The sequence below is a fragment of the Enterococcus sp. AZ170 genome (assembly GCF_050545135.1).
In the GTDB taxonomy this organism is placed as follows: domain Bacteria; phylum Bacillota; class Bacilli; order Lactobacillales; family Enterococcaceae; genus Enterococcus_L; species Enterococcus_L ureilyticus.
On the sequence record NZ_CP172947.1, the window covers coordinates 1,787,817 to 1,845,487 of the forward strand.

General features: G+C 36.0%; 48 protein-coding genes (2 of these 48 cut by a window edge). 12 read left to right on the plus strand and 36 right to left on the minus strand.

Features of this window, described 5'->3' with window-relative positions; genetic code table 11:
• Window positions 1-160, minus strand: the beginning of a protein-coding gene (locus IGJ55_RS08650; RefSeq protein ID WP_430606168.1) for an NUDIX hydrolase. 284 nt of this gene lie to the left of the window's left edge; the window shows 160 of its 444 coding nt (coding positions 1-160); the start codon lies at window positions 158-160; the stop codon falls past the left edge of the window.
• A 174-nt stretch (window positions 161-334) separates the two neighbouring features.
• Here IGJ55_RS08650 and gloA point away from each other — a divergent pair, with 174 nt between their 5' ends.
• Together gloA and IGJ55_RS08660 are read left to right on the plus strand one after the other, a co-directional pair.
• On the plus strand, window positions 335-709 hold the full coding sequence (gloA, locus tag IGJ55_RS08655; protein WP_069640707.1) for a lactoylglutathione lyase: 375 nt from the start codon (window positions 335-337) through the stop codon (window positions 707-709).
• A gap of 145 nt (window positions 710-854) precedes the next feature.
• Window positions 855-1,574, plus strand: coding sequence for a gamma-glutamyl-gamma-aminobutyrate hydrolase family protein (locus IGJ55_RS08660; protein WP_430606169.1), 720 nt, complete (start codon window positions 855-857; stop codon window positions 1,572-1,574).
• A gap of 63 nt (window positions 1,575-1,637) precedes the next feature.
• Here IGJ55_RS08660 and IGJ55_RS08665 read toward each other — a convergent pair whose 3' ends face one another.
• The 4 genes from IGJ55_RS08665 to IGJ55_RS08680 form a co-directional block, all read right to left on the minus strand.
• The gene (locus tag IGJ55_RS08665) at window positions 1,638-2,462 is read right to left on the minus strand and encodes an aldo/keto reductase (RefSeq protein WP_430606171.1); all 825 of its coding nucleotides are present in this window, start codon (window positions 2,460-2,462) and stop codon (window positions 1,638-1,640) included.
• Between the two features lie 110 nt (window positions 2,463-2,572).
• Window positions 2,573-3,517 carry a glucosaminidase domain-containing protein gene (locus IGJ55_RS08670; RefSeq protein ID WP_430606173.1) on the minus strand — a complete coding sequence of 315 codons (945 nt, stop codon included), beginning with the start codon at window positions 3,515-3,517 and terminating at the stop codon, window positions 2,573-2,575.
• 157 nt (window positions 3,518-3,674) lie between these two features.
• Window positions 3,675-4,367 carry a DUF6612 family protein gene (locus IGJ55_RS08675; RefSeq protein ID WP_207120310.1) on the minus strand — a complete coding sequence of 231 codons (693 nt, stop codon included), beginning with the start codon at window positions 4,365-4,367 and terminating at the stop codon, window positions 3,675-3,677.
• Between the two features lie 96 nt (window positions 4,368-4,463).
• Window positions 4,464-5,480, minus strand: a complete 1,017-nt coding sequence (locus IGJ55_RS08680) for a branched-chain amino acid aminotransferase (protein ID WP_207120309.1) — start codon at window positions 5,478-5,480, stop codon at window positions 4,464-4,466.
• A gap of 140 nt (window positions 5,481-5,620) precedes the next feature.
• On the opposite strand from IGJ55_RS08680, the gene IGJ55_RS08685 reads away from it, so the two are divergent.
• Window positions 5,621-6,553 (plus strand): mechanosensitive ion channel family protein, encoded by a 933-nt coding sequence (locus tag IGJ55_RS08685; RefSeq protein WP_069640713.1) that lies wholly within the window; start codon window positions 5,621-5,623, stop codon window positions 6,551-6,553.
• Window positions 6,554-6,638: 85 nt separating this feature from the next.
• Here IGJ55_RS08685 and IGJ55_RS08690 read toward each other — a convergent pair whose 3' ends face one another.
• The 3 genes from IGJ55_RS08690 to IGJ55_RS08700 form a co-directional block, all read right to left on the minus strand.
• Window positions 6,639-7,214 carry a hypothetical protein gene (locus IGJ55_RS08690; protein WP_430606175.1) on the minus strand — a complete coding sequence of 192 codons (576 nt, stop codon included), beginning with the start codon at window positions 7,212-7,214 and terminating at the stop codon, window positions 6,639-6,641.
• 34 nt (window positions 7,215-7,248) lie between these two features.
• Window positions 7,249-8,376 (minus strand): amidohydrolase, encoded by a 1,128-nt coding sequence (locus tag IGJ55_RS08695; protein WP_207120307.1) that lies wholly within the window; start codon window positions 8,374-8,376, stop codon window positions 7,249-7,251.
• A gap of 112 nt (window positions 8,377-8,488) precedes the next feature.
• A complete protein-coding gene (locus IGJ55_RS08700; RefSeq protein WP_429949746.1) occupies window positions 8,489-8,929 on the minus strand; it encodes a flavodoxin domain-containing protein in 441 nt (146 codons plus the stop codon).
• Between the two features lie 133 nt (window positions 8,930-9,062).
• Here IGJ55_RS08700 and IGJ55_RS08705 point away from each other — a divergent pair, with 133 nt between their 5' ends.
• On the plus strand, window positions 9,063-9,527 hold the full coding sequence (locus IGJ55_RS08705; RefSeq protein ID WP_429949745.1) for a MarR family winged helix-turn-helix transcriptional regulator: 465 nt from the start codon (window positions 9,063-9,065) through the stop codon (window positions 9,525-9,527).
• A gap of 281 nt (window positions 9,528-9,808) precedes the next feature.
• Here IGJ55_RS08705 and dapD read toward each other — a convergent pair whose 3' ends face one another.
• From dapD to racE, 5 genes are all read right to left on the minus strand, one after another.
• On the minus strand, window positions 9,809-10,510 hold the full coding sequence (gene dapD / locus IGJ55_RS08710) for a 2,3,4,5-tetrahydropyridine-2,6-dicarboxylate N-acetyltransferase (protein ID WP_429949743.1): 702 nt from the start codon (window positions 10,508-10,510) through the stop codon (window positions 9,809-9,811).
• A gap of 96 nt (window positions 10,511-10,606) precedes the next feature.
• Entirely contained in the window at window positions 10,607-11,104 is a 498-nt protein-coding gene (gene cbpB / locus IGJ55_RS08715) for a cyclic-di-AMP-binding protein CbpB (RefSeq protein ID WP_069640719.1), read from the minus strand.
• Window positions 11,105-11,410: 306 nt separating this feature from the next.
• Window positions 11,411-11,926, minus strand: a complete 516-nt coding sequence (locus IGJ55_RS08720) for a metallophosphoesterase (protein WP_069640720.1) — start codon at window positions 11,924-11,926, stop codon at window positions 11,411-11,413.
• A 10-nt stretch (window positions 11,927-11,936) separates the two neighbouring features.
• The gene (gene rph, locus IGJ55_RS08725) at window positions 11,937-13,286 is read right to left on the minus strand and encodes a ribonuclease PH (RefSeq protein WP_069640721.1); all 1,350 of its coding nucleotides are present in this window, start codon (window positions 13,284-13,286) and stop codon (window positions 11,937-11,939) included.
• 87 nt (window positions 13,287-13,373) lie between these two features.
• Window positions 13,374-14,198, minus strand: coding sequence for a glutamate racemase (racE, locus tag IGJ55_RS08730; RefSeq protein ID WP_429950057.1), 825 nt, complete (start codon window positions 14,196-14,198; stop codon window positions 13,374-13,376).
• A 457-nt stretch (window positions 14,199-14,655) separates the two neighbouring features.
• On the opposite strand from racE, the gene IGJ55_RS08735 reads away from it, so the two are divergent.
• From IGJ55_RS08735 to IGJ55_RS08750, 4 genes are read left to right on the plus strand one after another with little or no spacing between them, the layout of a single operon-like run.
• The gene (locus IGJ55_RS08735; protein WP_069640722.1) at window positions 14,656-15,384 is read left to right on the plus strand and encodes an amino acid ABC transporter ATP-binding protein; all 729 of its coding nucleotides are present in this window, start codon (window positions 14,656-14,658) and stop codon (window positions 15,382-15,384) included.
• Window positions 15,385-15,425: 41 nt separating this feature from the next.
• On the plus strand, window positions 15,426-16,235 hold the full coding sequence (locus IGJ55_RS08740) for a transporter substrate-binding domain-containing protein (RefSeq protein ID WP_069640723.1): 810 nt from the start codon (window positions 15,426-15,428) through the stop codon (window positions 16,233-16,235).
• A 47-nt stretch (window positions 16,236-16,282) separates the two neighbouring features.
• Complete coding sequence (locus IGJ55_RS08745) at window positions 16,283-16,981, plus strand: amino acid ABC transporter permease (protein ID WP_069640724.1); 699 nt, start codon at window positions 16,283-16,285, stop codon at window positions 16,979-16,981.
• 30 nt (window positions 16,982-17,011) lie between these two features.
• Window positions 17,012-17,650 (plus strand): amino acid ABC transporter permease, encoded by a 639-nt coding sequence (locus tag IGJ55_RS08750; protein WP_207120350.1) that lies wholly within the window; start codon window positions 17,012-17,014, stop codon window positions 17,648-17,650.
• A 100-nt stretch (window positions 17,651-17,750) separates the two neighbouring features.
• Here IGJ55_RS08750 and IGJ55_RS08755 read toward each other — a convergent pair.
• The 7 genes from IGJ55_RS08755 to lepB form a co-directional block, all read right to left on the minus strand.
• A protein-coding gene (locus IGJ55_RS08755; RefSeq protein ID WP_429949740.1) for an IS3 family transposase occupies window positions 17,751-19,171 on the minus strand; the annotation gives its coding sequence in 2 pieces (ribosomal slippage) (window positions 17,751-18,694 and window positions 18,694-19,171; 1,422 coding nt in all).
• Window positions 19,172-19,253: 82 nt separating this feature from the next.
• Window positions 19,254-21,677 (minus strand): phenylalanine--tRNA ligase subunit beta, encoded by a 2,424-nt coding sequence (gene pheT, locus IGJ55_RS08760; protein ID WP_430606177.1) that lies wholly within the window; start codon window positions 21,675-21,677, stop codon window positions 19,254-19,256.
• A gap of 6 nt (window positions 21,678-21,683) precedes the next feature.
• Window positions 21,684-22,730 (minus strand): phenylalanine--tRNA ligase subunit alpha, encoded by a 1,047-nt coding sequence (gene pheS, locus IGJ55_RS08765; RefSeq protein ID WP_207120301.1) that lies wholly within the window; start codon window positions 22,728-22,730, stop codon window positions 21,684-21,686.
• A 333-nt stretch (window positions 22,731-23,063) separates the two neighbouring features.
• Entirely contained in the window at window positions 23,064-23,408 is a 345-nt protein-coding gene (locus IGJ55_RS08770; protein ID WP_069640727.1) for a winged helix-turn-helix transcriptional regulator, read from the minus strand.
• 65 nt (window positions 23,409-23,473) lie between these two features.
• The gene (gene addA, locus IGJ55_RS08775; RefSeq protein ID WP_430606178.1) at window positions 23,474-27,271 is read right to left on the minus strand and encodes a helicase-exonuclease AddAB subunit AddA; all 3,798 of its coding nucleotides are present in this window, start codon (window positions 27,269-27,271) and stop codon (window positions 23,474-23,476) included.
• The gene (locus tag IGJ55_RS08780; protein ID WP_430606179.1) at window positions 27,264-30,842 is read right to left on the minus strand and encodes a PD-(D/E)XK nuclease family protein; all 3,579 of its coding nucleotides are present in this window, start codon (window positions 30,840-30,842) and stop codon (window positions 27,264-27,266) included. Before IGJ55_RS08780 ends, addA begins: the two co-directional genes overlap by 8 nt.
• A gap of 126 nt (window positions 30,843-30,968) precedes the next feature.
• On the minus strand, window positions 30,969-31,514 hold the full coding sequence (gene lepB / locus IGJ55_RS08785; protein WP_069640730.1) for a signal peptidase I: 546 nt from the start codon (window positions 31,512-31,514) through the stop codon (window positions 30,969-30,971).
• Window positions 31,515-31,806: 292 nt separating this feature from the next.
• Here lepB and IGJ55_RS08790 point away from each other — a divergent pair, with 292 nt between their 5' ends.
• A complete protein-coding gene (locus tag IGJ55_RS08790) occupies window positions 31,807-32,157 on the plus strand; it encodes a hypothetical protein (RefSeq protein WP_429949732.1) in 351 nt (116 codons plus the stop codon).
• 105 nt (window positions 32,158-32,262) lie between these two features.
• Here the strand turns inward: IGJ55_RS08790 and IGJ55_RS08795 are convergent, their stop codons facing one another.
• Window positions 32,263-33,612: a glucose-6-phosphate isomerase gene (locus IGJ55_RS08795; protein WP_429949730.1), complete on the minus strand. Its 1,350-nt coding sequence runs from the start codon at window positions 33,610-33,612 to the stop codon at window positions 32,263-32,265.
• A gap of 227 nt (window positions 33,613-33,839) precedes the next feature.
• The gene (gene gdhA / locus IGJ55_RS08800; protein ID WP_069640733.1) at window positions 33,840-35,186 is read right to left on the minus strand and encodes an NADP-specific glutamate dehydrogenase; all 1,347 of its coding nucleotides are present in this window, start codon (window positions 35,184-35,186) and stop codon (window positions 33,840-33,842) included.
• 138 nt (window positions 35,187-35,324) lie between these two features.
• On the opposite strand from gdhA, the gene IGJ55_RS08805 reads away from it, so the two are divergent.
• Together IGJ55_RS08805 and IGJ55_RS08810 are read left to right on the plus strand one after the other, a co-directional pair.
• Complete coding sequence (locus IGJ55_RS08805) at window positions 35,325-36,608, plus strand: NAD(P)/FAD-dependent oxidoreductase (protein WP_430606181.1); 1,284 nt, start codon at window positions 35,325-35,327, stop codon at window positions 36,606-36,608.
• A gap of 194 nt (window positions 36,609-36,802) precedes the next feature.
• Window positions 36,803-37,231: a hypothetical protein gene (locus IGJ55_RS08810; protein ID WP_207120297.1), complete on the plus strand. Its 429-nt coding sequence runs from the start codon at window positions 36,803-36,805 to the stop codon at window positions 37,229-37,231.
• 70 nt (window positions 37,232-37,301) lie between these two features.
• Here IGJ55_RS08810 and IGJ55_RS08815 read toward each other — a convergent pair whose 3' ends face one another.
• A complete protein-coding gene (locus tag IGJ55_RS08815; protein ID WP_429949725.1) occupies window positions 37,302-38,696 on the minus strand; it encodes a 6-phospho-beta-glucosidase in 1,395 nt (464 codons plus the stop codon).
• Window positions 38,697-38,869: 173 nt separating this feature from the next.
• On the opposite strand from IGJ55_RS08815, the gene IGJ55_RS08820 reads away from it, so the two are divergent.
• On the plus strand, window positions 38,870-39,853 hold the full coding sequence (locus IGJ55_RS08820; RefSeq protein WP_430606182.1) for a LacI family DNA-binding transcriptional regulator: 984 nt from the start codon (window positions 38,870-38,872) through the stop codon (window positions 39,851-39,853).
• A gap of 111 nt (window positions 39,854-39,964) precedes the next feature.
• Here IGJ55_RS08820 and IGJ55_RS08825 read toward each other — a convergent pair whose 3' ends face one another.
• From IGJ55_RS08825 to IGJ55_RS08885, 13 genes are all read right to left on the minus strand, one after another.
• Entirely contained in the window at window positions 39,965-41,224 is a 1,260-nt protein-coding gene (locus tag IGJ55_RS08825) for an ABC transporter permease (protein ID WP_069640738.1), read from the minus strand.
• Entirely contained in the window at window positions 41,217-42,116 is a 900-nt protein-coding gene (locus tag IGJ55_RS08830; RefSeq protein ID WP_069640739.1) for an ABC transporter ATP-binding protein, read from the minus strand. The genes IGJ55_RS08825 and IGJ55_RS08830 overlap by 8 nt, the downstream gene beginning before the upstream one ends.
• Window positions 42,117-42,233: 117 nt before the next feature.
• Complete coding sequence (locus IGJ55_RS08835) at window positions 42,234-42,923, minus strand: DUF2812 domain-containing protein (RefSeq protein WP_083244397.1); 690 nt, start codon at window positions 42,921-42,923, stop codon at window positions 42,234-42,236.
• On the minus strand, window positions 42,910-43,233 hold the full coding sequence (locus IGJ55_RS08840) for a PadR family transcriptional regulator (protein WP_069640741.1): 324 nt from the start codon (window positions 43,231-43,233) through the stop codon (window positions 42,910-42,912). Before IGJ55_RS08840 ends, IGJ55_RS08835 begins: the two co-directional genes overlap by 14 nt.
• Window positions 43,234-43,431: 198 nt before the next feature.
• Window positions 43,432-45,222: an excinuclease ABC subunit UvrC gene (gene uvrC, locus IGJ55_RS08845; protein ID WP_069640742.1), complete on the minus strand. Its 1,791-nt coding sequence runs from the start codon at window positions 45,220-45,222 to the stop codon at window positions 43,432-43,434.
• 100 nt (window positions 45,223-45,322) lie between these two features.
• Complete coding sequence (gene trxA / locus IGJ55_RS08850; protein WP_069640743.1) at window positions 45,323-45,637, minus strand: thioredoxin; 315 nt, start codon at window positions 45,635-45,637, stop codon at window positions 45,323-45,325.
• 89 nt (window positions 45,638-45,726) lie between these two features.
• Window positions 45,727-48,093 (minus strand): endonuclease MutS2, encoded by a 2,367-nt coding sequence (locus IGJ55_RS08855; RefSeq protein WP_430606185.1) that lies wholly within the window; start codon window positions 48,091-48,093, stop codon window positions 45,727-45,729.
• 78 nt (window positions 48,094-48,171) lie between these two features.
• Window positions 48,172-48,720 carry a CvpA family protein gene (locus tag IGJ55_RS08860; RefSeq protein WP_429949716.1) on the minus strand — a complete coding sequence of 183 codons (549 nt, stop codon included), beginning with the start codon at window positions 48,718-48,720 and terminating at the stop codon, window positions 48,172-48,174.
• Between the two features lie 17 nt (window positions 48,721-48,737).
• Window positions 48,738-49,181, minus strand: a complete 444-nt coding sequence (gene zapA / locus IGJ55_RS08865; protein ID WP_069640746.1) for a cell division protein ZapA — start codon at window positions 49,179-49,181, stop codon at window positions 48,738-48,740.
• Between the two features lie 254 nt (window positions 49,182-49,435).
• A complete protein-coding gene (locus IGJ55_RS08870; protein ID WP_430606186.1) occupies window positions 49,436-53,788 on the minus strand; it encodes a PolC-type DNA polymerase III in 4,353 nt (1,450 codons plus the stop codon).
• 372 nt (window positions 53,789-54,160) lie between these two features.
• Window positions 54,161-55,873 carry a proline--tRNA ligase gene (locus IGJ55_RS08875; protein ID WP_069640748.1) on the minus strand — a complete coding sequence of 571 codons (1,713 nt, stop codon included), beginning with the start codon at window positions 55,871-55,873 and terminating at the stop codon, window positions 54,161-54,163.
• Window positions 55,874-55,940: 67 nt separating this feature from the next.
• Window positions 55,941-57,209, minus strand: coding sequence for an RIP metalloprotease RseP (rseP, locus tag IGJ55_RS08880; RefSeq protein WP_430606187.1), 1,269 nt, complete (start codon window positions 57,207-57,209; stop codon window positions 55,941-55,943).
• Window positions 57,206-57,671, minus strand: the final stretch of a protein-coding gene (locus tag IGJ55_RS08885) for a 1-deoxy-D-xylulose-5-phosphate reductoisomerase (protein WP_430606188.1). The gene runs 695 nt beyond the window's last position; only the last 466 of its 1,161 coding nucleotides appear in the window; the start codon falls outside the window, past its right edge; the stop codon is at window positions 57,206-57,208. Before IGJ55_RS08885 ends, rseP begins: the two co-directional genes overlap by 4 nt.

Consider the following 57,671-nt stretch of genomic DNA (forward strand, 5'->3'; position numbering starts at 1 on the left):
CACCTTGTTCAATTTCTCCGCCTGGTAAAAAGTATGCCCCATTAGGTGCTTGAACTAAAACTATTTCTGTTGCATTATGTCGTGATATCACAATATAAGCACCCATTCTTTTTTTATAAGTCAGTGTTTCTGATTTTTCACCAAATGACGGTGTTTCCATAAAAACAACTCCTTTTTCGTTTAAACTAATTTTACATGAGAATTTTCTCATGAACAAGTAATATCGTATCATTTCACTCACAATTTCATTAAAGTCTATGCTACTATAAAAATATCAGCAGATGAATTGATTCATTCTGCGATAAGATTCATTTATGAAAGGAAGATGACTCATATGAAAATGGCTCACACTTGTGTTCGTGTCAAAGACTTAGAAGCGTCGCTAGAATTTTATCAAAAGGCATTCAATTTTGAAGAAAGCCGCCGCCGCGATTTTCCAGAACATAAATTTACTTTAGTTTACCTTACTTTACCAGGAGATGGTTATGAACTAGAGTTAACGTATAACTATGATCATGAAGCCTATCACTTAGGAGATGGTTATGGACATATCGCTATAAGTACGGATGAAATCGAAAAATTGCATGAAGAACAAAAAAACGCAGGATTTACTGTTACCGATATGAAAGGCCTCCCTGGAACACCACCATCGTATTATTTTATTACAGATCCAGATGGTTATAAGATCGAAGTTATTCGCGCTCGCTAAAAGATAGATAGCTACTCGTTTTAGGTTTCCCTAATAAATGAGTAGCTGTTTTTTATTGACATTTTAATCACCAAATCATTTTTACCCTATTTTTTAAAAAAAGTGATACACTGATATTCTACATATTAATTGAGGACGTGATCAGATGACAACCACTATCGGCATAGCCGGAAACCAAATTATTCAATCCGTTGATGTTTTCAACGGTAACCATGTATCTTATACACCACAAGGATTCGTGACAGCGATACAACAAGCAGGAGGCTTACCTATGATTTTACCTATTGGAAAAGCTGAAACTGCTGCAGGATATATTTCGAAAATCGATAAATTATTATTAGCGGGCGGGCAAGATATTTCTCCTGACTTTTTTGGGGAAGAACCTCATCCAAAATTAGAAGAAACTAATCGCAATCGTGATCTTTTTGAAATAGCCTTAATCAAAGAAGCAATCAAACAGCATAAACCTATTTTCGCTGTTTGTCGAGGGATGCAGTTGATTAATATTACTTTAGGAGGAACCTTATTTCAAGATCTTTCATTATACCGTGACTGGACAGTAAAACATGGACAACAACCTACCCAACCACAATTTGCAACGCACGATATTCATGTAGAAAGAGACAGTATTTTATATCAACTTTTTGGATCTAATTATCGTGTTAACTCTTATCATCATCAGGCCATCAACCGATTAGCACCCACTTTAAAAATAACAGCAAAAGCATCTGATGGTATTGTAGAAGCTGTTGAATCCGTTACAAAGGAGCAACGGATTCTAGGCGTCCAATGGCATCCTGAGCTGCGTTTTGATATAGATGCTAAGGAATTCAAACTCTTTGACTATTTTGTCAACCAATTTTAAATAATAGTAAAATAGCAGGAGAACGTTTGATACAGTTCTCTTGCTATTTTGCTTTATTCATTTTTAAAAATCAAAGTTTTCTGGATCTGGACCTAAGCGTTCATTAGTATTTAATTGATCAATTTGTTTAATATCTTCTTGCGTTAATGCAAAATCAAAAACATCAAAATTTTGCTCGATTCGATCTTGATGAACTGATTTTGGAATCACAATGATATCACTTTGCAAATGCCAACGAATGATCACTTGAGCTGCCGTTTTATGATATTTTTTGCCAATCTCAATTAAAGTTGGGTTCGCTAAAATCTTTCCTTGCCCTAAAGGAGACCAGGCTTCAACCGCAATCTTATTTGCAGCTAAAAATTTACGTAACGGTTCTTGTGTCAAAGTAGGATGAATCTCAATTTGATCAACCATTGGAACAATTTTGGCTGTTGTCAATAAATCTTCAATATGATGTTCGTGAAAATTAGATACCCCAATAGCTTTTGCACGACCACTTTGATAAATTTCTTCCATCGCACGCCAAGAATCTTTATATTTACCTTCAACAGGCCAATGAATCAAATACAAATCAACATAGTCTAGTTGAAGTTTGGCTAAACTCTCGTCAAACGCTTGTAAGGTTGATTCGTAGCCTTGATCAGCATTCCATAGCTTAGTTGTTACAAATATCTCATCTCGCGGAATTCCTGCTTGACGAATTCCTTCGCCAACACTCGCTTCATTTTTATACGCGGCAGCAGTATCGATTAAACGATAGCCTGTTTCTAAAGCCCATTTTACAGAATCGACTGCTTCATCTCCATCTTTTACTTGCCAGACACCCAATCCTAACCGTGGGATGCTAGAACCATTGGCCAATTTTTTTGTTTCTTCAAAAGACATTTGTTTCATTCCTTTCCTAAACAATTCCTACATTTATATTATACTCTTTAAAACACCCATTGGAAAACAACTGGCTTATCTCTACTGTGAGTTATAAGCTGATTATTGCATTAGTATCGCAAAACTTTTAGTACATAAAAAAATAATTTCCTAATTAACTTCGAAACTTGTTGTATAATTCTCCATTTGTGTTTTGCGCCCAACTCAGTATTTATTATCCGCTTTAATGCATTGATTTTTACTGCAACATCTTTAATTGTTATTTCAGTAAAAACGCGCAATTTGCTTAGCACTTCTTGTTGATCAATATCATATTTTGTCAGCTGATAGACTTCGATCAAGCGGTTTAACTTTTCGTCATACAGGGCATCCGTTGCATATTTCCCAGTTAGCGATTTGGTAGCTTCTGGATAATTCTTAGTTTGACTTTTCCAGACACTTTGATAATATAAAGTGTTCCCAGTTACGCCCATTTTTAAAAGCATGGCATAGTCTTCCAAAGACTCCTTATAGGACGAATATTGGCGAAACTTTGAATCAATGGTGAACAAATTTCCTTGACCGTCGTCTTCTTGTGTTTTCATCACAACTGTGGCACCTTTATAATCTCCTTTGATTCCAAATAGATTATAATACGGTGGAATCGATAGAGCACTATTTCCTGCTTCTGATTCTAAAATTGCTTGTGCTATCATGACCGAGGCATACAAATCATGATAACTAGCTATTTTACTAGCTTGCTCTCCTATTGTATGGACAAATTCTTCAATTGATTGGCTTTTATCAGTCATCGTTTCTGAAAAATCAGATACAGTTTCTTCGCTCTTTATTATTTCATGAATATCATCAGAGATTTCTACAGACTGGGCTAAAAATCGTGCGTATTTAGATGATTGATTCTTCCTCTCACTGATCGTGTCAGTCTTTATTATTTTGATTGTTTTTAATCCTGTTCTTTCTTTCAGTGTACTGCTAAGTTTTAGAGCTGGTGCAGCAATCATCAAGGTTGGCATTACTAAGCCTAAAATCATTATCAATAATACTTTATTGTTCATCCGCCTCTTCCCTTCGTGATTTTGTTATCTAAAATAACAATACGCAATTCTTTAGCTTTTTGATCATAAAAGGTTATATGCTTTTTTTACTTTTAATGAAAAAAAAAACAACGAGTTTCGCTCGTCATTTCCTTTTAGTAGTGAAATATATGATTAATTAATCTTCTTCAGGCAATTCTATTTTCTCGATTTTATTAAAATCATCCAATTCTGAATCAATACTAATAACAACCCGTCCTTTTTTATTTTCTCCAACAATTTTGATATTCATTTCTTGGACGTTGAACGTTTTTTTATCCGCACGTATATCCATCTCAATGGTTAAGTCTTCATCGGTATCAAATCCAGTAAATGAAACATTATAATATTTCTTTAATGTTTTAAATAATTTTTTATCATAACCTTCATAAACCAGATGATAATCCTCGTCCGTTGTCTCAAGATCTAATGAATCTGAAACAAGACTTAGTAATTCTAAAGGCACGCTGTAATCAATTTGCTTACTAAATTCTTTAGCATCCACTTTAGCGGTCTTTTTCCAAACCCCTGGGCGATCTTCTAAGTAAGCTTTCCCATCTTTTATAATAATTTCAAGCTCTTCCTCATCTGCATTCAATACATCAATATGGAAACTATCATTTTTGCGGTCAACTTCAGAACTCATTTCAACAGTTGAGCTATTTTTCTGACCTAACGCATTAATTTTTACACTAAGATCCATTTCCAATGAATAGCTATCCACTTTGGCCTCCTGCGTATCCATGCGCTTAAGTACATTTTCTTTTGTAAGTGGCTTATTACAACCTGATAACACAAATAATAAAGCAACGACCAAAACAATTTTTTTCATTTTAACTCTCCAAACTCTCATATTATTAGATTTAACTATATCCCCTAACAACCATTATACTAAAGCTAATTCAAAAATACGAGAGCTTTTATAAAGTTATGCTTTTATCTTTCTGATCCAACCAGCTGGTGCAGCTATATCACCAAACTGAATGCCTGTCAGTTCATCATATAATTTTTGTGTCACTGGTCCGACTTCTTGTTCACTATAAAACACATGAAAATCTTTATACGTTTGTATCCCGCCGATTGGTGAGATCACAGCCGCAGTCCCACAAGCACCAGCTTCTTTAAATCGATCTAAATCATCAATAAAAACATCCTCTTCAACTGCTTCTAGTCCAAGATTATGTTCTGCTAAATGAAGAAGAGAGTATTTAGTAATACTTGGCAAAATAGACGGAGATAGTGGTGTAACAAAGCGATCATCTTTCGTAATACCAAAGAAATTGGCTGACCCAACCTCCTCAATTTTCGTATGCGTAATTGGATCAAGGTAGATACAATCTGAAAAGTGTCTTTCTTTTGCTTCTTCTCCTGGTAGAAAACTTGCTGCATAGTTTCCTCCAACTTTAATCGCTCCGGTTCCTTGAGGTGCTGCACGATCATAATCAGAAAATATAAAGTTTGTCGGCGTTAAACCACCTTTAAAGTAGGCTCCAACAGGCATACAAAAAACAGTAAAAAGATATTCAGGTGCTGGGCTTACTCCTATGCCTGCCCCGACACCGATTAATAACGGGCGGATATATAGTGTTCCGCCACTGCCATATGGTGGAACAAATGCTTCATTTGCTTTTACAACTTCTTCTATAGCATGAATGAATTTTTCTTCGGGTACTTCAGCCATCAATAAACGTTTAGCACTTCGATTCATTCGTTTTGAATTTTCATCAACTCTAAATAAATTGATGGAACCATCTTTACATCGATAGGCTTTTAACCCTTCAAAACATTGCTGCCCGTAGTGTAGTGCTGCCGAACCTTCATTGATATGCAACGTACTATCCTCTGTTAATTTACCATCATCCCACTGGCCATCTTTCCACATCGAAATATAGCGAAACGGGGTTTTTATATAATCAAAGCCTAAATTATCCCAATCAATTGTCATATGATCACTCCTTATTTTCAGAATATTGTAACACATTTCCAATGATTTTGTTAAGCTTTTTCCATAAAAGGTGACATCTTTTTTTAATTTCAAGTATAATGATAAAATGAATATAGATTAAAAAGAAAGTTGGGATCTCTTTGTTTATTTTCGGACAAGCACTATCCAGTTCCACCATTGAAAGTACCATGGATTCTACACTGGATATAAAAACGGTCACTGAAAAAAAAGTTAATGCTTTACAACGCTTTTGGAACGGCATCAATTGGGATCAAATTATTGCTACTTTGATTGAAAAAACAATTTATCTTTTATTTTTGATACTTCTTTTTGCCTTTTTAAATCGAGTAGGAAAGTCATTAATTGATCAAGCTTATGGAAATTACAGTAAGAAACAAACACTTAGTGAGAGTCGTTTGAAAACCTTACATACATTGATTAACAACGCTTTTCAATATACACTCTTTTTCTTTTTTGTCTATTCTTTGTTAACGGTAATCGGTGTACCTGTTGGTTCACTTCTTGCTGGAGCAGGGATCGCTGGTGTGGCTATTGGCTTAGGTGCTCAGGGTTTTATGAATGATATTATTACGGGTTTTTTCATTATTTTAGAACAACAAATGGATGTTGGCGATTATATTCGCTTGAGCGCTTTAGGTATTGAAGGAACGGTCACAGCGGTTGGACTTAGAACAACTCAAATGAAAGCTTTAGATGGGACGGTTCATTTTATTCCAAACCGAAATATCACAACCATCAGTAATCTTTCTAGATCAAATATGCAAGTCTTGATCGATGTTCGTATTATACCAGACGAAGGATATGATGCAATTATCGCTGTGATTGATCAAGTAAACGAAGAACTAAAAGAAAAATACACTGAAAGTATTCAATCGGGTCCTACAATTTTTGGAATGGTCGATCTTGGAAATGGAAACTTTGCAATTCGTACCACGATGTATGTTTTAAACGGAAAACAAGCCTTGGTCAGAGAAGAATTTTTAACACAGTATGTAAAAAAATTATCTGAAGCAAACTTCACAATTCCAAATACACCGATTACTATAAAGTAATCATTGAAAATATTCCAATCATACTAGATAAAAACAGACAGAAACTTCACTCATTGAGCGTTGTTTCTGTCTGTTTTGGATTGGCTTATTTTTCTTCAATACTTGCCAATAACTGTTCCATTGTGTCTTGATTTGTTTTTGCTTTGCTCTTTAATGTCCATGAGATACTTTGAACAAAATGTTCTTTACCTTCTAAAATATCAATATCATAGAAAAATTTAATTCCATCAACCGCTTGGTAAAACGTATAATTGGTTCCTTTAAGTCCGTTTCTAGTCACTTCTTTTTCTTGAACCTCATCAGGTTCATCGATCATCTGTTCTATAATTAATTCTTTATAGAAATCAAGGCTCTCGAAGTCCTCTTTATTTTCTCCAATGACAACATAATAAATAGTGTTTTTCATATTACTTAATGCAACGGAGGCATCTTCATATACCTCTTCAACCTCTAATTCTTTCCAACCCTTGATTAAATCAACTGAGAACATCGCCTCTTCTATTTCAAAAGATATTTTTTTATCAGTTGTTCCATCGTCATTTTTTTGACTCACTCGATCGGTTATCCCTACTTCTTTTTTTCTATTATAAAAATTAGTAGTTGAGCAACCTGTTAATAATAAACTTCCTACAATAATTCCAACGATACTACCCTTTTTCAAATTTCCAACACTCCTAAATTAAAATAGCTATCAGTTACTTATCCAATGATTTCAGAAATTTACTGATATGCGTGACTGCAAATGGAATTGCTTCTTCTTTTGGATCGAATTTTGCCGAATGTAACCCATAAGGACTATCGACTCCCAACCAAAACATCGTTCCTGGAACCTTAGATAATAAATACCCAAAATCTTCACCTGTCATGGCTACTTCTGCCACTTCAAATAAAACATCTGGCTCATTTTCCATATAGGACATGAAGTTTTCTGTTGTCTGCTGGTCGTTGATTACCGGCAGATATCCTTTTTGCTCTAAAGAAACAGCTACTTCACAATTAAAAGATTTAGCGATCCCTGCACCGATTTCCCTGATTCTAATTTGAGTCAGCTGATTCATCGCATCTGTCAACGTTCGAATCGTACCAGAAATCGTCGCTTTTCCAGCAATCACATTTGTCGCAGTTCCTGCATTGAACGTCCCAAAAGTGACTACTGCACCTTCGATGGGGTTGACATTTCGGCTGACAATTGTTTGTGCTTGTTGCACGAAACTCATCCCTGCTATGATCATGTCATTTGATGCCTGAGGGAATGCTGCGTGGCCACCTTTTCCAGTTAAAGTAACTTGAACCTCGCAAGTTGCGGCAAAGAGTGTACCGACTTTCGTTGTAATCTTTCCTACTGGCAAATCAGGGTTGACATGAAGTCCATAAAACTCATCTGGTAACCAAGAACCAAATGCGCCAGCCTCATACATTAGCATACCTCCAGCTTCATTTTCTTCTGCTGGCTGAAAAAGGAATAGATAATTATTTTTTGGCTGATTCATCGTTAGCTGCTCCAACAATCCCAAACCGATTGTCATATGAAAATCATGCCCACATGCATGCATCGATCCTACATGTATAGATTGAAAATCAGAGACAACTTCTTCTGTTATTGGTAAGCCATCAATATCTGCACGCCATCCAATTGTTTTAGTTGGTGCAGTTCCATGCACAAATACTAAAATTCCAGTTTGCCATGTTTTCACTTCGATAAAGTCTTTCTCAATTGATGAAATGATTCTTAGCAAAAATTGTTGTGTCTTTACTTCTTCTAAGCCGATTTCTGGTATTTGATGCAGCTGTCTACGAATCTTGATCAATTGTTCTTGAATCACTACTTATCTGCCTCATTTCTATTTCTCTATGACTTATTGTTGAATAAAAACAGGTTTCTGTCAATCCTTCTTTATAATAAATTTCACAATTTTGCACTATTTTCCCAAAAATTTATATGTACTCGATAAAATTTTTAGCAAATTCACTTATTTTTTCTAAATCGATTCCTTTTAGTTTATTTTCCTCACTGATTGGAACCCATGATGGTTTATATCCACCAAAAGAAGTGATTTCAATCGATGCTTCTCTAACAGCTTTTGGAATACTATCAACAATTACTTGTTCTGTTGTTTTTGGTTTTGAATTACATAAGTAACATGCAACCGTTTTAGACAACAACTCAATTTGATTCTTCTTCAAGAAATCTCTGATTGGTTTATACATTTTATCGTTTCGGACACCAGCGCCAATAATAACATGACTAAATTCAGCTATATTTGGTTGCTGTTGCTCGATATCTAAAAGAGTGGCTCCACTTAACTCCGTACTTAAAAAATAAGCACATTCTTTAGACGCACCCGATTTTGTTCCATATACAATCAATAATTTCATATATTCTATCCTCGATTCTTCCTTTGCTTTACACAAAATACTCTGTTTGTTATGATAAAAATATTAAAATATATTTCGATTAAAAAGAATCTCGTTTAACGAGATATATTAAGCGTAAAGCGAGGAATCTAATTTGTCAAACAATGAAATTTCAAAAAATACTGATGCTATCAACCAACTTACCTCTTTATTACGAGGTTTCGGTTCACGTTCTATTTTACATCAACAAGCTATCATTCAGTCTTTAGGAATCCCCACAAATGATTACATTTCAATTGACTTATTAAATGAATCAGGTCCTATGACAGCTGGTGAACTAGCTGAAAAAACTGGCTTATCTACTGGAACTATCACGGCTTTAATCGACCGATTGGAAAAAATAGGTTATGCCCAGCGAAAAAAGGACCCTAATGATCGAAGACGAGTCATTATTGTACCTACATATGAAGATAAAGAGGAAATAAAAAAAGCTTACCAGCCTTTGGATAGTGCTATGAGAAATCTAGCTCATGAGTACTCCGAAAAAGAGTTGCAATTAATGAATGAATTTTTATCAAAAGCAATCTCAGTATTAGATAGTCAGCTACAACAAAAGTGATTGATCATTGGACCTACAAGCTACTAAAGGACGTATCAAACTTTTTATGTTAAAGCAACGTTTTTATTGTTGTTTCTCTTCGCTTACCTATGCTAGTAACAGTTGCTATTTTAGATAAAAATAAAGTGAGGGGGACATAACTCTTCGAGTCATATCTCACTCACTTAAAATTCGTTTAAACAGCAGAAGTAGAAGTCTTCCTCCATGTTTCTGGGGTTTGAGCATTTACGTGGTATCTAGTTCATTCTTTAACCATTTAAGCAAAAAGCTGTGGTTTATTACTATAATTTGCGTAATTCTTCCATCATATTCGTTTTACTTTTCGTCTTAGCATCGATATCTTTGATTTTTTTAGCTGGCACACCAGCTACAACCGTATAAGGTGCAACATCATCAACTACAATGGCACCAGCTGCAACAACTGCGCCTTCACCAACACGAATACCTTCTAATACAACAGCATTCGCACCAATCAAAACATTGTCTTCGATGATAACTGGCTCTGCACTAGGCGGTTCGATCACACCAGCTAGGACAGTTCCTGCACCAATATGACAGTTTTTCCCAACGGTGGCACGTCCACCTAAGATAGCCCCCATATCGATCATCGTTCCTTCGCCTATCACTGCACCGATATTGATCACAGAACCCATCATGATTACAGCATTGTCACCAATTTCTACTTGATCTCTGATAATGGCGCCGGGTTCAATCCGTGCATTGACCTCTTTAATATCTAACATTGGAATAGCAGAGTTACGCGAATCGTTTTCAATCACGTAATCTATGATATTGTCCTTATTCTCTTCCAAAAATTCTTTGATTATCTTCCATTCACCAAACAAAGTGCCCGTTTTACAATTAGTAAATGCTTGAATCTCTTCTGGAAATGTTACTTCCTTGAGCTTGCCTTTTAACGTGACCTTTACTGGTGTTTTTTTCTCTGCGTTTCCAATATAGTTAATGATTTCATATGCGTCCATAACATAACTCCCTTCAAATTAAGTAACAATGGTGCTACTTATAAGGTATTAGCTTATCAAAAAATCAAAGAAAAGTGAATAGTTATTTATCAATATTTAGATCACTTTCATTTCTATAGATTCATCATCTGATTTTGGTAAGATGATATTTTTTCTTTCTAATTCATGAGCCATGTGATTAATCGCTTTTAATAATTCTTTGCGCGTGATGATTCCTTTAAAACATTGATTATCATCTACAACAGGCAGAAACGCAGCATCTACAAGCAAATGTAGAACATCTTCCAATTCCCATTCTTCCCCGATGATCGGGACGTTGACTTCCATAACATCAGCCACTGTAAAATCTTTTAATTTATCGAAATCAACCGATGTGATATCAAACATTTTATCCACAACATCAGATAAACTGATCAATCCCACAAAACGATCGCCTTTATCTAAAACAGGGATTTTTGAATATTTCACTTGAGATAATACCAATAGAGCGTGACTTAGCGGATTCAAACACATGACGTTTGCAACATTTTCCGCAGGGATCAAAAAGGTATTTTCTTTTTCTAATAATAATTCTTTTACAGCAGTTCCAATCATTGGAGTGCCTCCATTTCATTTTCTTTGCCACATTAACCATTGTACCGAAAACGAATGCAAATGTCTTGGAATTCAAACTTTTTTCATAACTCTTAAAAAAAATTAAGGTTTGACCTTAGTTTCTTCACACTTAGTTTTTAACAACATTATCTAAAAATTGGTTGGCCTATAACTCTTTGAGTTAGTCCAATATTATGCGTATTTCAAATAAGAAGCAGAATTTCCAGCAATCTTCTAAAACCCACGTAATGCATTTTTGCATTGCGCGGGTTTTAGTCTAAACTCTCTTTAAAAAAACTTTTGAAACTATGATTTAGTAAATACAAAATGTAAGTCATTATATGGCTCGTGATTTCGACCATAATATTGAATAATCAACTGATTTTCTGTACTTTCAATGATCGCATAAGATTTCAATTGAATCATCCCTCTAGGTTGGCTGATGCTGCCTGGATTCAAATACAATACATTTGCTCGAATTTCACAGCCAATTTCATGTGTATGACCAAATAATACTATATTTGCCCCATGCTTTTCAGCTTGTAAAGCAAGAGAAGTCAATCCAGAGCGAACATTCGCCAAATGGCCATGGGTCATAAAAATAATGTCCAATCCAGTACGTTCTACGATTGAATCTGGAAACTCAGGATCATAATCACAATTTCCCTTTACAACAATGAAGTCTTTCCATAGTTCATCAGTAGGTTCCAATTCTGAATCACCGCAGTGAAACATTTTATCTACTTTTCCTTGATAGTTTTTTACTAAATCAACTAAAATATCACGATCACCATGATTATCACTTACAACTAGATATTTCATCCAAGACCTCCTAATTCTCCAACCAATTTTTCCATTCTTTTCTCAATTTTGCAACTGCTTTCCCGCGATGACTGATTTCATTTTTACGCTTATCTGATAGTTCAGCAGCTGTTTGTTTTTCTTCCGGAATGAAAAATAAGGGATCATAACCAAACCCGTGCTCACCACGAGGAATCGTCCCTATTTCCCCAGACCAGTCCCCTTCAACAACTAAACTTTCTTTGTTAGGCGCCGCAAAAACTAGGGTACAATGGAATGTTGCCGTTCGTTTGTCCTGCGGGATACCTGTCAATTCATGCAGCAGTTTAGCATTATTTGCAGCGTTATTCGTTGGTTCACCTGCAAAACGAGCTGAAAATATTCCTGGCATACCATCTAAAGCATCAACAATCAAACCAGAATCATCGGCTAAAACAGGTTGTTTTAAGATAGCTGCAATCGTCTCAGCCTTTAGGCGAGCATTTTCTTCAAAGGTTTTGCCAGTTTCCTCTACATCCGGAAGTTTGGGATAATCCAACAAAGTTTTAACCTGATAGCCCTTTTCAGCAAAAATTTTCGTAAATTCTTTTGCTTTGCCTGGATTTCTTGTGGCTATAACAATGGTGTTTTCTTCTGTACCATTCGTTATTTCAGGCGATTGGCTCATCAGGGCTTCTTTTTGATAGGAAATTAAATGTTCGATTCCTGTTTTCCCATAGAATAATAATGAATTTAGCTCATCACCAGAAAAAGTTGACTCTTCTCCAGTTCCTTGAACCTCAACAAAATTACCCGATTCAGTCATCACTAAATTCATATCCACTGCCGCAGCAGAGTCTTCTACATAATCCAGATCAAGCACACAATTTCCCTCATTTAGAATACCTGCACTTACAGCAGCTAGATATTCTTTGATGGGATTCTCTTGCAAGACCCCTGTATTTAATAGCTTATCTACGGCGAGTTTCATTGCTACAAAAGCGCCTGTTATGCTTGCTGTTCGTGTTCCTCCATCAGCTTGAACAACGTCACAATCGACTACGATACTTCGTTCTCCTAGCTTTTGCAAATCAATCACAGCTCTTAAAGAACGGCCAATCAATCGTTGAATTTCCATTGTCCGACCAGTTAGTTTTCCTTTTGCACTTTCTCGGATATTACGCGTATTCGTAGCTCTTGGCAACATACTATATTCCGCAGTCACCCAACCTGTCCCTTCACCTCTTAGAAAGGGCGGAACCTTTTCTTCTACAGTTGCAGAGCAAATCACCTTGGTGTCCCCAAAAGATATAACAACCGAGCCTTCCGGGTGCTTATAAACATTTGTTTCTATTGTGATTTTTCTTAATTCTTTTGCTTGTCTTCCGTCGTGTCTGATCATGCATAACGCCTCCTAAATTTGAAAAAATGTATGACTTTGTCTGGTATTGTTCTGAAAATAAAAACAGGAACATTTATTTTCATCCTATTAATCCTCAAAAGGAGATAGTTTAATTTGTTGAACATTGATTGCTTCTTGTTTTAACCAATCATCTGCTATTGCCTTAAACATTTTTGCTGATCCTGTTGTAAAAAATTCGTTTGGTTCATTTTTGAATTGCGGACTATTTGCAATGTCAAAATAATCTAATAACATACTAACTTCACTTACTGTTTCAGCACCAGAGTCAATTAATTTTACTTTACTTCCCATTACATTTTGAATCAACGGTCGTAGTATCGGATAGTGGGTACAGCCTAAAATCAATGTATCTAATTTCTTCAATTGAAGCTGACCTAAGGTTTCCGATACAACTTTTTTTGCCACAGACGAATGTGACTCATTACTTTCAACGATCGGAACAAATTTAGGACAAGCTAAGCTTGTTATAATTGTGTTTGGGGCTTTTCTTTTGAGTGCCGCTTCATATGCATGACTCTTAATCGTCCCTGCTGTTCCGATGACACCAATCCGATTATTTTCCGTAGCTTTTAAAGCCGCTCTAGTCCCTGGTAAAATGACACCCACTACAGGAATATCTAATTTTGCTTTGATTTCATCTAACGCAACAGCTGTCGCTGTATTACAAGCGATTACTAACATTTTAATATTTTTTTCTAAAAGAAAGTGAGTCATCTCCCATGTAAATTGAATGACTTGTTCACCTGGTCTTGGTCCATAGGGACATCTTGCTGTATCCCCAAGATAAATCAATCGTTCGTTCGGCAATTGCCTTAATGCCTCTTTTATCACCGTAAGTCCACCGACTCCGGAATCTATAAAACCTATTGCTTCATGATTACTCAAATCAATCAAACCTTTACAGTATTTTTTCAACACTCTTATTTTCTACTTTTTACTACTTTATTTCAAGTTTTATTGTCGTACTTCTTCTATTATAACATTTTTTGTTAAAAGTTTTCTTATGTTAGAACCTCTATTATTGTGCCTTTTTGCTCCTTGCTAAAAAAAAACTAGTATTCTCTTTTTTCATATGTTATAATTTCTAACATTAACAAACGAATAGATTTATGATGAATAGATTAAATATAAAAGAAAACTGTTTTTATAAAAAGACAATGTGAAATGGAATGATATTGCTATTAAAGGTTATTATATATATGTATAATTTCTTAAAAAGACTCTTTCTATTTTCTCAGTTTAAATCAATGCTAGTGATTTTTTAATTTTTGATCTATCCTTCCACCTACTCACCAATCTACATTCATTGAATATGATGTGATAATTTTATACATAAAGGAGAATGACTATGATTTCGTTGGACCATGTTAATAAGTTTTTTGGGGATCATCATGTATTAAAAGATGTTTCCTTAAACGTCAACGAAGGAGAAAAGATTGTAATCATCGGACCTTCCGGTTCCGGTAAAAGCACTTTGATCCGCTGTATCAATCGTTTAGAAAAGGTCAGTGACGGCCACATATTGGTAGACGGTATCGATATTACCGAACCCAAAGCCCCCGTCCAAAAAGTTAGGCAGAAAGTTGCTATGGTTTTTCAAAGTTTCAATTTATACGCACACAAAACAATCATTCAAAATTTGACTCTTGCACCCATAAAGGTCAAAGGAGTCAGTAAAGAAGAAGCAACCAAAACAGGTATGGAATACTTAGAACGAGTCGGTTTAGCTGACAAAGCAAATGCCTATCCTGCTCAATTATCAGGTGGCCAACAACAACGCGTGGCGATTGCAAGAGCTTTGAATATGCATCCAGAAATCATTCTTTTTGACGAACCCACCTCAGCACTTGATCCAGAAATGATTCAAGAAGTATTAGACGTGATGGTCGATTTGTCCAAACAAAACATTACGATGATTTGCGTTACTCACGAAATGGGTTTCGCACGTCAAGTAGCTGACAAAGTTATTTTTATGGATGATGGGCAAATCATTGAAACGGGAACTCCCGAACATTTCTTTACCAATACTAAAAATGAACGCGCTAAAGAGTTTTTAAGTAAGATTATCCATAATTGATTTTTTAAATAGAACAAAACATTACTGAGGAGGAATTTTAAATGAAAAAAACAAAAAAATTATTAGGTGCTTTATCCCTTGCTTTGTTACTCGGTTTAATCGTCGGCTGTGGTGGTAGTGAAGACAAAAAAACGACAGCTTCTGGAACTGATCTTCAAAAAATCAAAGATGCTGGTGTAATTAAAGTTGGTGTTAAAGAAGACGTGCCCAATTTTGGCTATATGAATCCTGATACGAATAAAAATGAAGGGATGGAACCCGACATCGCTCGCTTAATTGCAAAAGAACTAACTGGTAGTGAAGATAATGTAGAGTTTGTCGGTGTAACTGCAAAAACTCGTGGTCCTTTACTGGATAATGGCGAGCTTGATATGGTCATTGCTACATTTACCATTACTGACGAAAGAAAAGAAACCTATAATTTCACCACTCCATATTATAAAGATGAAGTTGGTTTCCTAGTACGAAAAGATGACAAATTCACAGATACCGCAAGTTTAGACGGAAAAACAATCGGCGTTGTTCAATCAGCAACGACAAAAGAAGCCATTGAAAAACAAGCGAAAGAATTAGGTGTCACGTTTAAATACCAAGAACTAGGCTCTTATCCTGAGTTAAAAACAGCCTTAACGTCAAAAAGAATCGATGCGTTTTCAGTGGATAAATCGATTTTAACTGGTTATGTCGATGACAGTACAGAAATTCTTAAAGATGGTTTTTCACCTCAAGAATATGGCATTACTACAAAGAAGGCAAACACAGAACTAAATGAGCAATTAAACAAGTCCATTGAAAAATGGAAACAAGATGGTACTTTAGATAAAATTTACAAAACGTGGAATCTAGACTAACTCTTCTCGTTTCTATGTTATTTTGTTAAGGATTGGGAGGAAACTATATGTTCATTATAGCGAATGCAGGACCTTTTGCACTCTATCGCTGGGAAGCATTATTCAAAGATTGGCGATTATTTGCTGATGCTTTCCTATACACCATTTTATTGGCGATCGGTTCATTGATCGTTGCGATGCTATTAGGTATCTTTTTTGGTAGCTTATCAACAATGCATAATAAACTATTAAATTTAATTAGTCGGATTTACGTGGAATTTTTTCAAAATACCCCTTTATTAATTCAGTTCATCGTTGTCTATTATGGCTTTCCGTTAATTAGTCCGATGCTGACTTTTTCAACGACTACTATTGCAATTATTTGTGTTGGTCTTTATCATGGCGCTTATATTTCTGAGGTCGTGCGTTCTGGTATTGGCGCTGTTCCTAAAGGACAATTTGAAGCCGCTTATTCTCAAGGTTTTTCTTACGGCAAAACAATGCGTTATGTTGTATTACCTCAAGCATGGCGGATCATGTTACCACCATTGACCAACCAAATTGTAAACTTGATCAAAAATACATCCACTGTGGCCATTATCTCAGGAGCAGATGTGATGTTTACAGCAAATAGTTGGTCTTCCATTAATTTAAATTATATCCCAGCCTTTGCAGTAGCAGGATTTCTTTACTTTATCCTGTGCTTTCCTTTGGCTAACTTCGCTCGAAAATTGGAAGAAAATAATAAAAAAGCTTATACCAGATAGGAGGTTCGCAAAATGTCTTTCTCAGACCAAATGAGTCAACTTCTGACCGGCAATAATTTGCGCTTTTTATTTGATGGTTTGAAGCTTACTCTTTATATTTCTTTTGTATCAATTGTTCTAAGTACAATTTTTGGAACAGTATTAGCTGTTTTAAGAAATCAAAAATCAGGTCCTTTAAAATTTTTAGCTAGTTTATATATCGAAATCGTGCGGAATATTCCTAACTTATTGTGGATTTATGTTATTTTTTTGATTTTCAAAATAAAGTCTACTCCCGCAGGGATTGTTAGTTTCACCGTTTTCACTACTGCAGCATTAGCGGAAATCATTCGTGGCGGTTTAAATGGTGTTGATAAAGGACAAAAAGAAGCTGCTCGGTCGCAAGGATTTAGTAATTTCCAAATTCTTCTGTATATTGTTTTACCACAAGCGATTCGAAATGTGTTACCGGCAATTGTTTCTCAATTTGTGACAGTAATTAAAGATACTAGCTTCTTATATTCTGTTATTGCTTTGCAAGAATTATTTGGGAAATCCTATATCTTAATGGGACGTTATGCTCAAACTGGACAGGTTTTTGCAATTTACGGTTTAGTTGCTCTAATGTATTTTGTCATTAATTTTTCCATTTCGCAATTTTCCAGATGGTTATCCCGAAACTGGGCTTAATCAATTGATAGATAAAGAAAGAAGCCAAGCTATTTGTAGTGACCCCAAAGAGTTAGACTTTTTTCGGAGTAGAGAAATCTACTCCGTTTTTTATTCGTTATTAAGCTGCTTTACTTTCGGCTATTCGAAACTGTACAGGACTTTTCCAGTTCAGTTTCTTTTTCATTCGTTCGTTGTTGTAATAATAGATATAGTTATCAATTGCCGTTTTTAGTTCTTCAAAACTAGAATAGGTTTTCCCGTGATAAATTTCTTGTTTTAAAAGACTAAAGAAGTTCTCCATGATTGAGTTATCTAGACAATTGCCTTTTCGAGACATACTTTGAAAAATGTTCTGTTTCTTCAGTTTATAGCTGTAAGCTTTCATTTGATACGCCCAACCTTGATCTGAGTGAAAGGTGCGACGATAAGGACAATCATTCGTCAGTTTGATTGCTTCTTCTAATCCTTCCATTATTGCCAGTGCATTTGGTTTTTCTGAGATACGATAAGAAAGAATTTCACTATTATACATATCCATAAAAGGATCTAAGTATAACTTTCTTTGACGAATGATCCCTTTGGGATCACAATCAAAATACTTTAATTCTGTTGTATCTGTCGTTATTTTTTGATGACAAACACTCGTGTAAAAGCGACGTTGGATTCGGTTCTTGGCAATCGTTCCAACTTTTCCACGATACGAGCTATAGCGACGGGATTTCCGTGTATAAGAGCGGACTTCAATCCTTAGCTTTCGAATTAAGCGTTGAACTTTCTTTTTATTCACGTGGAATCCTCGGCTCCTTAGTTCGTTCGTTATTCGTAAACAGCCGTTATCTTTATGCTTTTGACGAATATGAAGCATCTCTGTTTCAATTTCCTGATTTGGATTTTTTCGGTCAAACCGTTTTTGCCAATACATAAAGGTTGATTTAGAAAAATTCAATGCTTCAAGAAGCTCAACTAATTTGAACTGTCCTCGGAGGCTTGCGATGATTCGCGCGATTGATTCACTCGTCGTTGTTGAGCTTCCTGTTTTCGCAGCTTCCTCAGTTCTTTTAAAAAGGCATTTTCAATTTGAAGAGTACGAACCTGCTTTTCTAATTCTTTGATGCGATTCTGTTCTTCTAGCGTTTCTTTCATTAAATGCTTCTTTGTCTGTTCTTCTTTTTTTGACACGGTAGATAGACGCCCTTTCTCTTTTGAGAGCCCATCGATTCCTTCTTTTCGGAATTTTCGCATCCAATTGGCAATAAGAGTTGGATTATTCATTTCAAGAATATTGGCAACTTCACGATAGGAGAGCTCACTTGTTTGATATAACTCTATCGCATTTAGCTTGAATTGAACAGAATAATTCTGATTTTGACGTTTTCGTAAAAGACCTTCTTCACCGAATTCTTGATAAGCATTGATCCACCTATGGACTTGTTCCGCCGCTTTAACCCCATGCTTATTTGCTAAAGCTTGTATTCCTCCTTTCCCTACCAGATATTCTTGAACAATTTTTAGTTTAAGTTCAAAGCTATATTTAGACATAAAAATACCGACCTCCAAAAAATTAGATTTTTGGTCTAACTTTTTGGGGTCGGTTCAATTTTTAGTTTGGCTTCTTTTTCTGTTATCTAATTATTACGTTAAATGCTTCAACCAAGGCTTTCTCAACTTTTTCCATCGATTGATTGATCTCTTCATCCACTAATGTCGCTTCAGGATTTACAAAAGTCAAACTATAAGCCATTGATTTTTTCCCTTCGGCAATGTTATCTCCTTGATAAACATCAAACAAATGGACAGTCTGTAAGAATTTTCCAGCGTGTTTTGAAATCGTTCCAATTAATTCTTGACTTGTTACCGATTCATCTACAAGTAAGGCAATATCTCTTGAAACTACTGGGAATTTTGAAATTTGTTGATAAACAAATGCATCATTTTCAGCTTCAACAATTGCCTGAAGATTCAATTCAGCAACATACGTTTCTGGTACTTCGTATTCTTTTGCAACTGTCGGATGAACTTGTCCAACAAACCCGATGATCGTCTCATTAAGTTTTATCAACGCTGTTCTTCCAGGATGCATCTCTGGGTTTGCTTTTGTCGCCTCATAAGAGATTTCATCTGCAAGTCCAACAGAATCGAATAAAACTTCCAGCATTCCTTTGATTGTATAAAAATCAACAGGAGTTTCTTTCGTTTCCCAATCCTTGACTTCTCGATTTCCAGTTAAAATAATCCCTAAATGGTTTTCTTCATAAGGTAAGTCTTTCTTGGGATCGTTGTCTTGATAAAAAATACGCCCAATTTCATAAAGAGCAACATTTGTATTTTTACGCGCCACATTATAAGCAACATCATCTAATAAACCTGAAATAAGATTCATTCGTAAAACTGAACGTTCTTCACTCATTGGCCATTGTAGACTTGTCGTTAGACTTTCTCTCATCATGAATTGACGAGATTTTTTCTCTGTTGTCAAAGCATAGCTGATTGCCTCACTAGCACCTGTGCCTTCTAATAAACTTTTTATTTTTCGAACCAACAGTTGTCTACTAGTTAAACTTCCTGCCACAGTTTCACCTTTTGGTAGTGTTGAGGGTAAATTATCATATCCATAGATTCTTGCTACTTCTTCGATTAAATCAGCTTCAATTGTAATATCCCAGCGTCTCGGCGGAACCGTTACAGTATATTTCCCTTGATCTAGTGTATAAGTAAACCCTAATGTATCGAATATTTCGCTAACAGCCGCTTCGTCTAAACTGGTCCCTAAATATTCATTGATACGTGGCACAGTCACACTTACAACAACCTCTTTAACCGTTAATTCAGAACCAATACTTCGACCAGAAACAACCGTTCCACCAGCCAATTTAGCAATCATTGCAGCAGCTACATCGCCTGCCTCTCCAATTGTCGCATGATTGATTCCTTTTTCAAAACGACTAGAAGATTCACTACGTAGATTAAATTTTTTCGATGTTTTACGGACAGCTAGTGAATCAAACAAGGCTGATTCTAGAGCAACAGTTGTTGTCTCCTCTGTAATTTCTGAATCGGCACCACCCATAACGCCAGCCAAAGCAACAGGAACTGTTTCATTGGTAATGACAATATTTTCCTCAGAGATTTTTCTTGTTTCACCATCTAAAGTTACAAGTTCTTCTCCCAATTTTCCACGTCTTACTAGGATATTTTTGCTGTCTAATTTATCATAATCAAAAGCATGTAACGGTTGTCCAAAAAGTAACAGAATGTAGTTTGTTACATCAACAACATTATTGATTGGGCGAATCCCCTCATTCATCAAACGTGTTTGTAACCAAAGAGGGCTTTCAGCAATTTTCACCCCTTTGATCACTCTGATTTGATAAGCGGGAACCTCTTTTTTATCTTCTACTTCTACAGAAATGTAATCAGCTGCACTTTCATTAGTATCTTCTTTTAAGACCTCGTCATTAAAATCAGGTGTTTGTCGATAAATTGCGCCTACTTCATAAGCAACCCCACGCATACTTAAGGCATCAGCCCGATTTGGTGTGATCGATAACTCAATGATAGAATCATCCATATCAAGATAAGAAAAGACAGCATCACCATTGACAGCGTCGTTTGGCATATAATAAATTCCTTCAGAGTAAGCCTTAGGGATCACACTGTCAGAATAACCCAATTCTTGTAAAGAACAAATCATGCCATTAGAAACTTCACCGCGCATTTTTCCTTTTTTTATTTTTTGATTTCCAGTAATTCGTGAGCCAGGTAAGGCTACGATTACTTTAATACCAGCTTTTACATTCGGCGCACCACAAACGATTTGGGACAACTCTTCTTCCCCAATATCTACTTGGCAAATCGATAGATGATCTGAATTAGGATGTGGAATACATTCTTTCACTTCACCAACGACTATTTTTTTTAAGCCTTCCTCAGGTACTTCAACACCTTCAACTTCTATTCCAGTCAAAGACATTTGATCGGACAACTCTTTTGCAGAAATTTTTGAAAGATCTAAATATTCACTTAACCATTTATAAGAAACTAACATCGTCGACTACTCCTTTACCTTGAACTGATTTAAGAAACGTAGATCATTTTGATAGAAATGACGAATATCATTGACGCCATAACGTAACATAGCCACTCTATCTGGCCCTAAGCCAAAAGCAAAGCCAGTATATTCGGTTGGATCAATTCCTGACATTTGTAAAACATCAGGATGAACCATCCCAGCACCAAGAATCTCAATCCAACCTGTTTGCTTACAAACATTACACCCTGCTCCGCCACATTTGAAGCAACTAACATCCACTTCAACGGAAGGTTCAGTAAATGGAAAATAACTTGGGCGCAGACGAATCTTACGGTCTTCACCAAACATTTTTTGCATCACAACTTCTAAGGTTCCTTTAAGATCGCCCATTGTAATATTTTTATCGATAACAAGCCCTTCGATTTGGTGGAATTGATGACTATGCGTGGCGTCATCAGTATCTCTGCGGAATACTTTCCCTGGAGAAATCATACGTAACGCACCTTTTGAAAAATCATGTTTTTCCATAGTTCTAGCTTGTACGGGTGACGTATGAGTTCGAATCAAAATCTCATCAGAAATGTAAAACGTATCTTGCATATCACGAGCTGGATGATCTTTTGGCAAGTTCATCCGTTCAAAATTATAATGATCAGATTCTACTTCATACCCTTCTATTACTTGATAGCCCATCCCAACAAAGATATCTTCGATTTCTTCCATAACTTGAGATAATACATGTCGTGTACCATGTACCATTTGTTTTCCTGGTAATGTTACATCAATTGTTTCATGCTCTAAAGCAGCGTTTAAAGCTTCAGACTCTAAAATTACTTTACGTGATTCAATCGCTTCAGTTAATAAATCACGAATCTCGTTAGCGAAGCTTCCAACAATTGGTCGCTCCTCTGCTGAAAGATCTTTCATTCCTCTTAATACTTCTGTGATTGGCCCTTTTTTACCTAATATTTCTACTCTAATTTGGTTTAGTGCTTTAAGATCCGCAACATGTTCAATGTTTACTAAGGTTTCATCTCTTAGAGCTTCTAACTGAGCTTTTAATGTCATTTTTCTATTCCTTTCTTTGGCTTAATATTAGAATTGCTTACAACGGCTAGGTGAACTAAAAAAACGATAGCCCGCTCCTCTATCAAGGAACGAGCTATCGTGTTACCATCCTACTTCATGAAAAAAAATCATGCACTCAATTCTTATAACGGCTTTCACCGGTCTGAACCTCTAGAACAAACAAACTCCGGAAGTGAACTTCATTTTTCGAATACGTAACCTGTTTACAGTCTAAGACAGGTTTTCCCTTGTTCGTATCAACCAAACTACTCTTTTCCATCATCGCTTTTTATTATTCAATTGACTACAGTTTACAAGAAATCAAGTCTGAGGTCAACCGCATTCTTCAGCTGTGACCCATTTTTCTGCCCATTCTTGGATTTGTTCCATTGCTTGTTGTAGGTCTTTGCCCTTATTTGTGAGGAAATATTCTAGACGACTACTCTCGTCACAGCGCACTGCTTTCGAGATGATTCCTTCTGCCTCTAGTTCTTTCAAGCGTTCTACTAACACTCGATCACTAAGTTCAGGAATCTTCTGTCTTAACTCACCAAATCGTTGAGGGCCATTTTCCAACAAGACGTCAATAATCAAACCATTCCATTTTTTTCCTAAAATCGCAAAAGCTTTCTCAAATTTAGGACATAATAAAAAGTCGGTTGTTTTTACTTGCTCCATTTTCCTCACCTCATGCATTGAGTATAGCACACAACTTACAATTTGTAAGTAGATTTGCTTTTGTTTTAATTCATTTTTTCAATGATCTTTTCCTGATCCATATCAATGATGATCCCAGCAGATAATAAGACTAAAAAGACTTTGGTCACTTCTTTATTCGTCGCTTGAGCTAATGCTTTTCGATATAAATTGAGCTGACCACGGTAACGTTGAATAATTTTTTTGATTTCTTGGGTATTTTCACTATCTTGAACAAAGTCCGTTTTGTAATCATAAAGTATACAATTTTCCTCTTGTTCAATATACCCGTCTATCATACCATGAATCAATAAATCATCTTGTGTTTCTTTTGGATAGTCTTTGATTAGTTCCTCTGCTTTTAACAACATTGAAAAAGGTTGCTCTCGTACTACTTGTGCTGATTGTTCTAGCAATTGCTTTCCTAAAGTTGTTTGATAAAATGATAGAACTTGATCGATATTGATTTGCTTTGCTACATTTTCTTGAATAATATTCGTTTGAATCAATTCTTCGATCAATTGAAGAATGCTGTTTTTCGTTGGTACCTTCTCTAAATCTAAGAGCTGTAATAGATAGTGTGTCGCAGTCCCAATTTCAACAGCAGATGGTTTGCGAATCGTCTCGATAAATCTCGGTTTTCCTAATTCACCATCACTCATTCGATGGATGATCATCGGTGTTGGCTGAATTTTATTTCTTTCATCGACTTCGATTTTCACAATTTCTTTATTATCAGGATCTTCAAATACACGCTTGATTTCTGATACTGACTGATAGTTTGTCGTTTGAGTTGACAGTTCATAAGGATAGGAAAAATTTAAGCGTTCTATTCCTTTTGCCAGTAATTTCGGATCATCATTTTTTATACTCTTTTCTATACTTAAACTTGAATCCACAAATTGAAGCGTAGCAAATTGTTCCTGAATGATTTTTTCAGTTATAAAAGTAATTGAAAAATTGGCTGGGTGTTGTGTAATTCCAGCAATCTTTTCAGTGATAAATTCCGTTTGGAACTCAGTCATTTTCTGGTGACGGATTAAACTCATCCCCACCCAATTCATTAGACTACTTTTTCCCTGCAAACGATTCTCACTTGGTAAAACTTTTGTTTGAACATCACTAACTTTGAGCCATTCTTTAAACGCCGCTTCCTGACTATTGTATGAACCAACGAGGTAAAGTTTTTGTTCTGCACGCGTCAACGCAACATATAATTTACGCATTTCCTCAGAAAGTAATTTTTTCAGCTTTGCTTGTTTGATAGCTAAAAATGGCAATGTTTCATAGAGCATTCGATCAATCTGATCGAGATAGCGGATGCCCACACCTAAACGATCATCAAAAATATAGCGTTCATTCAAATCTCCAAGATTAAACTCTTTCGTCATATCTAAAACGAATACCACTGGAAATTCCAACCCTTTACTAGCGTGAATCGTCATTACTCGAACAGCATCTTCCTCACTTAAAATCACAGGTTCAGCTAAGTCTTTATCTTTCTCCTGCATTTTTTCAATAAATCGGACAAATTGAAATAGTCCTCTGAAGCTTGTCTGTTCATAGCTGGCTGCTCGTTCCACTAAAGCAAATAAATTAGCCTGTCTTTGCTTGCCTGCGGGCATCCCGCCCACATAATCTAAATACGCGGTTTCTTGATAAATAGCCCAAATCAGGACAGCCAATTGATCTCTTCTAGCGATTTCTCGCCATTTATCCAATAGCGCAGCAAACTGAACTGTTTTATCTTGTAGTTTTTGCTGCTCTTTATCTGCAACTTCGGATTGATTAAATGTTAAAAATGCCTCATAGTAGGAACTCTTTTTCCCAGCTAAACGAATAGTCACAAGTTCATTTTCCTTTAACCCAACAATTGGCGATCTCAATACTGCGGCTAAGGGAATGTCTTGATACGGATTATCGATGATTTGCAGTAACGCAACCATCGTTTGAACTTCTGTCGCTTGGAAATAATTTTGAGCATCATTGACTTGAATCGGAATGCCCGCTAGTTTAAATATTTCTAAAATCGTTAGATTATTTTTCTTTGTTGGCGTCAATAATACAATGTCTTTATAAGTAAGAGGTCGATTTTCCTTGGTCGATTTATCATAGATCAAAAACTTTTGATCGATCAATTCTCTGATTTTTAAGGCAGTCATATATAACTCACCTTCTGTTTTATCTTCCATGATGACATGCGACTGGTCAAATTGAAGTGTTTGCTCAAGTTGCTCTGATTTTTTTTCATAAATCAACAGTTCAGTATCATAATTTTCAGCTTCTGAAAATTGATCAAAGCCATGAACTAACTGAGCCGCTTGGTCATAAGCAATTTGTCCTACTCGTTCATCCATTAATTGTTCAAAAATTAAATTTGTAAAGTCTAAAACATTTTTTCTAGAACGAAAATTCTCGGCTAAAACAATTCGTTTCCCCTCTTTATTTTGACCATACTGATTGTATTTTTCAATAAATAATGTTGGATCAGCTAAACGAAATGAATAAATAGATTGTTTTACATCACCAACCATAAATAAATTGCCTTCTTCAGCGGAAGGTCTTCTTAACCAATAGAGAATGGTCTCTTGCAGTCGGTTGATGTCTTGGTATTCATCTACTAAAACTTCATCAAATTTAGTGCGATAATAATTTGACGCTTCTGTAGCAAGCCACTCACCTGCTTCTTTTTTTGCTAAAATAGCTAAAGTGAAATGCTCTAAATCATTGAAGTCAACTAGCCCTTTTTTTAGTTTCTGCTTGCTGTAACGTTCAATAAAAGCCTGACCTACTTTAGCCATTTCTTCCACGACAGGTAGAGAACGTTTTAAGATCTCTTTCATTTCTTCTGGTGACAATGTAAATAAATTCGTCAAGATATCATTTATCGCTTTTTTGTTTTGCTCACGTAAATTTTTCGCTTGTGCTGAGATCTCTTTTAGTTCTTCTACGCGGACAGTAGGATAGCGTTCAAATTTAACTGTTTTCGAGAGTTCAAATGCTGCTTCCAAATCATTATCAACTACTAAACTACTAAATGTTTCAGCGAATTCTTTTTCATTTCTTGCTAGATCAGCAATTTTTTCTAGTTTTTCTTCGCCTTCTGTTAATCGAATCATTTCTTGATAGCGATCGACACATCGCAATAAACTTTCCATGATTTGCGGTTTCAAATAGTCTTGAAATAAACTGGAGTTGCCCAATTGTCCCGATATACGATAACTATCAGCTAAATGTGTTAGCCACTCTTCTGGATCTGGATTAGCTCTAGCAAACTCGTAAAGCGAAAAGATCAGCCGAGTTAAGCCATCATCACTGCGATCGTTAGAAAAGTTACTGGTCAGTTGATAAAAAGCTTCTTCATTCTCACTGTAAAATTGCTCCCTAAGCTCATTCCAAACATCTTCTTTTAGCAGTAGCATTTCAGTCTCATCCGTTAATAAACGAAACACTGGATCCATTTCGATCAAATAATAAAAGCGCCGGATCACTGTTAAACAAAACGCATGTAATGTGCTGATATGCGCTGTAGGCAGTAACGTTAACTGGCGAATAAAATGTTGTTTTTTCTCTTGGTCACTTTCGTTAGTGATTGCTTTTTGTAAAGCGACTTGAATTCGTTCTTTCATTTCCTTCGCTGCTGCTTCTGTATAGGTTACGATCAATAAACGATCAATATCAACACCACTTTTAAGCTTTTCAATGACTCTTCGGACAAGAACCGTTGTCTTCCCAGAACCTGCAGAAGCAGAAACTAAAATGTTTTCATCTCCGTCAAAAACAGCTTGCCATTGATTATCTGTAAATTGTTCATTCTCTGGACGTAACGGAATGATTTTACTCATCACCTGCTCCTCCTTCCTGTTCATTTTCAACCAAGCGATCCATCACTTCTTTTTTAGATAATGTTTCAATTCGATTATAGTTATTCTCTTTTAACATCACATCAAAATTACAAACACTTCTAAATGGGCAAAAACGACAAGCAATTCGCTCTTTCCCCTGATACGCTGGATTCAAATCAATTTCTCCACTCGTGACTTTGTTACCTGCTTCGATAAATTTACTACGATTATGGTTCAGTAACGCGTCTAGTTCAGGTTCTGTCACAAATTTATCTTCTTGACGACGTCCTGGTTTAATAATTTCTTTTGCCGATTCTTCAATTGGAAAGATCAATGAACTTTGTTTTGCCTGTAAACTTTTGTCTAGATTTTCAAGTAAAATCGGATCATTCAATAACAGACCGTCATACTGAAATTTCTTTAATAGCTGCTGTTCTTTTTTATCATTTGTCTCGAAGGGAAGAATCGGATTGTGAACATGTAGATAAAATGAACCAGCAGGCTTAGCAGGCTGACCAACTAAATTCACCGCATCCATCAAAGCCACATCCAAATACGTCAGCATCTGCATGGCTAGTCCATAATAAGCTTCTGTAATATTAAATTTTTTATGACTAGACTTATAATCGACTACGCCTAAATAAACAGATTCTGGTGTCACTAGCTGATCCAAACGATCTATTTTCCCTCTAACACTGATATTCCCACCATTTTTTAAAGGTAATTCCAGTCCTTTGATTCCTTTTTGACTAGCGATCTGCCCAAACAATACTTCGGTTTGAACAGCAGACATGCCGCTGCGTTCGCTTTGACATCTCAAAGCCCAGCTAACTTTTTTGATCGTTTGCCCTAATTGATAGCGAATATAATTCATACGACTAGAAGAGTCTAGAATCGAAAATTTTATTTCACCAAAAACAACATTTAGGATCTGTTCCGTAAATTCACTGACTTCACGATCTGTCAATTCAGATAATTGTTTTTTTTGCATGATTAATAACTTAAAGAATTGATCCAGTGCTTCGTGGAAAAAATCACCTGTAGCAGCTGGAGATAATCCAAAAACATCTCTTTCTTTCAGCCCTAGACCAAAACGAGCAAAATATTGATATTGACAGCGATAAAAGCTTTCCATTCTTGACACAGAGGTATAGATTTGTTTGCCATATAAATCCTCTGCTAAAGAATCTGTTAAATTTTCTGGTAAATTTTGATGACCTAAGCTTTCAAAAATATGTTGTGCCAATGATGCATAGGAGTGTTCCATTAATTCACGCTCTAACAGTAGCCATAATGGTCGTATGCCTTCATGCGTTTCCTTTTTTTGCCGCTTCAAATTGGTTAAATCACTGATCAACGTTCTGTAAGTTCCCACATGTTCTAAGGACGCCTGCTCATCATCTGTGATCATAAGTGCATTTTTCGACTGCATTTTCACTCCTAAGTCATTTTGGATATTCACTAAATAACTAGAAACCTTCACATCTTTAGAGGTGTCTTTCACACTTGGATATGAGAAGTATAAACGTTCAGTCGCTGAAGCAAACATGATGTAGGCAATGAACGGTTCCTTGGCTATACTTTTTCGGGTATCATTCAGCAAGAATTGACCTTCCTCTAAATGACCATTGACGAATTGTCGCTCTTCATCTGAAAGTAATGTTTTATTATCAAATTTTTGTGGAAATACTTGGTCCGTTAAACCTATCACAAAAACAACTTTCGCTTGACCTGGCCTAGCTAAATCAATTGCTCTGACTTGAACCTGATCAATTGCTGTTGGTACTTTATTATACCGTAGCCCCTCTAAACCACTGGAAAAAATTTCTTCGAAAGTATCTAAGTCAAATAATTCGGCCCCATAGATCGTTACATACTCATCTAATAAGGTCATCAAAGCTTCCCAAGTTTGTTCATGGTTACGAGCAGCTTCTAATTGCCCACGTTCGATTGCTTGAGTACGCCACATCATCAATTGCTTTTCAACGCCATTACTTACTAAGAAACGATAAAAATAGTCAGCTGCTTCAATCCCCGTTTCAGCACTTTCAAGTTTCTTGAAAAAAGCAGGTATATGATTTTGAATCATCTGACGAACAATATTCGCATCTTTTTCGATCAGCTCAGTATTGTCTTGTTGATCTGCCTCAAAATCATAGCGGATGAAATGCCAGTCCTTATCTGTTTCCCAATGATATCCTTCATAACCATAGGCTAGGACGACATTTTCTGTTACATCAATTTTACGCCGCCATTCATCTCGTTCCGTTTGCCATTCTTCTAGAGAGAGTTGATCGGCAATCGGGAAAAATAATTCTGTTCTTAGAAAACGCAAAACATCCCGATAACGATAGTGATAATTGTGGATTGAAAATACAGATTGAATAAACTCAACTAGTGGATGCTGCTCCATTGCCATATCACGATCTAAATAAACCGGAATCTCGTGTAGCGTAAATAGTGGTTCAATCAACGTTTCATAGCTATCCAATTCTCTTGTCAGCAACTGAATATCTTTATATCGATAATTTTCTTCAACTACTAATCTTCTAATTTCTTTTGCGATGTGATTGATTTCTTCTTTGGGATTTTCAGCACACCAAAATTGTAAATGCTCATCAGTTACTTGTGCTTGTCTTCTTTTCGGACGACTTTCTTGCGCTTCTATCCAATAGTTTCCAAGCGTTTGAAGACTGTTATCGGCAACTAAAAAATGATTCTTTTCTATATAATCAGGTAATATCGCTGTCGATGATTTTCTAGCTAATTGATACAGTTTGTGGTATGTCGTACCCGTTTCATAAAACAAATTCATCATCGTCGGTACTTCATTCGGATATTTTTTATCTACTACTAAAGATATCTTAACTTCTCCACCTCGACGCATCAACGTCTCGATCAACTTCAATTCTCTTGCTGAAAAATTATGATAGCCATTAATCACAAATAAAACATTACTAAGGTCTTTAGACTCTAAATATTCAGTTAAGTAATTAATGATCTCTGCAGACTTGATACCATATTGACTCATCATTACTTCAAATTTCGAAAATATTAATTTGATATCTTTGATTTTCAATTGTAAATCTTGCTCTTTACTATCAGAATTTGATCCTGATAACTGGCTAAATAGCTCCTCTAAATCAATATTTCCTTCTTTCATTTCTTGATATAAATCAAACAATTGTTGGATAAAACCAGATTTGTTAACTTCTCCACGGAAAACGTTCAACTCTTCCTCGTTTTCTGATAAAATCTTTCTAAAAACCATTGCCGCTCCAGCTTCGGTCAGAATCTCAGAGCTATAATACTGTGTATGTTGCAAATAATACCAAGCTAAACGATAAAAACTGAACACCTGAAAGCGCATGGTTGCTATCGAATCACTATGATTACTTTGGATATTTTTTAATCGCTTAAGTGCATTGATTTCTTGTTCGAATTTCATGTGGTTTGGGACTAAATAAAAAACTTCATGTTTGTCATCTGCCAATAACCACTTATTAGACGCTTGTAAAAGCTCTTCCTCTAAATCCATTTCAGCTGTTCCACGGATAAATTGTAAACTCACTTCTGTCACATCCTTTATAAATATCTCATACGCTTAGTTTATCATAAATCATTGTTGAATACGGCGCCCACCATCTAACAAAAAAACCCTCTTAATTAAAAGAGAGCTTTCTTAAATTATACTTTTTTAGATCGTACCAAAGCGATCTAGCGGCCATAAAACAAATTTAACATCACCTAATATACTATCTTTACTGATAAAACCAATCATTCGGCCATCTTTAGAATTCCGACGATTATCGCCCATCACAAAATATTCGCCTTCTGGTACTTTAGTTTCACCTGTCACTTCATTCAATGTGAAATCAAACGTCAGAGGCATTCCATCCGTCACTTCATCTTTAAACTGGTCTAAATAAGGTTCTTTTACTTCTTTATCATTGATATATAAAACATCGTTTTTGTACTCAATTGTATCACCTGGTAACCCGATCACTCGTTTGATATAGTTTTTTTTAGGTTCATCTGGTGCTGGAAATGTGACAATATCAAACCGTTTGATTTCCGTATTTTTTAATGCAATCACTCGTTCACCATCAGCCAATGTTGGGTCCATCGAGTGACCTTTGACCACAACTGGGGTAAACACAAATTGTCTCAATAAAAATAGTAGTGCTGCTAATCCAATAAAAAATAAAATTGTATGTAATAACTCTTTAGATTTCAAATTCATTCCTCCAAAAACTTGCTTTCTATAGTTTACCACAAAGAAGTAAATTCCTACAGGATTCTTTTCTTTTTAAACAAACTTTTAAATTAACTTTTCGATAACCGAACTGATTTCTACCAAAATTAAAAAATTAGGTAACAATCACTTTACTAGCTTCTATGTTTTTCCCTATACTTGATTTTATTCTCAGGTATATTCTAATTTTATTACTAATATCTATGAAAAATAGATGACTGAACAACCAAGATTTGATAAACTGAATAGAAGCAGGATTAATGAAGGAGGATCTACCCCCATGTTTATTACATTTGGCATGTTCATTGGTTTAATTATAGCAACAATCATTATGATTGTGTTGATTATTTATTTAACTTTTACAGGTAGTAAAAATAATAAATCACTTCATAAGAACACTCATCAAGCTGAGGCAGAAGCAGAAGCTAAAGAACGTTTAGCTCAAAACAACAGAGCCATGTCACATCAGACTGATTACTTACATTCTGAAAACATGCCGGACCCAGATGAATTTAAGCAAAAAGAAGAAATCAATGATCCTTACCATCAAGAGCAAACTCAAGAAGAAACAATAGATGATGATTATTCATTAGATATTCTTCCTTACCCTAAAGATGATGACTTTAAGTGAAAGAGAATGATTAGATTTTCTAACTAAATAAAGGAGCCCTCAATTTTGAGAGCTCCTTTATTTCTTGTTTAATCAAAGATTGAGCACAATTCGTTAAATCCAATATTACAGACGTGCATTCAATTCTTTCGCTAAATCTTCAAAGCCAGGTTTACCAAGTAATGCAAACATGTTTTTTTTGTATGCTTCTACACCTTCTTGGTCAAATGGATTCACACCATTCAAATACCCAGAAATTCCCACAGCAATTTCAAAGAAGTACATCACATATCCTAATGAATAAGCATCCATCGCAGGTATTTTCACGATCATGTTTGGCACACCACCATCTGTATGTGCTAACAATGTTCCTTCAAATGCTTTGGTATTTACAAAGTCGATTTCTTTCCCTTGCAAATAGCCTAAACCATCTAAATCTTCTGCTAATTCAGGAATTGATACAACGTGACGCGGCCTTTCAACTTTCACAACAGTTTCAAATAAATTACGCATACCATCTTGAACATATTGTCCCATTGAATGTAAATCTGTTGAAAAATCGGCTGCTGCTGGGAAGATTCCTTTTTGGTCTTTTCCTTCTGATTCGCCGAATAATTGTTTCCACCATTCAGAGAAATAGTGCATTCCTGGTTCGTAGTTGATCAACATTTCAGTGGTTTTCCCTTTACGATATAAAATATTTCTTAATGCAGCATATTGATATGCTTGATTTTTGCTTAAATCTGTCGTTGCAGCATATTCTTTACGTGCATCATTGGCACCCGTCATTAGGGCATCAATATCTGCACCACTAACGGCGATTGGTAGTAAGCCAACTGGTGTTAGTACGGTAAAGCGTCCACCAACATCATCAGGGATCACAAAAGTTTCCCAACCTTCAGCGTCTGCTTCAACTTTAACAGCACCTTTGGCACGATCAGTAGTAGCATAAATACGCTTGTTCGCTTCTTTTTTACCATATTTCTTAATTAATAACTCTTTAAATACTCTAAATGCAATCGCAGGTTCAGTCGTTGTACCTGATTTAGAAATCACATTTACCGAGAAGTCACGCTCACCAATAACATTGATTAAATCAGCTAAATAAGTTGAGCTGATGCTATTTCCAGCGAAGAAAACTTGTGGTGCTTTTCTTTCTTCTGATGGTAATAGGTTATTAAATGAATGATGTAAAAATTCAATCGCTGCTCTTGCACCTAAGTAAGAACCGCCAATACCAATTACAACTAAAACTTCTGAATCAGATTGGATTTTTTCAGCCGCCTTTTTGATGCGGGCAAATTCGTCTTTATCATAATTTTCCGGTAGATCGATCCAACCAGTAAAGTCGCTTCCAGCTCCAGTTCCTTCTCTTAGTGCCTTGTCTACTGCAGTCACTTGAGTCTGCATGTATTCCAATTCATGATCCGCAATAAACGGTGTTAAATTGGAATAATCAAATTGAATGTGTGACATTCCTTCTCCTCCTTGAAATTAAACTTAATACAGTATCTACTTTACGTTCTTTTTATGCTTTTTTCAAGCAAATTATGACTGTCTGTACCAATTTTATTTTATTCCTCTTGAAATAAGGTATTTCTCATTCAAAATTGAAAGATGTCAAATAAAAAAGGGACTAGGACAATAACTCATTGAGTCAGACCTAGTCCCTTTTTAAATCTAAAACCGTTTTAAAAAGAGAATTAAACTAATCCTTGACTAAGCATTGCTTGAGCCACTTTTTCAAATCCTGCAATATTTGCTCCTAAGACAAAATTATTTGGTGCATCAAATTTAGTAGCCGTATCACGACAAGTTTCGTAAATATTTCTCATGATATCATCCAACATACTGTCTACTTTTTCAAATGACCAAGATAAACGCTCTGAATTCTGACTCATTTCTAAAGCAGAAACCGCAACGCCGCCTGCATTTGCTGCTTTACCTGGACAATAGAGAACGCCAGCTTTTTCGAGTACTGCAACGGCCTCCAACGTACAAGGCATATTCGCCCCTTCTGCTACGACTTTTCCACCATTTTTCACTAAAATTTCAGCTTGTTTTTCATTGATTTCATTTTGAGTTGCACAAGGCAGAGCAATATCATATGCTACTTCAAAGTCCCAGACAGATTGACCTTCATAATAAGTCGCATCTAAATGTGTCTCTACATATTTAGCAATACGTTCACGATTTTTTTCTTTCAGTTCTTTGACTAATTCAACATCGATTCCGTTTGGATCATAAACAAATCCACTTGAATCTGAACAAGTTAGAACTGTTGCGCCTAATTCTTTCGCCTTCTCCATTGCGTAGATTGAGACGTTCCCGCTACCTGATACCACAACTTTCTTGCCATCAAATGAATCGTCTGAATCTTTTAATAGATGTTTTACGAAGTACACACAGCCATAGCCAGTAGCTTCTGTACGAGCTTGACTACCCCAATACCCTAATGGTTTACCAGTTAATACACCTGCATCATAATTTCTCAAACGTTTGTACATGCCAAACAAATAACCGATTTCTCTAGCCCCAACACCGATATCACCCGCTGGTACATCTGTACTTGGCCCAATATGTTTCTGTAATTCGGTCATAAAGCTTTGACAAAAACGCATAACTTCAGCATCTGTTTTTCCTTTTGGATCAAAATCGCTACCGCCCTTGCCGCCGCCGATTGGCAGACCTGTCAAACTGTTTTTGAAAATTTGCTCAAATGCTAAAAATTTCATCACACTTAAATTCACGCTAGGGTGAAAACGCAAACCGCCTTTATAAGGTCCGATTGCAGAGTTATACTGCACACGATACCCACGATTAACTTGCCAATTACCAGCGTCATCTTGCCATGGCACTCTAAATTGTAAAATTCTTTCCGGCTCGATTAGGACTCCTAAAATATTGGCTTCAATGAATGCTGGATTTTCTTTCAAAAATACTTCAACCGTTGGTAAAAATTCGTCGACAGCTTGCAAGTATTCTACTTGCCCTCGATCATTCTCATGAATCTTCTTTTGAATCTCTTCCACGTACTGTTTTGCTTCCATCTAATCACCCTCTCATTGTTATAATCCTATTTTAACCTAAATTCAGAAAATTTCCACAACTTTTTACAGTAAAATGCAAAAAACTTAGAAAAAAAATTGAAAATTGTGTTAAACTACCATTGAACTGGAGGAGAATTTATGAAATTATTTGATGTGATTGTCGTTGGAGCTGGTACTAGCGGAATGATGGCAGCCATTGCAGCGGCAAAAGCTGGCAGTAACACATTGTTAGTAGAAAAAAATAAGCGCGTTGGAAAAAAACTATTATTAACTGGCGGTGGTCGCTGTAATGTTACGAACAATCGACCTGCTGAAGAAATCATTGCTCATATTCCTGGTAATGGAAAATTTTTATATAGCGCCTTTTCGCAATTTAACAATTATGATATTATGGATTTTTTTGAATCAAATGGTACTCATCTAAAAGAAGAGGATCATGGTCGGATGTTTCCTGTCACCGATCGTTCAAAAACAATTGTGGAAACCTTATTCCATCAATTGGAAACACTTGGCGTTACAATTTATACAGAAGCCAAAGTCGAAAAAGTTTTACGGAAAGAAGATCAAATTATCGGAGTCGCTCTAGAGCACGAAAAAATCTACGCTCCTTGTGTCATTTTAACAACAGGCGGTCGAACTTATCCATCCACTGGCTCGACTGGTGATGGTTATAAAATAGCGAAACGAGTAGGTCACACGATCAGTCCCTTGTATGCAACAGAATCTCCTATTATTTCAAATGATCTGTTTATTCAAAATAAAACTTTACAAGGGCTCTCCCTACAGGATATTTCTCTTTCTGTTTTAAATAGCAAAGGAAAAGTCGTGGTAGAACATCAGATGGATCTCTTGTTCACTCATTTTGGGATTTCTGGACCAGCTGCTTTAAGATGTTCTAGTTTTGTAAATCAAGAATTAGTCAAAAATGAGCAACAACCAGTTGTTCTGCTCTTAGATATTTTTCCTTCAAAAACAATAGCCGAATTAAAGGACGAGCTTAAAAGAAAAATTTCAGAGCAACCCGACAAATCAATCAAAAATGCTTTAAAAAATTTGGTTCCTGAACGCTTACTAGATTTCATTTTAAGTCAAACTGGCATTTCTGATCAACAAGCCAAACAAGTTTCTGCCCAACAACTAGATCAACTGTTGCTACAGTTAAAGACTTTTAAAATAAATGCTGAGAAAACATTACCCATCGAAAAGTCTTTTGTAACTGGCGGCGGTGTTTCCTTAAAAGAGATCCAACCCAATTCAATGGAAAGTAAACTAGTCAAAGGGCTATTTTTTGCTGGTGAATTACTTGATATTAATGGGTATACTGGTGGCTATAACGTCACAGCTGCATTTGTCACTGGGCACGTTGCCGGAATAAACGCTTCGGCTATTGCGGAATATACCTACTTACCACCGTTAGATTAAGTATATCTCCTATTCTTCTATAATAATTAAAACTCTGGAGTCTAAGTTGGCACTCTCAGAGTTTTTTTACTATCTAACGTTATTTGTATTTCCAACTAAGACCTTAGCAGGATAAAAAGACTGAATTAAATCAGCCTTTTGCTTGATTTTTATTTTCTTAAAATATGTGAAAATAGCTTTAGGAGGTAATAATCATGAAAATAAAGTTGAAACGACAAACTACATGGGGCTGTGTCCGTCATTTTTCTGTATATAAAAATGGCACTTATCAAGGAAAACTATTTAATAATATTTCAACTGAACTAGAAGTCGCTGTTGGGGATACACTTGAATTCAGAGAAGGTATTTTCCGATTCTCACAAAAAATCAAGGTTACTTCGAAAACAGAAGAAGTTACTATCACAAATACAAATCATCTTCAGCAATTATTTACTCTATTCCTTATGCTATTTTTAGTCATATCATTAGCCAGTCTTACAATTGATTCTTTAAAGATTTTTCTACTGATTGAATTTATAACTTTTATTATACTAAACCAACTCTTTCGTTACCGCTCTTATCAATTTAATGTGGAGACTCACCGCTCATTTTTTAAAGAGGTCGCGCCTACGAAAATTAGTTGAATTATCGCATTTGTACTGCCTACAAAAAACCTGATTTTGCCATTCTTGACAAAATCAGGTTTTTTTAATTTTAATTGCTCTTCATCAATTCTGTTACATAGGCAACTGTATCCGGTTGTTCTTTTTCGATTTTAGTGATTGCTTCAGTAAAGTTTGGTAAATGGTTCTTATGCGCAATCAATAATTCATCTAACAAGGTTTTAGCCATGGAACCGCCTGGCACTAAAGGATTGATTGTAAATGCATGTAAGGCTGCGCCATAATCACCATCGATCGCTGCGCGAATCACAGTTTCTTCCATTCCTTTCATCACTTGAATAATGCCACGGGCAGCTGGAGGAAATGCTCCCCAGTTATAAGGTTCGTGTCCATGTGCTGTTACAGGTCCAGAAACTTCCACAACGCAATCATAAGGAAGGTCTGTGATCGTACCATTATTTTCTGTTGAAACAACCATATCCGTGCGCTTATCATTATGAATCGATGCAATCAATTCACAAGCTGCGTCGCTGTAATGCGTGCCGCCACGTTGTTCTAATTCTTTTGGTTTGTAATCTAAATTAGGATCTTTGTATAATTCAAACAAACGAGCTTCGGTTTCTTTTACTACTTGGGCTCTTGTTTCCCCTTTTTCAAATTCTTCAATTGAATGCTTCAACATTTCGTCTTCAATGTAGTAATAACGATGGTAGCCACATGGCAACATACCTAAATCTTTGATTTGCTCATAATGAAATGGTGCGTTATGAATATTTTTCAAATGACTTTCAGAATCTTCTTGTGGACCATAGATTAAGTCGATCAATTCATGCGTTCTTTCATTTCCTTGTTTGTCCCAAACACGATGCCAATGAAAATGATTGATTCCCGCAAACTTGAAGAATAGATCATCTTCAGGAATCCCTAATTTTTCTGCTGCTTGTTTTCTGTGACCAATTGGCACATTACATAAGCCAGCCGTTTTTTTCCAACCACCGTGCTTAATTGCAGCTTCGGTAACCATTCCAGCTGGATTGGTAAAGTTAACTAACCAAGCATCTGGGCATAATTCTTTCATGTCTTCAATAATTCCAAGAATCACAGGAATTGTACGGAATGCTTTAAACATACCACCAGCTCCATTTGTTTCTTGGCCTAAAACACCATGTGATAGCGGAATACGTTCATCCTTAATACGAGCGTCAAGTAAGCCTACGCGAAATTGTGTTGATACAAAGTCAGCATCTTTTAACGCTGCTCGACGATCTAAGGTTAAATGGACTTCCCAATCTAAACCAGCTGCTTTGACCATTCGTTTAGCCATAGCTCCTACTGTTTCTAACTTTTCTTTTCCTGCTTCAATATCGACTAACCAAATTTCTTTGATTGGCAGTTCATCTTTTCTTTTAATATATCCTTCGATCAATTCTGGTGTATAACTTGAACCTCCACCGATTGTTGCGATTTTCAATGCTTCTCTAGTCATGTGTTTCCCTCCTGATTTTTTGTTCAGAATATGTTCTGACATCGTTTACATTCTTATCATAGTTTGTGGGAATGTTCCCATGTCAAGCTCTTTTTTTCGATTTTTTATGTTATACTTTATAAGGAAAGAAATTGTCACTCTACTCTGTCCATTTTAATTAGTGAGGTGTTGAAATGACTACAATTATTGATGTCGCTAAACAAGCGCAAGTTTCTAAATCAACAGTTTCGAGAGTGATTTCTGGTAATGGATATGTTAGCCAAGAAAGTCGAGAAAAAGTACTAGACGCAATGGAAGCGCTAGCATATTCTCCTAATTTGATTGCTCGAAATCTACAAAGCGGTGAAACCAAAACCATCGGCTTTCTCGCACATGGTTTTATCGATCCTTTAGGCATTTTTCTCGAAAGTTTTATTTCCATTGCTAAAAAATATAACTATTATGTAACCTTATACTTTACTGGTAGTGATAAGAAGAAAGAAATCGAAGCGTTGAATCAAATGAAATACAAACAACTCGATGGCCTTTTTATATTAACCAGAGCAAACAAGTGGGAAATAATCGAACCATACAGCATTTATGGGCCGATTGCTACCTGGCACCGCATCGATTCGGAAAGAATCTACTCTTCTTACGTTGATCATTATTCTGGCTATCTACGCTCTTTAGATTATCTTTTTCAAAGAGGATATCGCTCAATTGGTCACGTCTTAGGCAATTACGAAAATCTAAATACAAAAGCACGCATAAAAGCAATTGATGATTTCCATCAAACGAAAAATCTTTCTTTCAACGATGAATGGATTTTTTATGATAAATCAAGATTGGACAATGGCCTAAGCATTGCTCAACGCTGGCATAACATGACTGAAAAAACAGATGCTATGGCCTTTTATACGGATTCAGTCGCCGCAGGTTTTATTTCCGAGCTTCAAAACTTAGGCTATTCAGTTCCAGAAGATGTCGCTGTAATTGGCTTTGATAATAGTGAAATCAGTCGTCTGATGCATATCACAACAGTAGATTATTCGATAAAACGACAAGCTGAAAATTCGTTTATTTATATTCATAATCAATTGAATCAGGAGAAAATTCGCGAACAAGAAATGAATGTTAAGTTAATTGAGCGGCAAACCGTTCCTTTACGTAAACTGTAAAAAATGCTCTGAAACATAACTTTGTGTGTTATGTTTCAGAGCATTTTAGTTTAGCTAAATGATCCTAAAAAATCTCTACTTTTCTAAGTTAAGCTTTTTATTCAACTATATTTATTTTTTACGTTCATTTCTTAAAATCGAAATAGATTGTTTCAATGATTTAAGTACGCCGCCTTCACTATAAACCAGTACGTTAGATTTATACAGCTTCGCTGAAAACATTGTTAGTAACAGTCCGAAAACAACTAAAATCACTACAGAAATCATAGCTCCTGCTGTCGTGACTGTTTCACTTGCTAAACGAATTGGCATAATGAAAGAAGAAATCAATGGGATATAAGACGATACTTTAATCACAATATTTTGCGGATCTGTCGTTCCTAATGAAATCCCGATAAAATACCCGATCATTGCGATATAAATGATTGGCTGAACAGCTTTGGCTGTATCTTCGGGCTTGGATACCAATGACCCACATAAAGCTGCTAAAACTGAATAAACTAAGATTCCTAGCACGAAAAATGCTAAAGTGAAGTACAAGAAGCTTCCTAATATATTAGCGGATGAAAGTCCATCTAATAACCCTTTGACCATATCTAAATTCTTTAATTGCGTGTAACCAAGACCAATTGCCGCAGCATAAATTACAATTTGAGTAAGAGCCACTAAAATAACCCCTGTCAATTTGCCATAAAAATGAGTTTGGGCTTTGGTACTTGATAAGATGACTTCCATAATACGCGTTCCTTTTTCAGATGCGATCTCTTGGGCAATAATCGAAGCGTAGGTAATGATGATCACCCAAAGAATAATCGTTATCACAAAAGACATTGCCGACTGAATAGCTGTATTATCTTGTCCTGTCGTCATTTTTCCATCTTCATCAAAGCTAACTTTCGTTTTTTCAAAATTAGCAGGCTGGCTTAGGCTTGTCAATTGTTCGGGAGTCAAATTTAGCTTACTTGCATTCAATGAAGACTGAAGTCCATTGAGCATTTGTCCCATCATCAATTCAGTTGTTGTGCCTAAAGAAGATTCTGCATATAATTTCCCTTGAATCTGTTCTGTTTCAGTGTCTAATACCAGAAAAGCATCCAGCTCTTTGTTCTTCAATTGTTTTTCAGCCTCTTTTTGAGACGTAACAACTTTGAATGTATAATCATCAGTTTTTGATTTCGCTAACTGTTTAGATAATTCTTGATTATCTGAAACAAGACCAACTTTTGTATCTTCAGAAAAACCACCGGCTACCGAACCTGCAATATAAATAATGCCCATCACAATAAATGGTACCAAAATCATAACGACAAAAGAAACTGATTTAACATTCTTTTTATAAACATCACTTGCTATAATCCAAAATTTACTCATTTGGCTCACCTGCTTTCATCTTGAATATTTCTTCTAAGGTTGGTGGCTGTTGATTAAACATTGGAATATAACCAAATTGTGTTGCACGTGCAAAAATTTCTTCACCCGCTTTAGGGTCATTTAAAGTAATTTCAACAACACCGTCACTACGTTTTACTGCTGATTCTACACCGTTGATTCCTAAAATATCTTCTGGTGGTAATGGTGACTCCAAGAAAACTTTCGTACGTCCAAAGCTTTCCCGAATTTCATGGACTTTGCCGTTAAGAACCATTTTACCACTTCTCAACATTACAAGGTGATCACAAATCTTTTCAACATTGTCCATATTATGACTAGAAAAAATAACACATGAACCTTTTTCTTTCAATGCTATGATTCCATCTTTTAAAAGCTCTGCATTAACAGGGTCTAATCCACTGAATGGTTCATCTAATATGACTAATTTTGGTTCATGGATTAGTGTTGCAATCAATTGGACTTTCTGCTGATTCCCTTTAGAAAGTGATTTGACTTTATCCGTTTTTTTCCCTTTGACTTTGAACTTTTCCATCCATTCATCAATTTTAGGCTCGATCTCCTTTTTGCTCTTTCCCCTTAGTTGAGCAAAATAGAGCAGTTGTTCTTGAATCGAAACTTTCGGATATAAGCCGCGTTCTTCAGGTAAATAGCCGATGTCATTATAATCCTTCCCGCTTAACTGATGACCATTCCAAAGTACAACGCCGCTATCTTGTGTTAAAAAATCCAAAATCAAACGAAAAGTTGTTGTTTTACCTGCGCCATTTTGGCCAATCAACCCAAGTATTTTGCCATCTGGAATTTCAAACGACATATTATCTACGGCTGTATAATTCCCAAATGTTTTAACTAAATTCTTTACTTCTAACATTTTTTCTCCTCCTGTTATTCAATTTAAATCGACTTTTTTATATAAAAAGTAATTTACCTCTTTTATAGATCAATGTTTATTTTGATCTTTATCGAATCTTACCATGCCTCAGTATTTCTAAAAAGAATTCTTCAGCAAGATACTGATCAACACACCTATTATAAAACCGATCATTGCCAGAAACAGAGAATCTCTAACTATTTTTTGTCGTTTGGCAAATCGTTCTGGTTGATTGTAATATTTTGTACGATCACTATAAATAATTATTGAAAAAGCAACATTGATTGCCACTCCGATCGGTAATGCAATACATAACATCCCTATAAAAGCAAGTAAAGTCCGAATACCTAAGCTAGATAAAAAATGCTCCTGTAATGTTTTCGTTAAAAATAGTAAAATAAGCAAACCTATCCCTAGTGGGAAATAAAAAAGTGAACGAATTGATAACCAAATCCATTCTTTTTTCATACGAAGCCAATAACTTTCAGAATCCGAATAAATGGTTGGTGTATCACAATCAGCTTTAAAATAGAAATACTTTTTTTTATAATTTGCAATGTTTTCCCAACCAGCTTCTTGATAAATCACTAAATATTCAGACAATTCTTCTGGTAATCCATCAAAAAAATCAACTGAGAATGCTTTGTCTTCTGGCGTTCCCTTTTCAAACACAAGAAACCCGATATGACTCATTTTCTTGAAGTGCCATCCCTTACTTGCTTGTTTTTTCAAAAGCTGCATTTCCTTTTCAGGATAGAAGGCAATTCCCCTAGAAAAAATATATTTCTTCCCCTTAAACATGTTCATTCATTTCTCCTTTTTCAGCTAACAGACAGTTTCCAGCTTGATAAAGAAGTTTGCGGCGCTCGATATCTATCTTTAAGATATGAAGCCCTTTGTCTGTAATCAAATACGTCTTCTTTCGTTCACTACTCTCCTTTAATGTAATAAACTCGTTTTTTTGTAATTTTTTTAAAATAGTATACATACTTGCCGGACCAATATTTACCTGTCCCTTTGTTAAAGCGTTGACTTCTTTCATGATAGCATAACCATGTTGAGGTTTTAATAGTGCTAGCAGAATCAAATAAGTGGAATCTGTCAGTGAATCTTCCATGATAACTTACCCCTTTATATCAGCTGGTGATATATCATCTAATGATATAGTATCGTGAGTTCTGGACCATGTCAAATTTTTTTTTGCAAACCGAGTCTTTTTACTTGACAAATAATATATGATTAAAATTAAATAAAAAGAAAAAAGCTAAAATTAATCATGATTTTTTAGCTTTTTATTCCTATTTATCTAGTTATTTTAATTAATATCCGTTTCTTCTTGATGTAAGTGATCATAGACATTTTTCGCGACATTTTTGGGTAACCCTGATGCTTTCAATTCGTCAATTGAAGCTGCTGAAATATTTTTCAGCGACTTAAATTGTCTCAAAAGCTCCTTCTTACGCTTTGGACCTAAGCCTTCAATGTCATCTAATCGGGAAGAAAAACTATTTTTACTTCGCAATTGTCGATGGAATGTAATCGCAAACCGGTGAACTTCATCTTGAATACGTTGGAGTAAAAAGAATTCTTGCGAGTTCCTTTCCAAAGGAACAATGTTCAAATCAGAACCGAAAAGCAATTCACTCGTCTTATGCTTATCATTTTTTGCTAAACCAGCGATAGGAATATCTAAGCCTAACTGGTTGTCTAACACTTCTTTAGCTGCATCAACTTGGCCTTTCCCACCATCGATGACAATCAAATCTGGAAAGGGTAAATTCTCTTTAAGCACACGTGAATAACGGCGATAGATTACCTCACGCATCGAAGCATAGTCATCAGGTCCTTTAACAGTCTTGATTTTATATTTTCGATATTCTTTTTTATCTGGACGCCCATCGATGAAAACAACCATTGCTGAAACCGGATCTGTTCCCATAATATTCGAGTTATCAAATGCTTCGATTCTAACAGGGGCAGGAATGTTCATAGCATTCCCTAGTTTTTCAACAGCGCCGATCGTTCGCTCTTGTTTGCGCACGATTAAATCAAATTTTTCCTGCAAAGCAACTGTAGCATTTTTTCCAGCCAACTTTACTAGTTTCTTTTTTTCTCCTCGTTGAGGCTGTAACACTTTTGTCGAAAGCATGGCTTCCACACTCACTTTATCGATATTATCTGGAATCAACACTTCTCTAGGAATAAAGTGTTCATTTTCTTGATAGAATTGTCCGATAAATGTTAAAAAATCTTCTTCTTCTTCATTGTAAAAAGGGAAGATAGAAACATCTCTTTCGATTAGCTTTCCTTGACGAATAAAAAATACTTGTACACACATCCAGCCTTTATCGACTGCATAACCGAAAACATCTCGGTCAACCAAGTCTGCATTTGTCATTTTTTGACGAGTCATTACCGTTTCAATCGCTTTGATTTGATCACGGTATTCTGCAGCTTTTTCAAATTCCATCTTTTCAGCCGCTTCATCCATTTTTCTTTGAATTTCTTCTTGTATCACTGGATGTCCACCATTTAGAAAACGTTTGATTTCCGCTACCATTTCAGTATAAGTTGATTTTGGAATATCAAATACGCAAGGCGCCAAACATTGCCCCATGTGATAATATAGACAGACCTCTTTCGGCAAAACACGGCATTTTCTTAAAGGAAAAAGTCGATCTAACAAGCGTTTGGTTTCATTTGCTGCTCCTACATCTGGGTATGGTCCAAAATATAAGGCTCTATCTTTTGATACTTTTCGAGTAATCAATAACCGTGGATAATCTTCATTTGTAATTTTAATAAAAGGATAGCTCTTATCATCTTTCAACATGATATTATATTTCGGATCGTTTTTATGAATCAAATTGATTTCTAAAAGTAACGCCTCAATATTTGATTCAGTCACAATATATTCAAAATCCTCTATTTCACTAACTAACCTTTCCGTTTTTGTATCATGGCTACCTGTAAAATAGGAACGTACACGATTTTTTAGAACTTTAGCTTTTCCAACATAAATGATCGTTCCATTTTTGTCCTTCATTAAATAACAACCTGGTTGGTCAGGAAGCAATGCTAATTTATTTTTGATTCTTTCGTTCATAATACTTCCTTTCATGTTCTTTAATAGATTCCATTATACCATCTTCTCTATCCTTAGGCATAAAAAATAGGATGAAGAAGGACTTCATCCTAAGAATTTACTACATATGTTTTTCAATTAAGGCACGTAATTGTTCTTTTGAGTGAACGCCTACCGCTTTTTCTACAACTTCTCCGTCTTTTTTCAAAAGAAGTGTTGGAATACTCATGATGCCAAATGAAGCTGGTGTTTCCGGATTTTCATCTACATCCATTTTAGCAATTTTCACTTCACTCTCATCATATTCTTCACTTAATTGTTCCAAAATTGGCGATTGCATGCGACAAGGACCACACCATGTTGCCCAAAAATCGATCAAAACAAGACCACTATCTGTTTCAGTTGAAAAATCTTTATCTGTAATTACTTGTGTCATCTTATAGACCTCCTACTTCTTATATCTGAATTAATTATATCACTTGATAGCTTATTCGACTAGTTTTCTGCTTACTAAAGGTAAGCAACCTATTTAAATTTAACGATCGTAGCTCCGTTGCCTCCTTGGTTTCCTGGAGCAAACTCATAACTACTCACACTACGATGATTCTTCAAATAATCAGTGATACCAGTTCGTAAAGCTCCAGTTCCCTTACCATGAACGATTGTTACTTGAGGATAACCGGCTAAAATTGCAGCATCTAAGTATTGGTCTACTTCTGCTAACGCTTCTTCATAACGCTTTCCACGTAAATCTAATTGATTCGCTACATGGCTACTTTCACTAGAACGAATAGCCGTCACTCGTTGCAGTGGCTCCTTTTCTGGAGCAACAGGTGTCATATCACTTTCAGCAACAGACATTTTTAAAATACCTAATTGTACTTGCCATTCATGATCACTAGACTTACGAATCAAGGTTCCACGTTGACCAAAAGTATTGACGATCACTTCATCACCTGATTTTAATTTCTTTTGTTCTTTGGCTTTTTTCAACACTTTATTTTTTTCTAAATGGTTTTCTTCTTGATGAAGCTGTGACAATTTTGACTTGGCATCGATCAGTTGATGTTCTTTCACACCACCTTGATTTCCACCTGCCAACTGCATTTTACGAATATCAGAGATGATGTCACTGGCTTTTTCTTCTGCTTGGGAAACAAGTTCATTCGCTTTTTGACGTGCTTTGGCCATTTCTTTTTCACGTTCATCAAAAAAATATCCGTAAGCTTCTTTTAGTTCTCTATATAGTCGCTCAGCTTCGTCAACATAATGACGCACTTCTAAATATTCCGTTTCCGCCATCTTACGGCGATTTTCCAAATCAGCAATCATTTCATTGAGATCTTGACTCTCGCCATCCATAATATGTTTTGCTTCATCAATAATTGATGTATCCAAGCCTAAGCGTTTAGAAATTTCAAAGGCGTTACTTCTCCCTGGAACACCAATCAATAAGCGATACGTTGGACTTAATGTATCCACATCAAATTCCATACTAGCATTGATTGTACCTGCACGATTGTACCCATATACTTTTAATTCAGGATAATGCGTAGTTGCCATCACGTAGGCACTTTTACTACCTAACGCATCTAAAATTGAAATTGCTAATGCCGCTCCTTCTTGAGGATCAGTTCCTGCACCTAATTCATCAAACAACACTAAACTGTGGCTATCAACTTTTTTCAATACATCAACAATATTCGTCATGTGAGAAGAAAAGGTACTTAAACTTTGCTCAATAGATTGCTCATCGCCAATATCAGCAAAAACTTCAGAAAATATGCCCATTTGACTTTCTTCCCCCGCTGGTATTGGTAAACCCGATTGTCCCATCAACTGAAGCAGACCTAGTGTTTTAAGCGTAATTGTCTTACCACCTGTATTAGGTCCTGTAATGACGACAGCCTGATAATCCTTTCCAATAGTGATATCATTTGGAACAGCTTTGTCTTGATCTAAAAGGGGATGTCTCGCTTGTTTGAAATAGATCTGATTCTCTTCACTGATTTTCGGAACAACGGCTTTCAATTCCTTACCAAAACGGGCTTTGGCATTTATAAAATCTAATTTTCCTATAACATTTGCATTGTGCAGAATATCATTGCGATGAGGTACTAATTCAGCTGATAACTCAGATAAAATACGCTCGATTTCATTTCGTTCAGCAATTTGATGTTGACGTAAACGATTGTTTAAATCCACAATTTGTTTTGGCTCAACGAAAAGAGTTTGACCAGAAGCACTTTGATCATGGATTACGCCGCCAAAAACACTTTTATATTCTTGTTTAACAGGTATAACGTAGCGTTCGTTTCGCATAGTCACGATCGCGTCACTTAGATATTTAGCATTTTTCCCTCTAACTATCCCATCCAATTGCTCACGGATTGTCTGTTCACTTCTACGAATATTATTACGAATTATTTTTAATTCTGGAGAAGCTTCATCCGTTACACGGCCATCTTCATCGATCGACTCTTTCAATCTGCGACTAAGCTCTGGTAGCACAATCAATTGTTCAATCCAAGCATAGAGTCTCAGTAATTCAATTTCGCTATCCTCTAAATCGTTAAAGAAACCAATAACCTCAGAAGTCGTTGATAGTACACGACCAATCTGAGCAAGCTCAACACCATTCAAATCAGCGCCAATTTCAATTCGTTTCATGTGAGGACGAATATTCTCCAACTTAGGAATAGGGATTCCACCACGTAAACGTTGGAGTGTCAAGCCGTCTTCTGTTTCCTCCAGCCATGCTTGAATACGAGTAGCATCATTTATTGGCACTAACTGCTCAATTTCTTCTAAGCCTTGAGCTGTAACAATATATTGAGAGAGCAACTGTTTGACCTTGTCAAAGCCTAATGTTGTTAAAATACGTGTATTCATTTTTTCACCTTCTGTTCTTGTAAGACTTGGAACGAGTCATTACGGCTCAACTGTTTTGTCTGCTGAGCTGATATCTTTTTACTTAATCATCTGCTCGATCCATAGATGATAGATTTGTTTAGAAAAAATCGGCGTGTCTTTGATAATATATCGAGCTAATCCGCTATTTTTGAATTGATTTTGGATTGCATCAACGGGTAACATTGACAACGTACTTAAAACTAAAAAAATACCAACATAAATAACGATCAAACTAATAACGCCACCTGCGAGCCAGTTTGCCTGCTTTAATACTGGCACAAAAACTAGCCCATGAGCAAAAATAGCCAAAAAGCGTACAACTAACCAGCCTACCGCTAAAATAAGTAAAAATGCGACTGCTCCATAAAATGCTTGATCCAAATCAAGCGTAAGTTCTTGATTGAAAAAGACCAATTTAGTATCAGCTGTTGGTGAAGGATATGGGATGAATAATTCTAATTGGGCAGCTAGTGTCTTATAATAGGATCTAGCGATAAAATAAGAACAAAGATACCCCAATGTATATAAAACTTGTAGAATCAATCCGCGTCTAGCACCTGTGTAAAATCCAATCGCTAGTAATAGTAAAATGAGTAATGTTAACATCCTGTCATCCTCTCAGATTATTGGTCTTGAGTGCTTTTACTCTGAATTTGTTGTTTACGATTTTCGTTTAAAATTTGTTGTGCTTCCATATGATTATGGATTTCGACATCTTCTTGACCATTTTTTTTCAAGACATCTCTTGCTTCTTCTTCAATTGTTTCAATTCGTTTGATGCGATTTTCAAGTTCTGCTAAGCGGATCGTCCGTTTTTTTAGTTCGGCAACTTCCTGTTCTAGTTTAAGCACTTTTTCTTGTTTTTTGAGTTGATCTGAAATTGCATTGATCGCTAATAAAACAGAGGCTTGTTCGTCATTTGTTTGTGGTGAAATGTGTTTGATCTCAGCCAATTGTTCATTAACTAATTTTGTTACTAAATCCATATGTTGTTTGCTTTCTTGTCCGATAATCGTGTATGTATGATCGGCAATCACCGCTTTATATCTTGTTTTTTCTTTAACCATGATAGTGTTCCCTCCTGTAATGATCCATCACTTGTTATTGTACCATGAAAATCATTATTGTGTGTTTTCAATAACCCTTTCTTATTATATGCTACTGAACTCAAAAATTAAAGGTTTAGTGTTATTATTACGATTTTCATTAGACTTTTCTATTAAAAATCAACATGAACCTCTTGGCAAATAAACGAAGGTGACACAAAAGTACCCAGTACTTTTACATCACCTTCGATCCATCTATTTGACGAACTTCAATTTTATAACATATCAAATAATGATAATTGATTTTCATCTGGTAAATCTTTTAACACACCATTTTCAGTCATATACTCGATCAACGTTTTCGATACTTTACCTCTACTTGCAAGGTCTTCTTTAGATAAGAACGGCTCGTTTCTTGCCTCAACAATTGATTTAGCCACGTTAAGACCTAAACTTGGTACGGCTCTAAAAGGCGCAATCAATGTATCACCATCAATTACAAAGTTTTCAGCATCTGATTTATACAAATCGATCATACCAAATTTAAAGCCGCGTTCGATCATTTCATTGGCAAGTTCTAACACAGTCAAAAGATTTTTTTCTTTTGTCGAAGCTTCGAGCCCCTTATCTTGAATCTCTTTCATTCGAGCTTTTACAGCTTCTTTTCCTTGTGACATCGCAACCAAATCAAAATCATCGGCACGAACTGAAAAGTAAGCACAGTAATAAAGAATCGGGAAATAAACTTTAAAGTATGCAACGCGTAAAGCCATTAAAACATATGCCGCTGCATGGGCTTTTGGAAACATGTATTTGATTTTCGAACAAGAATCAATATACCAATCTGGCACATTGTTCTCTTTCATAGCGGTTAAATATTCGTCCCTAAGCTCATCAGGAATTTTATTCCAAAGTCCTTTACGTACAGTTTCCATGATTTTAAAAGCCATACCACTATCTAAACCAGCATGAATCAAATAAACCATGATATCATCTCGACAACCGATTACTTCTGCCAGAGTTGCTTCTCCTCTGCGAATCAGTTCTTCCGCATTGCCTAACCAAACATCGGTCCCATGTGATAATCCAGATATCTGTAGTAATTCAGCAAATGTAGACGGGTGTGTTTCTTCCAACATACCGCGTACAAATCGCGTTCCGAATTCTGGAATACCCAGCGTTCCTGTTTTGGAATAGATTTGTTCTGGTGTGACACCCAATACTTCTGGTCCTGCAAAAATACGCATCATCTCAGGATCATCTGTTGGAATCGTTTTAGGATCGATCCCAGATAAATCTTGTAGCATCCGAATCACAGTAGGGTCATCGTGACCTAGAATATCCAGTTTCAAAATATTGTCATGAATTGAATGGAAATCAAAATGGGTCGTTTTCCATTCTGAATTTTGATCATCAGCAGGGTATTGGATCGGTGTAAAATCGTAAACATCCATGTAATCAGGAATAACAATTATTCCTCCAGGATGTTGTCCGGTCGTTCGTTTCACTCCAGTCGAGCCTTTTGCTAAACGATCGATCTCAGCTCCTCTAAAATGTAGATTGTGATCTCGTTCATAGCCTTTTACGTACCCATAGGCCGTCTTATCTGCAACGGTCCCGATCGTCCCAGCACGATAAACATATTCTTCACCGAACAAAACTTTCGTATAATTATGTGCTTCCGCTTGGTAATCACCCGAAAAGTTCAAATCGATATCGGGCACTTTATCCCCGTGGAATCCTAAAAAGGTTTCAAATGGAATGTCGTGTCCGTCCTTAAACAATCGCTGACCACAATTGGGACAATTTTTCTCGGGCATATCAAAGCCAGAACCATAAGATCCATCATCGAAAAATTCAGAATGCTTACAGTTGATACAATGATAATGCGGCGCCAAAGGATTAACTTCCGTAATTCCAGTCATAGTTGCAACAAAACTTGAACCTACAGAGCCGCGTGAACCAACTAAGTAACCGTCTTCCATGCTTTTATGCACCAATTTTTGTGAAATCAAATAGATAACCGAAAAACCATTTCCGATAATACTATCGAGTTCTTTTTTCAAACGCTTCTCAACGATATCAGGCAGTGGATCACCATACAATTCTTTCGCACGAGTATAACTCAAATTTCTGATTTCATCTTCTGAACCAGGAATTTTCGGCGTGTATAAGTCATCTTTAACTGGCGTGATTTCCTCACACATATCTGCAATCGCATTGGGATTTTCAACAACTAGTCGATGTGCTGTTTCTTCTCCTAAAAATTGGAAAGCCGTCAGCATTTCATCGGTTGTTCTAAAATGAACAGCAGGTAAACTATGACGATTCAATGGATTAGCGCCACCCATCGAACCCACTAAAATTTTGCGATAAATACTATCTTCTTCGTTTAGATAATGAACATTGCCAGTCGCTACAACAGGTTTTTCTAACTCATCTCCGATTTTAACTAAATTGGTGATGATTTCTTCTAGATCTGCTTCACTTTTCACTAACTCTTGTTCAAGTAAAGGTGCATAAACTTCTTTTGGCATAACTTCTATATAATCATAAAATTTTGCTCGATTTTTTGCTTCTTCAACGCCTTTTTGCATCATTGCCTCAAAAATTTCACCATTTGAACAAGCAGAACCGATAATCAATCCTTCTCGCAACTTACTTAACTGTGAACGCGGGATACGAGGAATTCTGAAAAAATAATTTATATTAGACATTGAAATCAACTTGAAGAGGTTCTTTAAACCAGCTTGAGTAGTTGCTAAGATAGTTGCATGGAACGGTCTTGCTCGTTTATATGAATCGCCTTCTCCAATATGCATATTTAGCTCATCATGATATTTCATATTATGATTTTCTTTAGCATCTTTTAAGAAAATCCAACATAAATGCCCTGTCGATTCTGAATCGTAGATTGCTCGGTGATGTTGTTCTAAATTGACACCGAATTTTTTAGATAACGTATTAAGTCGGTGACTTTTAAATGTTGGGTTTAGGTATCGGGACAATTCCAATGTATCAATGACTGGATTTTCGGCTTCTGGGATATCATATTTTCCATAACTAGTATTTAAAAATCCCATATCAAAGGAGGCATTGTGGGCTACAAGTATGGTATCTTTCGAGAATTCTCTAAATAAGCGTAAAACTTCTTCTTCTGATTTTGAGCCCCGCACCATTTCGTCAGTGATCCCAGTTAAATTAATCGTCGTTTGCGATAATGGGTGTCCTGGATCGATAAATTGTTCAAATGTATCAATGATATTCCCTTTATGCATTTTAACTGCCGCAAGCTCAATGATCGTATCATAAACAGCTGATAAACCAGTGGTCTCCACGTCAAATACTACATAAGTTGCTTCGCTCAATTCAATGTGGGCTTCATTATAAGCGATTGGCACACCGTCATCTACTACATTGGCTTCAACACCGTATAAAATTTTGACGCCTGCTTTTTTACCAGCGCTATGAGCATCGGGAAACCCTTGAGCCCCACCATGATCTGTAATAGCAATTGCTTTATGTCCCCACTTCCCTGCTTGGGCAACATAGTCAGCAACGTTATTTGTAGCATCCATTGTACTCATATTACTATGCAAATGTAGTTCCACACGCTTATCGCCTTCTGGTGCATAATCTTTACGAAGCGCATGTTTTACTTCCATTAAATCCTGACAGTTCATTACTAGATCCCGCATGAACGTATCTTCTTGAATACTTCCGCGAACTCGAATCCAACTATTTTTTTGAATAGCATCAAAAACTTGCTCATCTTTTTCACCATTTGAGAATTTTTTGACGATAAATGATGATGTATAATCGGTAATTTTCAAAATCAAAATTTTCCGTTTAGAACGTAACTCACGAACTTCTACATCAAAGACAAAACCTTCGATCGTCACTCGGCGTTCTTCTTCTAGAATGTTGCCCATCGGCATGATTGGTTCATCATTTGGAATATTTCGACCTAAACGGATTGGACCTTCAAGTGCTGGCCCTTGTTGTTGCTGTTGTTTTTTCTTTTGTTCATGTTTCACAAGAGATTCAGCGGCTTGTTGTTGAAAAGCAGCATCTTGCTCTTGTTTGCGTTCTTCAAATAGTGCCAATACTCGTTTAGCTTGTTGTTCATCCATTTTAGGTTCAATATGAAATTTTTGAAAACCGTAATGGCTATATAGTTCTTCAATAATTGGTAAATATTGTTGTTTCAAATAAGGAATCACTGCTTCGTTATCGACAGGTAAAATGATTTTTTTATCTTCTATGATTGGCGTTTGCGTTTTTATCACGCGTTGTACCAATGGTGTGTCACATTGACTATTTAATAATGCTAACTGCCAATAATCAGTTAATTGTTCAGCTGTAAATTCATTTTTATCTGCTGAAATCTTTACAGTGACACCTGCGATTTGCTGAAAAGCAAGTTCTAATTGCTGTATAAATGACTGATAAAGCATCACAGGTAAAATTTCAGAAAATCCAAGATGAAATTCCCATAAGCGGCTTTGTTGATGGACAACTACTTTGTCAATTCTCCCTTGCTGAATAAGCGGATGTTGCCGCTCTTGTTCATTTAATTGAATTTGATCAATCAACTTTGCAAATAACTCTTGTGCTTTTTCTGCCACTAAATGAACCTCCTTAAATTAAAAGTGCAGCGGACTTTATCCAATAGAAACACGCTAATTGTAAACATAATGTTTTCTGATACGATCAGATTTTTTCTCTTGACGATTAGCCACACCACAACTGAAGAATCGCTCACTATTCTCAGTCCGAATCCTTATATAACTGTCTATAGTTTAATCATTTGATAAGAAAGAGGCCCTTAGACATTTCTGCCAAGTGCCTCGCCACATTTAAGTATACTATTTTTTTATCTGAAATACAATGTAAACAAAATTACTATTAGTTATAATACGTCTATAATATTTGTTGGCTTGCTAAGAGAAAACATCTACGAAAACCGATCGATGATCTCTTTCGTAGACGTCTCCAATTTATTCTTTATCAGCATTCAGCAAGATAGATAATGTGCTTTCCAGTTCTTCTTTACGAACCTCAACCATTTCTCCAGTTCGTTTGATTTTTACTTCTACAATACCATCAACCGCTTTTTTACCGACCGTGATCCGAATTGGACAACCGATCAAATCAGCATCAGCAAATTTAACACCAGCCCGCTCGTTACGGTCATCAACCAATACCTCATAACCCGCCACTGACATTACTTCTTCAACTTCTTGTGCAAGTTTTGTTTGGTATTCGTCTTTTATGTTCATTTGAACGACATGTAAATCAAATGGAGAAATACCCGCTGGCCAATTGATGCCATTTTCATCAATATTTTGTTCAACGATCGCTGAAAGTAAACGACTAACCCCGATTCCATAGCATCCCATGATCACATGCTTTTCTCTACCATTTTCATCTAAGACAGTTGCCCCCATCGCTTCACTATAGCGAGTGCCAAGCTTAAAGATATGACCGATCTCAATGCCTTTAGTAAATTCTAATACACCATTACCATCTGGAGAAGGATCGCCTTCTTGAACAAAGCGTAAATCTTCGTAGCTAATTGGTGTAAAATCACGTCCTGGATTAACATTAGTTAGATGGAATCCTGTTTCATTGGCTCCAGTAATTGCATTTGCTAAATCTTGGACATGGAAGTCTGCAAATAATCTTACCTCTTCAGACAATTCAACTGGACCAACGGAACCAAAATCGGCACCTAAATAGGTACGAGCATCTATGTCAGTTGCTTCTTCTAAAAAGTCAACGCCTAAGAAATTTTTCAATTTAACATCATTTACTTCATGATCTCCACGAACTAAAACCACTACAGGTTGCTCGTCCGCCATAAATAAAACAGATTTGATGATACGCTGTGGCTCAACATTGAAGAAGGTCGCAACTTGTTCAATTGATCCAACATTTGGAGTAGCTACTTTTTCAATATCTAATTGAGTTTCATGTGACTTTTTAGGTGTATATAGGCTAGTTGCCATCTCTAGATTTGCTGCATAATCGCCATCTGTTGAGAAACAAATCGTATCTTCCCCGATATCAGAAATTGCCATAAACTCTTTAGAATCTTTTCCTCCCATGGCACCGCCATCACCAATGATCGCTCTAAAATCTAATCCGCAACGTTCAAAAATAGCAGAATAAGCTTTTTCATAATCACGATAAGATTGATCTAGACTTTCTTCATCAGCATGGAAAGAGTAGCCATCTTTCATAATAAATTCTCGGCCTCTTAACAAACCAAAACGCGGACGTTTTTCATCACGGTATTTTGTTTGGATTTGGTATAGATTTAATGGTAAACGCTTATATGAATTGATTTCGTCCCGTATCAATTCGGTAAAAGTCTCTTCATGTGTTGGTCCAAGAATATAATCACGTTCATTGCGGTCTTTCAAGCGATAAAGATTCGGTCCATATGTTTCGTAACGTCCAGATTCTTTCCATAATTCTGCTGGTAGTAATGCTGGCATCAACATTTCGATGGCATCGATTTTATCGAATTCTTCACGCATGATTTTTTTCAGTTTTTCAAGTACCCGATTCGCTAATGGTAAATATGAGTAGATTCCAGCTGAGACTTGACGAATATACCCTGCTCTCAGCAACATCTGATGACTTAAGACTTCAGCATCATTAGGCACCTCACGTAAAGTTGGGATTAACATTTTTGACTGTTTCATTAGAACTCTCCTTTGTTTAAACGAATAATTAGAACTCCTCGAATGATTCGTTATGAAATCAAATTAATTAAAAGAAAAAACGTTGAATATCATTCCAAGTGACTAACACCATTAATAACATGATGAACCCAAAACCAATCAGTGTCAGTACACCTTCTTTTTCTTGACTCAAAGGTTTCCCTCTAAGTCCTTCAAAAATATTTAATAAAATTTTACCGCCATCTAACGCAGGAATTGGTAATAAATTAATGATCCCAAGATTGACTGATAACATTGCCATCAACCAAATAACGGTATTTAATCCTGCTTTTGATGCTTCAGCAGACATTTGGAACATCATCACTGGACCACCCAATTTATCTAAACTAAATCCAGTAAACAATGATTTTAGTGCTTTAAAAATTTGCATAGAGCTGCTTAATGTTGTTTGAATCCCACCGATCAGTTTATCTGCCAATCCAGTTTTTTTAGGCGGTAAGATTCCGATCACACCAATTTCTTTATTTTCAGATTTTTGACTTTCTGGTGTGATATCAACTTCTCTCGTTTTACCGTCTGAATCAACCATTAAACTCAATTCTTTGTTCGGACTCTCTTTAATGATTTTGGTAAAATCATTCCAATCAGAAACAGCTTTTCCATCAATTGAAATAATTCTATCATCTGCTTTTAAACTAGCTTTTTCTGCAGGGCTACCTGGTTGAGTTCCACCAATCAAATTCGTATTTGTATACGCTACTCCACCTTGCATAAAGACATAAACTGTGAATAATACTAAAGCAAGGATAAAGTTATTCATCGGACCTGCAAAATTGGTCAGCATTCGTTGCCAAAGTTTTGCAGATTGAAACTGAACATCGATTGGTGCAATTCTAACCTCCGTTCCATCTTGTTCAATGATCGTTGCATCGTGATTTACTTGGTAAGTCATTTCTTGTAACTCATCACCATTGATGTAGCCTTTAATAAAGAGTTCTTTCTCCAAATCCGCCTCCAACATTTCCATTGGAATACTGTTTGTCAATTGAACCTTTTTGCTTGTATTGATTTTTACAACTTCTTCCTGTTCATTCAATTCAACAGAAAGAGTCATTCCGGGAGCTAACTCTGTTTCATCTTCACCCATACCAGCCATGCGTACATAACCACCAATTGGTAAGATCCGAATTGTATATGCCGTGCCATCTTTTCCTTGATGAGCAAAAATCTTTGGTCCCATACCGATTGCAAACTCCCGTACTAAAATTCCTGAGCGTTTTGCGAAGAAAAAATGTCCAAATTCATGCACTAAGACAAGAATTCCAAAGACAATAATAAAAGTAATAATTGTTTTCATAACCGACCTTCTTCCTTTATCCATCTTTCTACGATAGTTCTTGTTTGTTTATCAATTGCGATCACTTCTGCTAAAGTGATTTCAGTAGTTTCTTGGTAATGATCGACTGCTTTTTGAACGAATTGTTCAATTTTGAGATAGGAAATTTTTCCATCTATAAAAGCTGTTGCAGCAATTTCATTAGCTGCATTATAAACAGTCGGATATGCGCCGCCTTTTTTACCCACAACATAAGCTAATGCCAACATTGGAAAACGGTCAAAATCCATCGGTTCAAAATTTAATTGAGCGATCTGCGTTAAATCAAACATTTTTTCATTTTTGATTGGTAAACGATCAGGATACGTCAATGCAAATTGAATCGGTTCTCGCATGTCGCTAGGTCCAAGTTGAGCCAAATATGCACCGTCCTCTAAGACGATCATTGAATGTACAATACTTTCCTTATGTAAAACAACTTTT

What these genes read in the sequence shown, in the direction of transcription:
- gloA (WP_069640707.1), top strand. Translation starts at nt 335, where the DNA reads ATGAAAATGGCTCACACTTGTGTTCGTGTCAAAGACTTAGAAGCGTCG.
- IGJ55_RS08660 (WP_430606169.1), top strand. Translation starts at nt 855, where the DNA reads ATGACAACCACTATCGGCATAGCCGGAAACCAAATTATTCAATCCGTT.
- IGJ55_RS08665 (WP_430606171.1), bottom strand. Translation starts at nt 2,462, where the DNA reads ATGTCTTTTGAAGAAACAAAAAAATTGGCCAATGGTTCTAGCATCCCA.
- IGJ55_RS08670 (WP_430606173.1), bottom strand. Translation starts at nt 3,517, where the DNA reads ATGAACAATAAAGTATTATTGATAATGATTTTAGGCTTAGTAATGCCA.
- IGJ55_RS08675 (WP_207120310.1), bottom strand. Translation starts at nt 4,367, where the DNA reads ATGAAAAAAATTGTTTTGGTCGTTGCTTTATTATTTGTGTTATCAGGT.
- IGJ55_RS08680 (WP_207120309.1), bottom strand. Translation starts at nt 5,480, where the DNA reads ATGACAATTGATTGGGATAATTTAGGCTTTGATTATATAAAAACCCCG.
- IGJ55_RS08700 (WP_429949746.1), bottom strand. Translation starts at nt 8,929, where the DNA reads ATGAAATTATTGATTGTATATGGAACAAAATCGGGTGCGTCTAAAGAA.
- dapD (WP_429949743.1), bottom strand. Translation starts at nt 10,510, where the DNA reads ATGGACGCATATGAAATCATTAACTATATTGGAAACGCAGAGAAAAAA.
- cbpB (WP_069640719.1), bottom strand. Translation starts at nt 11,104, where the DNA reads ATGATTGGAACTGCTGTAAAAGAATTATTATTAGAAAAAGAAAATACC.
- IGJ55_RS08720 (WP_069640720.1), bottom strand. Translation starts at nt 11,926, where the DNA reads ATGAAATATCTAGTTGTAAGTGATAATCATGGTGATCGTGATATTTTA.
- rph (WP_069640721.1), bottom strand. Translation starts at nt 13,286, where the DNA reads ATGATCAGACACGACGGAAGACAAGCAAAAGAATTAAGAAAAATCACA.
- IGJ55_RS08735 (WP_069640722.1), top strand. Translation starts at nt 14,656, where the DNA reads ATGATTTCGTTGGACCATGTTAATAAGTTTTTTGGGGATCATCATGTA.
- IGJ55_RS08740 (WP_069640723.1), top strand. Translation starts at nt 15,426, where the DNA reads ATGAAAAAAACAAAAAAATTATTAGGTGCTTTATCCCTTGCTTTGTTA.
- IGJ55_RS08745 (WP_069640724.1), top strand. Translation starts at nt 16,283, where the DNA reads ATGTTCATTATAGCGAATGCAGGACCTTTTGCACTCTATCGCTGGGAA.
- IGJ55_RS08750 (WP_207120350.1), top strand. Translation starts at nt 17,012, where the DNA reads ATGAGTCAACTTCTGACCGGCAATAATTTGCGCTTTTTATTTGATGGT.
- pheT (WP_430606177.1), bottom strand. Translation starts at nt 21,677, where the DNA reads ATGTTAGTTTCTTATAAATGGTTAAGTGAATATTTAGATCTTTCAAAA.
- pheS (WP_207120301.1), bottom strand. Translation starts at nt 22,730, where the DNA reads ATGACATTAAAAGCTCAGTTAGAAGCTCTAAGAGATGAAACCTTAGTA.
- IGJ55_RS08770 (WP_069640727.1), bottom strand. Translation starts at nt 23,408, where the DNA reads ATGGAGCAAGTAAAAACAACCGACTTTTTATTATGTCCTAAATTTGAG.
- addA (WP_430606178.1), bottom strand. Translation starts at nt 27,271, where the DNA reads ATGAGTAAAATCATTCCGTTACGTCCAGAGAATGAACAATTTACAGAT.
- lepB (WP_069640730.1), bottom strand. Translation starts at nt 31,514, where the DNA reads ATGAATTTGAAATCTAAAGAGTTATTACATACAATTTTATTTTTTATT.
- IGJ55_RS08790 (WP_429949732.1), top strand. Translation starts at nt 31,807, where the DNA reads ATGTTTATTACATTTGGCATGTTCATTGGTTTAATTATAGCAACAATC.
- IGJ55_RS08795 (WP_429949730.1), bottom strand. Translation starts at nt 33,612, where the DNA reads ATGTCACACATTCAATTTGATTATTCCAATTTAACACCGTTTATTGCG.
- gdhA (WP_069640733.1), bottom strand. Translation starts at nt 35,186, where the DNA reads ATGGAAGCAAAACAGTACGTGGAAGAGATTCAAAAGAAGATTCATGAG.
- IGJ55_RS08805 (WP_430606181.1), top strand. Translation starts at nt 35,325, where the DNA reads ATGAAATTATTTGATGTGATTGTCGTTGGAGCTGGTACTAGCGGAATG.
- IGJ55_RS08810 (WP_207120297.1), top strand. Translation starts at nt 36,803, where the DNA reads ATGAAAATAAAGTTGAAACGACAAACTACATGGGGCTGTGTCCGTCAT.
- IGJ55_RS08815 (WP_429949725.1), bottom strand. Translation starts at nt 38,696, where the DNA reads ATGACTAGAGAAGCATTGAAAATCGCAACAATCGGTGGAGGTTCAAGT.
- IGJ55_RS08820 (WP_430606182.1), top strand. Translation starts at nt 38,870, where the DNA reads ATGACTACAATTATTGATGTCGCTAAACAAGCGCAAGTTTCTAAATCA.
- IGJ55_RS08825 (WP_069640738.1), bottom strand. Translation starts at nt 41,224, where the DNA reads ATGAGTAAATTTTGGATTATAGCAAGTGATGTTTATAAAAAGAATGTT.
- IGJ55_RS08830 (WP_069640739.1), bottom strand. Translation starts at nt 42,116, where the DNA reads ATGTTAGAAGTAAAGAATTTAGTTAAAACATTTGGGAATTATACAGCC.
- IGJ55_RS08835 (WP_083244397.1), bottom strand. Translation starts at nt 42,923, where the DNA reads ATGAACATGTTTAAGGGGAAGAAATATATTTTTTCTAGGGGAATTGCC.
- IGJ55_RS08840 (WP_069640741.1), bottom strand. Translation starts at nt 43,233, where the DNA reads ATGGAAGATTCACTGACAGATTCCACTTATTTGATTCTGCTAGCACTA.
- uvrC (WP_069640742.1), bottom strand. Translation starts at nt 45,222, where the DNA reads ATGAACGAAAGAATCAAAAATAAATTAGCATTGCTTCCTGACCAACCA.
- trxA (WP_069640743.1), bottom strand. Translation starts at nt 45,637, where the DNA reads ATGACACAAGTAATTACAGATAAAGATTTTTCAACTGAAACAGATAGT.
- IGJ55_RS08855 (WP_430606185.1), bottom strand. Translation starts at nt 48,093, where the DNA reads ATGAATACACGTATTTTAACAACATTAGGCTTTGACAAGGTCAAACAG.
- IGJ55_RS08860 (WP_429949716.1), bottom strand. Translation starts at nt 48,720, where the DNA reads ATGTTAACATTACTCATTTTACTATTACTAGCGATTGGATTTTACACA.
- zapA (WP_069640746.1), bottom strand. Translation starts at nt 49,181, where the DNA reads ATGGTTAAAGAAAAAACAAGATATAAAGCGGTGATTGCCGATCATACA.
- IGJ55_RS08875 (WP_069640748.1), bottom strand. Translation starts at nt 55,873, where the DNA reads ATGAAACAGTCAAAAATGTTAATCCCAACTTTACGTGAGGTGCCTAAT.
- rseP (WP_430606187.1), bottom strand. Translation starts at nt 57,209, where the DNA reads ATGAAAACAATTATTACTTTTATTATTGTCTTTGGAATTCTTGTCTTA.